Source organism: Tepidibacter aestuarii, from assembly GCF_934924865.1.
Lineage (GTDB): Bacteria > Bacillota > Clostridia > Peptostreptococcales > Peptostreptococcaceae > Tepidibacter_A > Tepidibacter_A aestuarii.
In genome coordinates this window covers 922,744-980,414 of record NZ_OW235315.1, presented here as the reverse complement: position 1 = coordinate 980,414, position 57,671 = coordinate 922,744, and the positions used below count along the sequence as shown (strand labels likewise).

Sequence of the window (57,671 nt, the reverse complement as noted above, 5' to 3'; positions counted from 1 at the left end):
TGTCATTAAACTTACAACTAAAGGCCCTAAGACTGTTATTACAGGAATAAGAGCATTTCTTAATCCATGTCTAACAATTAATCTATTTTCATTAATTCCTTTTGATTTAGCCAATAAAATATAGTCACTTCCTAAAACATCTAACATCTCACTTCTTAAAAACCTTGCAACAGTAGCAATTGTAAACATAGAAAGAGCTATAGTTGGCATAACACTTGATCTAGAAGCATTTGATGGATCAAATAAAATTGGAAATAACCTCATCTTATAACCTAATAAATAAGCAAGCCCTAATGCAAATACATATGATGGAATACTGACTCCACATACAGAAATCACACTAGCTAAGTTGTCCAGCCAAGTATTGTGATTGAGTGAAGCAATAATACCAAGTATTACTCCAATAAAGGTTCCTAAAAGCACTGCTTGGATACCTATAGATACAGTTACCTTAATTCTTGGCTTTAACATTTTTGCAATTGGCATATTTTTTTTTATCGAATACGAAACTCCAAAATCACCCTTCGTCATTAACTTGATATAATTCCCAAACCTAACCAACACTGGATCATCCAATCCGTATTTTTCTTCTACAATAGCTTTTTGTTTTTCCGTTAATTTTTCATCATTAAAAGGTGTTCCTGGCATTAGTTCCAGCATCATGAATAATATTAATAATATTGTAAATATGGTAAATATTGAAATAGTTAGTCTTTTAAAAGTGTATTTCCACATTTTCGTTCCCCTTTTTAAATATAAATTATAAGGTAAGTTTTTAACTTACCTTATAATTTATTATTAGTTTATATGATTCTATTCTGATTTAATATCAGCGTACTTGTAAGTATATGGAACACCCACAGAGTTATTAACTACCCCCGTAACTCTAGGATTCCAAAGAGTTGATGCACCAGTTTGGTAAACTGGTATTGGTCCTCCGCCTTTTAATAGTATCTCTTCTGCTTTTTTCATAAGCTCCCAACGTTCTTCTAGTGAAATTTTTCCAGATTTACATTGCTCAATTATCTTATCGAATTCTGGATCTGTATAAAAACCAAAATTCATTGAAGCTCCAGTAACAAATAATTCTAAATAAGTCATTGGATCTTGATAGTCTGGTCCCCAACGTGTTAAACCAATTTCATATTCGCCTTTATCCATTAACTTAAGTCTTGTCTTTTTAGGCTGAGATTTAAGATTAATTGTAATTCCTTCAAGTGTTGTTTCAATCTCTGATTTCATAAATTCTGCAACTTTTTTAGATGACTCAGAGTCTTCAAATAATAATTCTATAGTAAGCTCATCCTTGCCTATTTCAGCTTTTGCCTTTTCCCAATACTCTTTTGCAGCTTCTTTACCTTCTGTAAAATATTTTGGAGTTGTATCTCTAAAGTCCTTTCCATCAGGACCAGTTGCAAGCTTGATTGGTACAAAAAAATTGCCTGCTACAGATCCATCTTTAAGAACAGAATCAGCTATTTGTTCTCTATTAAAAGCATTTGCAAGGGCACGATTTAAGTTTACATTACCCAAATCACCTTTTTTAAGATTCACACTAAGGTACCATAAATAACTTCCCAAGTTTGTTTCGTAATCTGGATTATTTTTATACTTTTCAACAAGTTCCCCAGTCAATCTAACGTAATCTGTTGCTCCAGAATCATACTCTAATACAGAACTTTGAGAATCTAGAACAACTTTAAAATTAATTGCATCTAATTTAACTGAATCTGAATCCCAATATTTTTCATTTTTAACAAGTTTAAAACTACTTCCTTGATACCACTCGCTCATTTTATAAGGACCACATGCAAGTGTACCTTCAGGACTTAATGCATACTCATCACCTTGAGACTCTACAAATTCTTGATTTGTTGGGTAGAATGATGGAAAAGTCATAAGCTTAATAAAGAAAGGAACTACTCTATCAAGTTCAACTACTAATGTTTTATCATCTACAGCTTTAACACCCAACTCTTCAAGAGGTTTTTCTCCTGTTGCACAATCCCATCCATTTTTTACTCCTGCAACGTCTAACATGTAAGAATACTCACTTGCAGACTCTGGATTCGCAAGTCGTCTCCATCCATAAACAAAGTCATGTGCTGTTACTGGTGTACCATTACTCCACACTGCATCCCTTATTTTAAATGTATATTTCAGTCCATCTTCAGAAACCTCAGTTTTTTCAGCTAATGCAGGAAGCGCACTTCCATCTTCGGCCATGTAGTAAAGACCATCTACTGTTGCTGCAATAGCTTCAAACGAAAACCCATCAGTTGCTAACTGTGTATCCATCGAGTGTAGGTCTGCACCTTTAGTCACTGTTAAAATCTTTTCTGGTTTAGCATCCACTTGTTCACTACTACAACCAGTCATACTTACAATTAACATAAGTACAATAAAAAAACTAATTACCTTTTTCATTTAATCATCCTCCTCAATTATTATGTAAATTATTTGACATACTAAATAAATGTAAACCCTATTTTGTTTCCTTTGATTTTTTAAATGCAAGAGATTCTTTTATAAAATATTTGAATATACTTCTGCTGTACTCATCATTAATGCTGTCATCAGGCGCCAACATCTCAGGATGCCATTGAACGCCTAATAAAAACCTATCTTCTATTCCTTCAATACCCTCAACAATTTCATCTTCACTCATTGCATTGATTTTTAAACCTTTACCTAATTCTTTAATACTTTGATGATGGAAAGAATTAGTTGGAATATTCTTTTTTCCTATAATTTTGAATAGTAAACTATCTTCTTCAATAGATACATCATGTGCAATAACATCTTTTGAAAGGGGTTCTTTTGAATAAGTATGTTTAGGATATTCCCCCGTTCTCATTTCTTGAAATAATGTTCCCCCATGAACAGTATTTATCAATTGAAGACCTCTACAAATCCCTAAGATTGGAATAGAAGTTTCTGAAAGTGCTTTTTTATACAGATTAATTTCTAATTCATCTAAGCTATCCACTAAATTTTTGTATTCAAACTCAGCTTCTTCATTGTAGTATTTGGGATTTACATCATTTCCACCAGAAAAAATTATTCCATCAAGTTTTTCAATAATTCCTAAAGAAACTTTGTAATTTCCAACTATTGGAATTACTATTGGTGTTCCTCCCAGTTGCTCAACAGATTTTACATAATCATCAGCTAATAAAGCCCATGATTGGTTTTTGCAACCTTGATTAGTTATAATGCCAATATTGTCATCAAAAGATATTTTTGCTGTAATTCCTATTAACGGTCTCATAAATACCTCCTAAAAAAAAATTACCATGGTTGCTTATATTATCAAGCAATTCTCTTGCCAAAATATTGAATTTTAGAAAATTTTTATAAAATATGCCTTACTTAAATTTTTTACTTAATAAAAAGATTTTTCATTAAAGTAAACCAAAAATATATTTATAAGATTTCATTGAAATTTCAACGGTTCATTAAGTAATCAAAAATAAAAATTTAAATCGTTTTTTCAATATAAGTTGAAATATCTTTTTTAACAAAAATAAAAAAGCCTGTAAATGTGAAAAACATTCACAGGCTTTTTTATTTTTGTCATTTTGATAAGTCATTCTGACAATCGAGTTTTATTGTGGCTATTTCTATTAAAATTTAGACATTTATACAAATGAGAAATCTTTATCATTTTAAGAAATATAAATAATATTGAACTTTTTAAGCCAGCGTTCTATCAAAATTGAGGCACTTAAAAAAGATTCTTGTAAAATTAAACTATGCACTGAAGACAGCTCTATCCAAGCATAATATGCAAAATCAAAATTCATATTTTTTAAGATATCTATATAAAGTGGACAGACTTATTCCTAATTCCTTAGATATTATAGTCTTTGATTTTACTGTATTTCCATATTTTTCAATAAGATTAGCTATATTCTGCTTTTTAAAATCATTAATCGAAATTTCCTGAGCACTATCAAAACCAATATTACTATTATAATTTATATTTAATGGTAAACTACTTGCCGTTAAAGTATCCGTCTTCTCCATAGTTATTGCATATTCAATTACATTCTCAAGTTCTCTAACATTTCCAGGCCAATCATAAATTAATAGATTTTTTTTTACTCTATTCTCTATATTTTTTATATTCTTGTTAAATTTATTATTATATTTATCAATAAAATATCTTGTAAGTTCAATAATATCCTCTGTTCTTTCCCGTAAAGCTGGTAGATTTAAAGGAATCACACATAATCTATAATATAAGTCATCTCGAAACTGGCCATTTTTCATTTTCTCAGATAAATTTTTATTTGTAGCGGCAACAAATCTTACATCTAATTGTATTTCTTTTGTGCCTCCAATTCTTGTTATCTTTCCTGTTTCAAGAACTCTTAACAGCTTGGGTTGCAAATAGATGGGCATGTCTCCAATTTCGTCTAAAAAGATCGTTCCATTATTAGCTACCTCAAACAAACCTTTCTTTCCTTTTTTGCTTGCACCTGTAAAGGCACCTGCTTCATATCCAAATATTTCACTTTCTATTAAATGATCAGGAATGGCAGCACAGTTTATAGGTATAAACGGATTATCTCTTCTATCACTTATATTATGAATTAATTTTGCAAACATTTCTTTTCCCGTTCCACTTTCTCCTAAAATCAAACAATTTGAATTGTATTTTGCAACATGGAGCACTACTTTCCTTAATTCCTCTATGGTTTCACTTTTCCCTATAATTTTACCTAAAAATATTTCTTTATCAATAAAGCCATTATTCTCCTCATTCTTATTTTTATTTTCCATTTGAAGAAAGAATATTTGGTTGTAATCATTTCCATTTAAATTAACTTTAACTCTATTGACACATAGACTGTTATTTATTTTAAAGGTACTCTTTTGAAAATCATCTCCATAAGATACTTTACTCTTGGAAATCAAATCATATATGTTATGGAAATTTTGAAAATTTTTCTTAACAACATCGGTCATTCGAATAATATTACCTTCTTTATCCGTTATTATTATTGCTTCTTCCGAAAAGGATAATAATTTTTCATAATTGGCAAGTTTGATTTCATTTTCTACGAATTCAGCAATCGCTTCAGCAGTAACAGCAATAAATTGAAGTAACTTATCTTTTTCTCTAACAATTCGTTTTTTAGATGCATCCTCATAAGTCGAAGATATTGTCACTACGCCTAAGCATTTTCCATTTGAGATAATCGGCATATGTATGGAATATTCTTTCCCACAATTTTCCGATTTTTTCATTGGACATTCTTCACATATCTCATTTTCTAGAGGATTAAACATAAAAAGAGGTTTCATGTTTTTTAAAACCCAACCATTAGATGTATTTTTATGCAGTACTATACCTAACATTTTACTATATATACCTGTTCCAATTATTCTTAATAGTTTATTATCGACAATATAAATATCAAAATCAATCATTTCAGCCGTAGCTTCAATATATTTAAATAATCTAGAATAAATACTGGTTAAAATCCCCATAACAACCCCCCTATTGTACCTATTTTAATGAACTAGCATAGAACCAAACATCCAATAATAAACATAATATACATAGCTCGCCTGAAGCCATCTAAACTTTTCCATATAAATATTATACACAAAATATATACCATTTTGAAAAATTTGTATATAACAAAAATTTTCTATAATTTTGAATCAATACATAACACCTATCATAATCCACCCTAACATTTAAACCCACAGCATCTAAAAAGATGTATATGAAAATAAAAACGGTTGCTCAAAAAGAAGAACCTGTGCAATTACAGGCTCCTCTTCTATCTACAATTATTAAGTATAGTTCCCATTTATGTTACTTTAATCCGCATTTATATCTATAAAATCAAATTTAGTAACATCGAATAATCCCTTATCAGTAATCTTTATTTCAGGAATAACAGGCAGTGCCAAGAATGCAAGAGTCATAAAAGGTTCTATATTCTTATTTACATGCAACTGCTCATAAGATATTTCAAGCATCTCAGATAATATTTCACTGACTCTTTCAATACTTAAATCAGACATAAGTCCTGCTATTGGAAGCTCAAGTGTTTTTAAAACCTTTGAATTTGAGCATATAGTTATACCCCCGCCTACTCTACTAACTTCATTTATAGCCATTAACATATCATCATCATTATCTCCTATAACAACTATATTATGAGAATCATGGGCTACCGTTGATGCTATTGCTCCACCTTTTAAGCCAAAATTTTCAACCAATCCAAGTCCTATATTTCCAGTTGCATTATGTCTTTCAACCACTGCTATTTTAAGCACATCATCTTCTTTTGTACTTTTGAATAATCCATATTCAACATTTACATTTTTAACTAGCTTTTTAGTCAATATACTATGATCTATTACTCCTATAATATTCGCTTTATTCGTTTTCATATTTATATTTAAATCTTCTTTTCTTACACCTTTTATATTTACAGTATCTTTTACATCATAACCATTGTACTCATTTGCATTAAATAGAGGTGTCTTATCTTTTGATACTAACTTTCCATTTTTAAATACTTTGACTACATTAAATTCTTCTAAATCATCAATAACTATTAAATCAGCATAATATCCCGGTGCTATTGCTCCTAATTTTTCAAGATTATAGCATTCAGCAGTATTTATACTCGCCATCTTTATAGCTGATATAGGGTCTATTCCATTTTTTATAGCTATCCTTACGCTATTATCTATATGACCTTCATTCAATAAATCCTCTGGGTGTCTATCATCTGCACACAATATACATCTTCTCATATTATCAACAGTTATACCCTTTACTAATGATAATAAGTTTTTGGCAGCTGATCCTTGTCTTATAGCTATATACATACCAAGTCTTATTCTCTCCATCATTTCCTCAACGGTTGAACATTCATGCTCGGTTTTAACTCCCGATACTACATATGCATTCAAATCTTTTCCAGATATTTCGGGACCATGTCCATCTATTATTTTCCCGTATTCATTAGCTAAATTCACCTTTTTTATAACGCTATCATCACCGTTTATAACACCGGGATAGTTCATCAATTCTCCAAGTCCTAATACTCTTGGATTATCTATTAATTCCTTTAGGACCTCAGCTTCAAGTATAGCTCCTGAATTTTCAAAAGGTGTGGCAGGTACACAAGATGGAAGCATTATATACACATTTAAAGGTATATTTTGAGTTTTATTTAGCATATATTCTATCCCTTTTATACCACATACATTTGCTATTTCATGAGGGTCTGCAATTATAGTAGTAGTTCCTCTTGGTACTATTGCTCTTGCAAACTGAACAGGAGATACCATAGATGATTCTATATGTATGTGCCCATCTATAAGTCCTGGAGATACGTATTTCCCTTTTATATCTATTTCTTTTTCTCCGCTATAACTTCCAACACCTACTATTTTCCCATATGCTATAGCAATATCAGCTTCTATGATTTCATGTGAAAATACATTCACAACTTTACAGTTTTTAAGTACTAATTCTGCTTTTTTTCTTCCAGTAGCCATCTCTATAATACTTTTCATATTACTATTCATATTATCCCCCCTTTTATACATAACAACTTAATTGTGTATTTAATATACTATTTTCGTTATTTTCCCCATAAATGTCAATAGTAAATATATATTTAACGAATAATTTTTTAATGTATAAAAAAAGAGAAGCTTTCGCTTCTCTTCTTTTTATTGTTTATTAAGCTTGGCCAGCCATTCTCTTGTAAGTTTCATATCTTTGCTTAGAATCTTCTTCAGCTTTAACAAATAACTCGTCAGCTATTTCAGGGAAAGCCTTTTGTAAAGATGTATATCTTACTTGTCCTAGTATGAAATCTCTAAAGCTTGCTGTTGGCTCTTTAGAATCTAGTGTAAATGGATTCTTTCCTTCTTCTGTTAATGTTGGGTTGTATCTGTATAAATGCCAGTATCCACAGTCAACTGCTTGCTTAGTGTTATATTGGCTACGTCCCATTCCTTCTTTAATACCATGACTTATACATGGAGCATAAGCTATAATTAGAGATGGTCCATCATACTTCTCAGCTTCTATTAAAGCTTTCATAAATTGGTTCTTATCTGCTCCCATAGCAACTTGAGCTACGTATACGTATCCGTATGTTGCAGCGATCATACCAAGATCCTTCTTCTTAACTTTCTTACCAGAAGCTGCAAATTTAGCAACTGCTCCTGTTGGAGTAGCTTTTGAAGATTGTCCTCCAGTATTTGAGTAAATCTCTGTATCGAATACAAGAACATTTACATTTTCGCCTGAAGCTAGGACATGGTCAAGTCCACCATAACCGATGTCATAAGCCCAACCGTCTCCTCCTACGATCCACATAGATTTCTTGATTAGGTAATCTTTCTTATCTTCAATTTCAGCTAATATTTCTTTAGCTTTTTCATCTGCTATATTGTTTGATTTTAATAATTCAAGAACTTTAGCGCTTGATGCTTTAGAAAGCTCCGCATCTTCTTGAGAATTTAACCATTCAGTAAATACTGCTTTGTATTCATCATCTATGTTAAGTTCTACTATTTTGTTCATTAAATCAGTTAATTTATTTCTCATTTGCTTAACAGCTACTGCCATACCAAATCCATATTCAGCATTGTCTTCAAATAATGAGTTAGCCCAAGCTGGTCCTTTACCTTCATGGTTTGTACAGTATGGAGTAGATGGAGCTGATCCTCCCCAAATTGATGAACAACCTGTTGCATTAGCTATTATCATTCTATCTCCGAATAATTGAGTTACAACCTTAGCGTAAGGAGTTTCTCCACAACCAGCACAAGCTCCTGAGAACTCAAGAAGTGGTTGCTTGAATTGACTTCCCTTAACGTTGTTTGGACTTACTAAATCTTCTTTTGGTGATACTGTTAAAGAGTAATCCCAGTTTGGAACTTCTACTTCTGTTTGTGTTTCAAGAGGCTTCATTATTAATGCTTTTTCCTTAGATGGACAAATATCAGCACAATTTCCACATCCAGTACAGTCCATAGTACTTACCTGAATTTTATATTGAAGACCTTCAAGACCCTTACCTACAGCTTTCTTAGTTTTGAATCCTTCTGGCGCATTATTAACTTCTTCTTCATTTAGTAATACTGGTCTTATTGTAGCGTGAGGACATACAAATGAACATTGGTTACATTGAATACAGTTATCTATTTGCCATTCTGGTACATTAACAGCTATTCCACGCTTTTCATATGCAGCAGATCCATTTTCGAATGTTCCATCTTCAGCGCCAACAAAAGTACTTACTGGAAGAGAATCTCCCTCTTGTCTATTGATTGGATTTAATATTTTTTCTACGAATTCTGGAACATCTTTAGATTCGCCTATTGCAACTTCTGATTGTACAGCACTTGACCAAGAAGCAGGAACTTCTACTTTAACAAGAGCATCTAATCCCTTATCTACAGCTGCGTAGTTCATGTTAACTACTTTTTCACCTTTTTTACCGTAAGACTTAACTATAGAATCCTTTAAGTATTCAACAGCTTTGTCTAATTCAATAACTTCAGCTAACTTGAAAAATGCAGATTGCATTATCATGTTTATTCTGTTTCCAAGTCCTATTTCAGATGCTATATCAGTAGCATTTATTGTATAGAAATTGATTTGATTATCAGCTATATATTTCTTCATTGAAGCTGGTAATTTTTCTTCAAGTTCTTCCATTCCCCACTTACAGTTAAGAACGAAAGATCCGCCTTTTTTAAGTCCTTTTAATAGATCATATTGATCTACGTAAGATTGGTTGTGACATGCTATAAAATCTGCTTCGTTTATTAAGTAAGTAGATTTTATAGGTTGTTTACCAAATCTTAAGTGAGATATAGTTATACCACCAGACTTTTTAGAGTCATAAGAGAAGTATCCTTGAGCGTAAAGATCAGTTTTATCTCCTATGATTTTTATAGCACTCTTGTTAGCTCCAACAGTACCGTCTGAACCAAGTCCCCAGAACTTACATCTTATAGTTCCTTCTGGAGCTGTGTTTATTTCTTCTTTTACTTCTAAAGATGTATTAGTTACATCATCTATAATTCCTAAAGTGAAGTTGTTTTTAATTTCTTCTTTCTTTAAGTTGTCGTATACAGCCTTAATTTGAGAAGGTGTAGTATCTTTTGAACCAAGTCCGTAACGTCCACCAACTATTATAGGTGCATTTTCTTTTCCGTAGAATAAAGTACGAACGTCTTGATATAAAGGCTCTCCTAATGCTCCTGGCTCTTTTGTTCTATCAAGTACAGCTATTTTCTTAACTGATTTTGGAAGAACATCGAAGAAGTACTCAGCTGAGAACGGTCTGTATAGACGAACTTTTACTAGTCCTACTTTTTCACCTTTTGATGCTAAGTAGTCTATAGTTTCTTCTATTGTATCTGTTACAGAACCCATTGCTATGATTACGTTTTCTGCATCTTCAGCTCCGTAGTAGTTAAATGGCTTGTACTCTCTACCAGTTATTTCACTTATTTCTTTCATGTATTCAGCAACTATTCCAGGTACTTTTTCATAATATGTATTAGATGCTTCTCTTGCTTGGAAGAAGATATCTGGGTTTTGTGCTGTACCTCTAGTTACAGGATGCTCTGGATTTAAAGCTCTGTTTCTGAATTCTTTAACAGCATCTTTATCTACAAGTCTTGCAAAATCTTCATGATCTATAAGCTCAACTTTTTGAATTTCGTGAGAAGTTCTGAATCCATCAAAGAAATGTACAAATGGTACTCTAGACTTGATAGATGCTAAGTGAGCAACTCCTCCAAGATCTATAACTTCTTGAACTGAACCTGATGCTAAGAAAGCAAATCCAGTTTGTCTTGCTGCCATTACATCTGAGTGATCTCCAAATATAGAAAGCGCGTGACTTGCTACTGCACGAGCACTTACATGGAATACTCCCGGAAGAAGCTCTCCTGCTATTTTGTACATATTTGGTATCATTAAAAGAAGTCCTTGAGAAGCTGTAAATGTTGTAGTTAAAGCTCCAGCTGCTAATGATCCATGAACCGCACCTGATGCTCCTCCCTCAGATTGAAGTTCTACAACTTGTACTCTTTGATCAAATATATTCTTCATTCCATTAGCTGACCATTCATCAACATGCTCTGCCATAGGAGATGATGGTGTAATTGGGTAAATAGCTGCAACATCAGTAAACGCATATGATACATATGCAGCAGCAGTATTACCATCCATAGTTTTCATTTGCTTTGCCATGATAGTAAATCCTCCTCATTTTTTAATTTTCTTACTTTGAGTATAGTATACAATATACATCCTGTCAATCGCCATATGATTTAAAAAAACAAATAAAAATCACATGATTAAACTTTCTGTATTTTTATAAAATTTAATTTCTTTAATTACATAATAGTTCATATTTTTATTAAAATCAAGTCAATACAGTATAATTTTGTTAATAAATTTTATTTTTTTCTAATTTTCAGTAATTTCAAACTTTTTATAGGTATAATTCAATTTTAAATATATTTGAAATTTAAATTTTTTACCTTTGTATAATTATACTCATTTATTAAGCATTTTTTCATAACTATAAATTTGCTAAAATAATAAAAAAGTAGTCTTATTAAAAGACTACTTTTTTATTATGCTTAAATATATTTTTTTTATTCATTAATTAATTCTACTAAATCTCCATTTCTAACTCCAGCTGCGTTTCCCTCTTCTACATCAACGTGCATTTCAAGCGCAAACTTTGGACTTACTCTTACTAATACGTTTTCAAATACAACTGCTCTTCCTCCTGAAGTTCTTATCTTAACTTTTTGATTATCCGTTACATTGAACTTTTCAGCGTCATCAGTATGCATATGTATATGTCTTGAAGCTACTATAACTCCTCTTTCAAGTTCTACTTCACCTTTTGGTCCTACGATTTTTACTCCTGGAGTTCCTTCAAGATCTCCTGAATCCTTTATAGGTGCTTTTACTCCTAATTTGAATCCATCACTTAAAGATATCTCAAGTTGAGTTTCTCCTCTTGCAGGTCCTAATACTCTAACTCCTTTAATTTCTCCTTTTGGTCCTATTACGTCTACTTTTTCTTGACATGCACATTGTCCTGGTTGAGAAAGGTCTTTAAAGTGAGTTAATTCAGCTCCTTCCCCAAATAATACCTCTATATCTTTTTGTCCTAAATGTATATGTCTATTTGATAATGCTATAGGTAATTTCATTACACCAACCTCCTAAATTATTTTTTCAAGGAATATTATACTTTCTTTAATGTAAAAAATCAAATTTTTAATAGGTTATTTCTTTTAATATATCATAAAAACGAGGAAAGGATATGTCCACACAGTTTGTATTGTCTATATTTGTATTTCCAGACGCCAACAGTGAAGCTATTGAAAATGACATGGCTATTCTATGATCTGAAAAACTCTCTACATTACACCCTTTTAATTTTGTCGGACCTTCTATAATCATACCATCATCCAATTCTTCAATATCTGCTCCCATTTTCTTAAGATTAGAAACAACACTACTTATTCTATTCGACTCTTTAACCTTAAGTTCCTTCGCATCTTTTATAATAGTTGTTCCTTCTGCCTGTGTTGCCATAACAGCTATTATAGGTATTTCGTCTATAAGTCTTGGTATTAACTTAGAATCTATTGTTGTAGAATTCAAATTAGAATGCTTAACTAATATATCTCCCATCAATTCTCCACAAACATATTTCTTATTTAATATTTCAAAATTTCCACCCATATCTTTTAATACATCTAAAATTCCAGTTCTCGTTTCATTAAGACCCACGTTTTTTATTAATAGCTCAGACCCATCCAATATACTAGCTCCAGCAATAAAAAACGCAGCAGATGAAATGTCCCCTGGAACATATATATCTTCAGAGTATAAATGTTGAGCAGGCTTTACATAAATCTCATTGCCACTCACATCTATGTCTGCTCCAAAAGACTTTAACATAATCTCTGTGTGATTTCGACTTTTGTTCTTTTCTATTATCTTAGTAGGGGAATTTGCGTATAAAGATGCAAGTATCATAGATGACTTAACCTGGGCTGAAGCTATAGGCATTTTATAATCTATTCCTTTTAAGTTTCCTCCATCTATAGTTATAGGTGTAAAATTAGCATCTTCTTTACCAGATATCTTAGCCCCCATAAGTCTTAATGGATCTGTTACTCTTTTCATAGGTCTTTTAGCTATGGAATTATCACCTATTAAAGTTGACTCGAAGTTTTGACCAGATAATATACCCATAATAAGTCTTATTGTAGTTCCTGAATTTCCTACATCTAAATTTTGGGTTGGTTTTTTAAGACCTTTAAGTCCCATTCCATGTATAACCATTTCATTTTTTCTGCATTTTTCTACTTGTATCCCCATTTTTTTAAAACACTCTATAGTGCTCAAACAATCTTCTCCACTCAAAAAATTTCTAACTATATTCTTTCCATTAGCTATTGACGATAACATTATAGCCCTATGTGATATAGATTTATCTCCTGGTATATCTACTTTCCCTTTTAATTTTAAACTGTTAAAACTCATTTTTTACCTCCTCTATTACATAAAGCATCTCTTTTTCATCTATATTATCTACTACATCAAGAGCTGAATGTCCAGTTGGTAGTACTAAATTTATTTTTAAAAAACTATTCTTCTTATCTTTTTTCATTACATCTAGTATATCAGCAGAATTTATATCATCAAAAGTTATAGGTATACCATAGGCCTTATAAATATTCAACACTTTATCGTAATAAGCTTTATCTATATATCCTTTTTTATAAGATAATCTAAATGCCATGTGAGTTCCAATCGCAACAGCAAAGCCATGGCTAAATCCACCTAGCTTTTCTAATCCGTGGCCGAATGTATGTCCTAAGTTTAATATTTTTCTAATACCAGACTCTTTTTCATCTTTTTTAACAATATCAATTTTTATATTCGAACATTTTTGTACTATATATATTAAACATTCATATTCTAAATTTAATATCTTATTTCTATTTTTTAGAAGATAATCCAAAAACTTATAATCGCATATAAGTGCGTACTTAATAACTTCTGAAAGTCCACTTAAGAATTCATTACTATTTAATGTTTTAAGTGTATTAATATTCATATATATATACTCAGGTCTATAAAAGCTACCTATAACATTTTTATAGTTGCCTAAATTTATTCCAGTCTTACCTCCAATAGAGCTATCAACCTGTGATAATAATGTTGTAGGACAATGTATAAGATCTATTCCTCTCATATAAGTAGATGCTATAAACCCACTTAAGTCTCCCACAACACCTCCCCCGAGTGCTATGATCAATGATTTTCTGCTCATTCCATTCTCTATACAAAACTTAAATGCCTCTTCATATACCTTTATACTTTTCGAATTTTCCCCTGGATTTATAGTGTAGTATATAATATTTTTCAAATCTAAAGTTCGTATAAAATCATCAATATATAATCTTTTTACATTTTCATCTGTTATAATTAAAACTTTATCATAATCCTTTTTTATACCTATTTCACTAAAATCTTTTTTTATATAGACTTTGTATCCATTTTCCATCCTCTATCAGACAACCTCTCTAAATAATTTTGATAGCTTTTAATTATATCATTCATATTGTCTTGCCCAAACTTTTCCATAAAGAACTTTGCAATGACAAACGCACATACATTTTCAGCTACAACACAAGCAGCAGGTAAAGCACAGTTATCTGACCTTTCTATTGATGCCTTATAATTTTCAAGATTATTTATATCTATACTATTAAGCGGCTTATATAAAGTAGGTATAGGCTTCATAACACCTCTAATTACTATTTCCTCACCAGTACTCATTCCACCTTCTATACCACCTAATCTATTAGTATTTCTATATATTCCTGTTTCTTTTGAGTAGTATATTTCATCATGAACTTCAGATCCCTTTAAGCCTGCCATTTCAAACCCAATTCCGAACTCTACTCCTTTTATAGCTTGTATAGACATAATATGAGCACTTAACTGAGAATCAAGCTTTTTATCATAATGAACGTAAGATCCAAGTCCAGGAATAACATTTTTTATCCTAACCTCGAATATACCACCTAAACTATCTCCTTCTTCTTTCGCTTTTTTTATTTCATCTATGAATAGTTCTTCATACTCTTTATCTACACATCTTACCTCAGATATATTAGATTCTTTTTTTATGTAATCAAATTCAAAATGTTTATTTATTTTATGTTTTCCTATTTGTATTACATGAGATGTAAAATCTATATCAAATTTTGATAAAAACTCCTTACAAATAGCCCCTACTGCAACTCTTGATGCTGTTTCTCTGGCACTTGCTCTTTCCAAAACATTTCTAACATCTTCAAAATCATACTTTAAACTGCCAACCATATCAGCATGTCCAGGTCTTACTTTTGAAACCATCTTAGTTTCTTTATCTATTTCTTCAACTGGGTTCATATATTCTTTCCAGTTTTCATAATCCGTATTTTTTATTTCAATAGCTATAGGACTTCCTATAGTATTACTACCTCTCATTCCAGATAAAATATTTACTTTATCCTTTTCTATCTTCATTCGATCTCCTCTACCATATCCTTGTTGTCTTCTTGATAATTCTCTATTTATATTATCAACGTCTATATTTAGATTAGACGGAATGCCTTCTATTATAGTTATCAAGGCTTTTCCATGAGATTCTCCACTAGTTAAGTATCTAAGCATATTTCTTCCCCTTTCCTCAAACAAGGGCTAGTTATAACTAGCCCTTGTTCTTTAAATCTATGATTAATCTTTTTATATCTTCTCTATATAAATCTCTGCTTTTTAAATCTAAATCATCAGTATTAGATATATAATAATTATGAATTAATTTTGTATTTATACACTTAAATAAAAAGTCGACTGTTATTTGACCTCCCATAAATTGAGTTTCATAAGGCTTACTTCCTCCTACATGTATAAACATCCCAAACCTTTTTTTACTTCTATCTATAGATGGTCTTTTTAATATATATTTACTTGCGAAAAAAGCTTGAGTTCTATCTATTAGACTTTTAAGTTTTGCGGGAACACTGTCAAAGTAAACAGGAGATATAAGTATTGTTCCATCAGATTCATCAAATTTTTTGTACATCTGGCTCATATCATCAGTTTTGTGACAAACCCCTGTCTTATCACAATACCCACATGCATTACAGTACTCTATGGTCATATCCCATATATTTATCATTTCATATTTGATATTGTTGTCATAAAGTATATCCGCTATATAATCGGCTATAATAGAGCAGTTTTTCCCTTTTCTTGGACTTGCATTTATAACTAAAAATGACATCTATATCCCCCCAATTTATTAATCTACTTTGTTTTTTACAAACAGTATTAGCAAGTCATCTTCTAAACTATCTTTTCCCGTAAATATTTCCAGCTCTTTTTTAAGTTTATAATATATATTTGAAGTAGTATTAGTATAATTATTTTTTATTAGCTCTTTCAATATGTCTAACCCGAATTCTTCTCCAGATTCATTAGATGCTTCTATTATACCATCAGTGTATATACATACAAGTTCATACTCGTTTATATTGTATTCATATTCATTATATGACATATCTTTTAATACACCTATCGGCATCCCTTTATCAAAATCAAGATCATCCACAACTATTTCTTTATCTTTTTTGATTCCTATAGAATAGTGATGACCAGCATTTGATATTACTGATTTTCCAGTTTTAGAATCAAATATTCCAATTCTAGCTGTAGCAAATGCATTAACCTTATCAAAATCATCATATAATATATGATTCATTTTTGTCAGTATGCTCCCAGCCGATTCTTTTTCATATACTAGAGTTTGAAGCACTCCTTTTATCATCGCTACAAAATAATTAGACATTATGCCATGGCCCATAACATCTGCTATAAATATGCATACCTTGCTTTCATCTATTTTTATTATTTTACAAAAATCTCCACCTATATATTTTGATGGCTCATGAAAAAATACTATTTCTTTTGAATCAGAAAATTTAATTTGTGTATCACTCATCATAAGTTTTTGTTGTTTTGACACAATTTCAAGCTCTTTTTCTAATAACTCATGCTCAAATACTTTCTTAGAATTATTATACATTTGAATAGCAAGCACTGTTTGAGATGAAAATATACTAAGTATCTTAATATCATCATCAGTGTATTTTTTGCTATTTACAGCTGCTATATATCCTACAGCTTCATTTGCTACCTTTAATTTAAAGTATATTAAAGACTTTATATTATCATCATCTATATATTTTTTTAAATCCTTTGGATTGTAGTACTTTCCATTCTTATCTATATCATCCTTTATAACATAGCCTAGTGCCTTGTGTATATTTATATTTTCATTTCCGTATTGATTAAACGTCTGTGTTTTATTGTTATTATCATTAAGTATTACTATTGAGCTTTCACTAGATGTAAGCTTACACATTTGCCTACTAATTAAAGAAAGGAAGTTATCTATCGACCTGTTTGCGTATAATTCTTGAGTTGCCTTACTTATATAGTTTATAGCCCCTCTTAATTTTTTTATTAATGTATCTATTTTATAATTTTCCTTTGTTATTTCTATAGAAAGGCTTATTAACGAAGAAACAGAAGATATAAAATTTATATCTTCTTGTGTTAAATCATCATCTTCTGTTATATAACAAGTTATAAATCCGATTACATTATTATTGGCTATAAGAGGAAATACTATTCTTCCTGTGTATCCTTCTTTTGCAGCCATATCCCTTTCCATTATCGCTCTATCATCTTCAAATATATTTTTTACCCAAACTATTTTCTTTTCAAATACAGCTTCATGGATATATTTAGGATACTCATTAAAATCTATTTTAATTGTTTCTGAATCTCCACTTGAAAATAGTTCAGGTATATAATCTAAAGTAGCAGAACACACTAAGTATGAGTATTTATAATTATTTTTATAAAATAAGTTTATACAAGCCTTTCTAGGATGTATCACATTTAACATTTTAGATACAATCTCATCCTTTATTTCAAAAAAGTTCATAGATGCAGTAACTAATTTAGATATTTCTAATATATTATATACTCTATCTCTATCATTTTTCATAATTTGTCCCCCACTTCAAGCAAACTTCACTTTAAGCTATTTAGAAAGTCTTCCTTGAAAAGTATTTTCGTTTATATTTTTTATGTTACTATATATATCATTTATAGTAAATACTAAAAGAGTTACAATTATACCAATATAAAGTTTTGTATAATCTGAAAACTGCATAAGTATAAACATAACCATTATTGTTTTTATTTTTAATTTTGAATTTTCTTTTACCACTTCATCAAATAGCTTTTTTAAAGAGCATGTTCTGTTTTTCATATTCTCCTTGAATCTATCATTTATAATTTTTTTGTAAAATACAAATCCTATTAAAGCTACAGTGCTAATATATATATTTATTTTTACCATAATTAAGAATATAAATATATTCAAGATGTATTTAGCTATTTTAGCGAGTAAACTATCTATTTTTTTTATAATGTCTATATCATCTTTTCTCTTAATGCTGTATTTGTTTACTTTTTTTAAGTCTTTTATTTTTCCTTTTATCAATTCCTTATATATTAATCCCACAAAGTTGTTGAGCATAAAATCACCTCTTGTTTTTTATTTTATTCTTTCCATTTATAAAATTTTTATACTATTTATCAATTGAAAGTCATAAAATTCGCTCTAAAATAAAAATATTTATTTTAAAGATTTTAAATACATACTTTTTGGGTTATATGTGGGTTATCAAAAACTTTCTATGAAAATACCGATAATACAACAATATTTTAAATATAACTAAGACTTTATCTTATTAACAACCCTAAAATTTACGAACTTCCTACGGTCAAACACGCAAATTTATTAACGGATTATTAAGCGATAAAATCTAAGTTATATTAGTCAAAATTTTCAAAAGTATTCCCTAACATTTTCATAGAAAGTTTTAATATTAGGCACTATATTATAAAATTTAATCTTACCTCTTTATTAAGAAAAGAAGTTTACTAATAGAAAAATGAGTTACGAAGATAAAAAATTAGTTTTATCAAGCATATCTAAAAACTCAATCCTGTGCAGTGATTCGCATAAAAGTTATATAAGATTCATAAAAGAATTAGGATTAAATCATATTAAAATTAAACGTGATAAGAAAAAAGAAGTTTTATATCACGTGCAGCACGTTAATTGGTATCATATTAGACATAGAGAATGGTCTTTCAAATTTCATGGAGTGGCAACTAAGTATCTTAACTTTTATCTTATATGACATAAGCGATTTGAGTTTTTAAGTATAACAATTTCTGTATTAAATAGAATTATTTGAAATATTTATGTATAATTGAATAAGAAACAACGAACAACTAAATTATAGTGTTCATTAAATGCTTAAGTCGGGGGATTGTTATGAAAAAAATATTAGTATTATTTTTAACTCTAATGTGCTGTACAACTTTTATAGGATGTCAAAACATTAAAAATATTGATACGGAATTAGTATACGAATCACTATCTGATAAAGAGGAATATTTATTTAATCTTACTGGAAATCGAATATTGATGTATAAATTAAAAAATATCCCAAATGATAAAAAATATGAGTTTTCATTAATTTACGAAGTTTATGAAAATGGTAAAAAAGTAAAAGAAGATTCAATCACAAGTATTATGCATGACGATATTAGTATTGAAAGCGATATTAAGACACTAGGTATAAACTTAAAAAGTAACCAAATAAGATATATTCTAGCTGATAAAAGTGCTACTATGAGTGGTAGTTATGAAGTAAAAGAAGATTTAAGCAAATATTCAAAGGCTGCTCTTACTAATAATACAAAGTTGACACTTGGTACAGAAATATATATTTATTATGCTAATTCTGAATCCAGTATATCTGGTAATCTTCCATTGGGAGTTCCAATTGATTCAGAAGTAACTAGGGAGATTTTAAAAGATAATCAATCAACTGTTCTTATAAGATTATCATTTAAAGAAATATAGTTTACTATATTATAGAAATCCTTTAACGACTTTACTAACTCTACTATTTCCTATTCTAAAAAAGACTTATCCAATAAAAGCAAGATAAACCCTTGTCCTTATATTTGTAGCATACTATCAATATTATGTTTAAACATAGCCAAAATTTAAAAACCACACTAAAAAAATAAATGGGATTAAAATGTTAGAGAATGATTTAAATATTTTCATATAAAACTTGTATTACATCGTTTGAATATCCGTTAAGAAAGTCCGTTGTCTGACTGTTAGGGAGTTTAGAACTTTCAGGATATTCAATAAGATGTAATGCTTAGTTTTATTAAAAATTTTTAACACATTATCGGTATTTTGATCCCATTTATTTTGGATTAAGCACATAAATTTACTTATTTCATACAATCACTAAACTTAAATCTTTATAATAAAAAAACTAGAGCTTTGGCTCTAGCTTTTTTCTTTTAATTAAAAAGAAGTTAATAGATATCACAATACAACTTACAATCAAGATAGTCATAAAAATATATATACTTATGCTTTTAAAAAATTCAAGTGGCAATAAATTTATTATTATACTCTCTTTTGGACTTAATAGCCAGTTGTCATTATTAAAAAATATTTTGTGAAACACAGTGAAATACTTATAATAATTTAAAGATATTATAGAACATAATAGTGTAAAGACAACACATGTGCTTAGAATGCTTTTATTAAAGCTCTTTAGCATATTATTCATATCTTTTCTACCCATATAAATTATTATACAAATAACTATTATGGATAATCTTTTTATCAAAAATCCTTTTTGAAATATATACTTTACATCCTTCATATGACTTTTTTCTTTATCTGAAAAAATGTCTTTGTAATCCAAATCCACATCATACTTTAAATAGTCTATCAAATTGTAAGTTACATTTTTTACATCTTCTTTTGAATATGTAATATTTTGATAAACGTTATTCTTATCGTATTGAATAAAGTAAAAGAAGGAATTTAAAGAATAAAATTCAATGCTGATCAAAAGTATAAGAAAAAATATTAAACCTCCACATAAATAATATATAGTTTTTTTCATTTTAAGCCATAGCTTTTTCCAATTTATCTAGATGTTGTATAGGGAAGTATTTAAGTAATTCTTTAAACTGTTCAACTGTAAGGCCAGACGTAGTTGTGTATATTCTTATTTGTTCATCTAATGAAGCATGCTTAAATTGTTCCTTAACTGATTCGAAATTTACATTCTGTTCCATTTAAATCACTCCTTAAATCATTTTAATTCTATTATTTACTAAAACACTATAAAATATTCTATATTGATTTTTAAGTTTGGTTATATTATTATTTAGTACATAATTTAAAATTAAGGAGACTATTATGTTGAATTTAGAAAATATTTTAAAATCAAGTGTATTGTTCAAAAATATAGTAGACGATAATTTAAATGATATTCTATCTAACATCAACTATAAAATGAAATCATTTAATAAAAACGAATTAATAGCGATAGAGGGAGATCCTTTAAATAGCATAGGTATTTTAATATCTGGTAATGTAGAAATTCAAAAGATCTACCCATCTGGTAAGACTCTTACGATTTCAACTTTATCATCAGGAAATATATTTGGAGAAGTTATAGTTTTTTCTCAAAAGAATACATATCCTGCAACTTTAGTTCCAATAACTTCTTCAGAAATTATGTTCATATCAAAAGAAGATATTTTGAAAATTTGTACAATAAATCCTGACATACTAAAAAACTTTATGTCCCTTTTATCGAACAAAATACTTATGTTAAATAAAAAAGTAAAAACACTATCTTATCAAACTATAAGGGAAAAAATTGCAAGCTACCTTTTAGATGAGTATTCAAAACAAAAAAAACTATTGATAAAAATACCATATTCAAGACAAGAAATGTCAGAGCAATTTGCTGTAACTAGGCCATCTTTATCTAGAGAACTCATAAAAATGAGAGAAGAAGAATTAATCGACTTTGATAGAAATACTATACTTATAAAAGATTTAGATATACTAGAGGATTGTATATTTTAATAAAAATAAAAGCGAAGAATTAATTCTTCGCTTTTACTTGTTAAACTAATTATTTAGTTTGTCCTCCACTCATTTGTTGCTCAGCCATTTCAACTAATTTCTTAGTCATTGTTCCACCTACATAACCATTTTGTCTAGCTGTTAGGTTTCCCTTATCCATATTTTCATAGTTAGATAGTCCTAATTCATTAGCTGTCTCAAGCTTCATTTGATTTAATGCTGCCTTAGCTGCTGGAACTGCTTTGTTATTATTATTGTTGTTAGTCATATTAAATCCCTCACTTTATTTTTTTATTTGTTGCTTGATAGTATTATGTGAAGAATTTCAAATTTCATGTATAGTATTTTTTGGAAAAATATAATTTTTCTTATGAATATTATTTTACATATTCAAACACTCTAGTCTCAAGAAGTTTAAAGCTTTTATAGCAGTTATATTTCGTATTCTATTTCTATCTCCTTTTAAATTCAATTGTTTAACTTTTGTAACTCCATTTATACAAACTCCTATATATACAAGTCCAACAGGTTTTTGATCACTTCCACCACCTGGACCTGCTATTCCTGTTACAGAAATTCCTATATTAGATCCTGTATTTTTCGCCACTCCAATAGCCATCTCAGTAGCAGTTTGCTCGCTTACAGCTCCATATTTTTCAAGTGTTTCTTTTTTTACTCCAAGTCTTTTCATCTTCGATTCGTTTGTATAAGTAACCATACCCTCGTTAAAGACAGAAGATATTCCAGGATAGTTTATAAGTCTTGATGCTATAAGTCCTCCTGTACAGGACTCTGCGGTAGCTATTGTTAGGTTTTTATCCATAATCATCTTAGCAACTTCAAATTCAAGACAAGTATCATCTTCTCCATAAACATATAAAGATAATCTTGAATAAATTTCATTTTTTAATGGTTCAATCAAGTTTTTAGCTTCTTCATTAGATGATGCTCTAGCTGTAATTCTAAGAGTTACTTCTCCATTTTTTGCATAAGGTGCTATCGTTGGATTTGTCTGACCTTCAATTAAATCCTTTATTTTTTCCTCTACAGAGCTTTCTCCCATTCCACATAATCTTAAAGTTTTAGACTCTATTATATCCTTTTGATACTTTTGAAGATATGGCTTTGCATAGTTTTTAAACATATAATTCATCTCTCTTGGAGGACCAGGAAACAGTATAACTGTTTTCTCATCATCCTTCATTATACAACCCGGCGCTGTTCCACAATCATTTTTCAATATAATACTATCTTTAGGAAAACAAGCCTGTTTCTCATTCGATTTAACCATATCCTTATTTTGAGATTTAAAATACTCTTTTATATAGTCCATAGACTCTTTATTCATTTCAAGCTCTTTATTAAAAAATTCAGCACACACTTCTTTTGTTAAATCATCCTTAGTAGGTCCTAATCCTCCAGTTGTAATAACCAAGTTCGCTCTTGAGAAAGCTATTTTTAGAGCTTCTTTCAATCTATCTGGATTATCACCTACAACAGTTTGATAATAAACACAAATACCTAAATCAGCTAGTTCTTTAGCTAAAAATTGTGCATTAGTATTAACTATATCTCCTAGTAGTATTTCCGTTCCAACACATAATATCTCTGCTCTCATACAATCACCCCTTAGCTTATCTATATATACTTATTATTATACATCTATAATTTTCAGTTTAATATATTATTTTAACAATTAATTCCAGCAAGATATCCTGTAGAAAAAGCTATCTGCAAATTAAATCCCCCTGTATAAGCATCTACGTCAATAACTTCGCCCGCAAAGTATAATCCTTTGACTAATTTAGACTCCATAGTACTTGGATTAATTTCGTTTATTTTCACTCCCCCAGATGTAACTATAGCGTCTTTTATAGGTCTATATTTTTTTATATTTAAAGTCATATTCTTTAAGGTATCGATTAATTTCTTACGCTCTTGTTTTGATATTTGATTTACTATTTTGTTAGGGTCTATCTCTGTTAATTCGATTATCGTAGATATCATCTTTTGAGGAAGTAGAGCCTTTAAAGCTTCTTCAAAATTTTTCGTTGAATACTTATCAAAATCTCTTTGTATTCTGTTATCGAGCTTTTCATTAGATAAAGCTGGTTTTAAATCTATTATAACTCTATAATCGTTCTTATCCATATCTTTTATATAACAACTTGCAGATAATATAACAGGACCTGATATTCCATAACTATTAAAATTAAGTTCTCCAAAATCATCATATACCTTTTTATTATTTTTATTCAAAACTTTTACAGATATATTTCTAAGCGTTAGTCCTTGTAAGTTTTTTACCCATTTTTCCTTAGTCTCAAGTGGAACTAACGATGGCTTTATTTTACTTATATTATGTCCATTCTGTCTTGCAAATTTATATCCATCTCCAGTTGATCCAGTTTGAGGATAAGATGCTCCTCCTGTTGCAACTATTACACTGTCACACATTATACATTTTCCATCTTTTAATACTATATTTTTTACGTATCCATCCTCTGATTCTACTTTATCAACTTCTCCTTTTAAAACCTTTACATTGTTTTGTTTCATATATTTTTTAAGAGCTTCAACTACATCAGAAGATCTATCTGAGACTGGAAATATTCTATTTCCTCTTTCAACTTTTGTTTTAACACCTAATTTATTAAATAATTCTACAACATCCATATTAGTAAATGTATAAAATGCACTATATAAAAATTTTCCATTTACAGGAACATTTTCAATCAACTCTTCAACATCGCAGTCATTAGTTATATTACATCTTCCTTTTCCTGTTATTAAAAGCTTCTTTCCCATAACACTATTCTTTTCGATCAAAGTAACGTCTAGACCTCTGCCACCAGCAATAGCGGCTGCAATCATCCCAGCTGCTCCTCCTCCAATTACTACTACTTTTTTATCTATCAATCAAATTTCCTCCTCAATTAACTCTCTACTTAATTATACTCTAAAATAATACCCGAAAAACAAAATAAGGACAAGATTAAATCTTATCCTTATTTTATTACCCTAAAAGAGCAGCTCCAATTGCACCTGTGAATTGAGCTCGATCATCAGTATTTATTTTTTTGTTTAATCTGGTTTGAAGTGCATCTTTTAGATATTCATTAGTACATAATCCACCTGAAAAAAACACTTCTTCATTTAAGTTAATTTTTGACGTAAGAGAACTTACTTTGTCTACTACCGAATGAACAAGACCCGCTGCTATATCTTCTTTTTTAACTCCCTTAGATTTCAAACTTATAATTTCAGATTCAGCAAACACCGTACACATACTGTTTATCTTCACAGGAGTGCCATTATAAGCTATGTTAGATAACTCCTTTACATCTATAGCCATGGCAGTACATATCACCTCTAAAAACCTTCCAGTACCCGCTGCACACTTATCATTCATTATGAAATTTAGAACCCTTCCGTCATCATCCAATTCAATAGCCTTGCTATCTTGCCCTCCTATATCTATTATTGCACTAGTTTTTTCATTTAAAAATTTAGCGCCTTTAGCGTGGCATGTGATTTCAGTTATTTTCTTATCAACAAAATCCAGTGCAACCCTTCCATACCCCGTTGCTACGATACTTTTTATATCTTTTTTATTCAAATTATTATTACAAAGTATATCATCAACTAAATTCTCACAAGTTTCCTTTGGACTCCATCCACTGGGACATACTTTGTGTTCAACAATCTTTTTATCGTTCATAAGAACTATCTTAGTAGCAACTGAGCCAATATCTATTCCTATTGTATACAATTTAAGCACTCCTTAAATTACCATAATTTTTCACATTTATTTACTTCTTTATCTACTCTATATAAACCTTCATTCTTTAATTTATTTTTATTCACCAAATTATGTACACAAGATAATACTTCTTCTTTTAACATTATAGACATTCCGCAACATTTGCTTATAATTCTAGGTGTCGGTACTATTGTATATTTTACTTTGTCTTGTTTTAGAACTTTTTCAAAACAAAATCCATCATTATAAGAATCAAATAGAATATAATACTTTATCAAGCTGTAACACCTTTCTTTTCTTTAACCATTTCAACTAAAGCTTCCACTCTTGTTTTTATTTGACCTGTATCTTCTTCACTATAATCAGTTTCTATCATAATAACAGGTATTCCTTTTTCTTTTAATGCTCTTTCTATATTCTTATATTCAATTGAATATGTAGAACAGAATTGTAGTGAATTATATATAACTGCATCTACTTTATATTCATCTACATACCTTAATATATCCTCAACTCTTCCTTCATTAGGTGTAAAGCATGCACAGTTTATTCCAAGATATCTACTAGCTAAATTTTCAAATTGTTCATCCATACTTTTTGCATTTTCACTAACTTGATTTTCAAAATATCTAGTTCCAGTACAAGTTTCTTCACAAACTACTACTGCATCACTTGTCTCTACTATGTGATGCATCTTCCAATTTGGTATAGACATAGGTGTTCCTGTTATCATAATTCTTGGAGTATCCTTATCGAATACACCTTCATCTTTTTTTACTCTCTCATCTAACTCATCACATAAATTATTAGTCTGTTCTATAAATCTATTTATATCATCATAAAAAGCAATTTGAGATACTAAAAGAGCATCTTTTCCACTTATAGGAACTGGACTACATTTTCTAAGATCATATAATCTTTTTAAAACTGCTCTCTTTTTATTTACAAGCTCTATTTTCTCTTTTAAATTTTCAAAACTAAGTCCATTTCCAGTTTTTTGTTCTAAAACATCTTTATATATATTCATTTCATCTATCCAATGAAGCTTATCTTTTTCTCTTTTCATCTGTGGTAAATCCATAACGTGTACATCCATATGTTCGCCTAATATCTCCCATGCCTTCTTCTTTCCATCACATGTAGTTTCTCCAACTACCATATCACATGATTGGAAATATGGACATGTTCTACTCAACTTGGCACCAATTGATGCTTTAATAAGAGGGCATGTATTTCTTGGCATAACTTTTTCACCATCAGGAACCCAAAATTGAGATCCAGAACATATTCCTACAGGCACACAATCTAAAGCCAATGTTATCTCATCTGGAACAAATACACAAAAAGATCCAACAACTTTTTTATCTTCCTTCTTTGAATCTTGAAGTTCTTTTATTCTAAGTCCATGAACTTCAGATATTACAAAGTTGTAATAATTCATATTTTCTGGTCTATTGTCTTGAGAAAGATATATATCTTCATAAAACATCGGAAGAACCTCGCAAAGTCCATCGTGTTTTTCAATATCAATATTTAATTCTTCCCACATTTTTGTATAATCTGCCATATTATCTCCTCCAAAATAAGTTTTATAAACGTTTTCCTTAATATATATTAACTTATTTTGTCATAAAAACCAGTAAATATAAAATATATCTATATTCAAATTTGTATTATAGAAAAAATTTATAAAAAAAACACATGGATATTAATCCATGTATTTTTAATCTACTTTTTCAACAATTCCTATATAAGGTAAGTTTCTAAATTTCTCTGCACAATCTATTCCGTATCCCACGATGAACTTATCAGGTATTTTAAATCCTACATAATCAACTGGTATATCACACTTTCTTCTTTCAGGTTTATCAAGTAAAGTACATATTTTTAATGACTTTACATTTCTGGCCATTAAATTTTCACGCAAGTAACTAAGAGTAAGACCAGTATCTATTATATCCTCTACTACAATTACATTTTTACCTTCTATATCGCTATCTAAATCTTTTAATATCCTTACAACCCCTGAACTTTGAGTAGACATTCCATAGCTTGATACAGCCATAAAATCCAATTGTATATCTAAATTTATCTTTCTTATAATATCCGATATAAATACACACGCACCTTTTAATATTCCAACAAATACTACTTCTTCATCTTTATAATCATTTTCTATATTTTTAGCAAGTTCATAAACTTTTTTTGCTATTTCTTCCTCACTTATAAGAACGTCCGTAATTTTATACACTTTAATCACTCCCGTTTGTTTATTCTATAAAATTATATCATACTTTCGATGTAATGTGAATATTTTTAGATTTATGTTTTTAAATATTCGTGTTTACCTTTAATAAATCAATTTAGTTCACTTATTAATGTTATCCATAAGTTCAAAGTATTATCCCTTACAAATCTGTATTTTTCAACACATACAAAATTATATTTATTATCAAAAAAAATAAAAGCTAAGAATGTCTTAGCTTTTATCTTCTATATCGTACTCTATATTATCTATAACATTACCATATTCACTATTATATCTGTACTTAATATTTTTTGACTTTAATTCATATTCATCTAGTTCCTTATTTATTTCTGTAAGCAAATAAAGAATAACAACTCCATCATCAATAATACCAAGTCCTAATACCACCTCAGGAATTAAATCTAGTGGAGATATAAAATATATGAAACCAAATACCATTAACGTAATGACTTTTAGTTTTTTTAATTTAGAAACACAGCTGTCCTTTAAAAAATCAGATACAATCCCTATTCTCCTAAAAAACGATAAGGCATACTTAAATTTTTTCATAATATATCATCCTTTTACATATTTATTTTTATGTAATTTTTCACAACTCATTAGCACTATATATTAAATATATATTATAATTATAATATATATTCATAAATATAAAAGTATTTATTCTGAATATTTTAAATGTAAATTTTTCAAAATTCATACATAGATTATAAAAATAAGTATTTAAAGGAGAATTTTATGATACAAAAAATTACCGATAGCTTTTACAGCTTCAAACCTCAAATAAATGACTATAAAAACTTGGCAAAGGCCTCTGTTTTAGTTCCTTTAATTCAAAAAAATTCGGACCTTTTCCTTTTATTTGAAGTACGATCAAAACATTTAAATACAAGTCCATCAGAAATTTCATTTCCAGGAGGAAAATTCGATACGTCTGATATAACTCTGAAAAAAACAGCTATAAGAGAAACATGCGAAGAACTGGGATTAAGCGAAGATAATATTTCTGTTATAACACCTTTAAACATGCTTGTAACTCCGTTTAATATGATTATACACCCATTTTTAGGTACAATAGACGATTATAACGATATTAATATAAATGAATCTGAAGTAGACCATACATTTTTAGTTCCTTTAGATTTTTTTATTAATACAACTCCTAAGTCTTATAAACATAAGATACAAATACGTCCTTGCGATGACTTTCCTTATGAATTGATACCAAATGGTAAAAACTATAAATTTAAAGAAGGTGTATACGATACATTAATATATGAGTATAAGAACTATGTCATATGGGGTATAACTGCTAGAATAATAAAAGATTTTATAGACACTATTATAGACAATCTACACTTATAAACTGCTGATTGCAAATAGAATTAAATTGACAAAACGAGCAGTGCTTCCCTATTTTTTGATCAAAATTTTTCTCGTTTATTATACTAACTATTTTGTTTTTAATCTCTATCTTATTATATTTGTGTTCAGTATCGCTATAATCTATTTTTATATAATTATCAAACCTTGGATTATAATATATAAGGCTTATATTTTTAGGATTTACATCAAATTTTTCAGCTACATTATGTAAATATATTTTAGTTTGGTATGATTTTTCCATCTTAGATCTATCAAACTTACTTTTATTAGTTTTCCAATCATATATAGTTATTTTTCCTTTTTCTATTTTTATAAGATCTACTTTTGCTAATAGTGATATTTCATCGTCTTTGTATTTTATATTATACTCAGGATACATATCTTTTTCTCTTTTTAAAAACTTTTTCAAATTGTTGAAAAGTATATAATCCTCTCTCCCTTGATTCAATTCTTCATCTATTCCTATATAATACCTCTGTGCTAACAGATGAAACTCACTACCAAAATTTTGGTTATCATTACTCCACTTTATATTATCAATATATATTTTCTTAAATTTAAGCCTACATGTATCGTAGGTATCTACACTAGATTGGCTAAATTGTATATTTTTCAAATCACTCATGATCATTTACTCCCTTCTATAAATTTTTGTATTACATTAAAGTATATAGAATGATTCGATTCTTTTCCATTTGTATATACATATAACCGCTCTTTAGCTCTAGTAAAGGCTACATACACAAGTTTTAAAGTTTCAGATAGTATATCACCCTTCATCTTTCTCGTGATATTTTTAGTTTCTTTATTTTCTATTAAATAATCTATTTCAGATTTGTATAAAGTTTCTATGTTTTTATATTCTTCTTTCAAATAATACAGCTCTCCTATAAACTTATCATTAAATTTACCAGGATAATCAGATATTGTCATATGAGGTATAATTACTATGTCCCATTCAAGACCTTTAGCCTTATGACAAGTAGTTATAGTAACACTTCCTTTTTGTGGTTCATACCCTTGTTCTTCAAATACCATAGATGCAAAATAATTAAATGAATTTTTATTTTTTAAAAGCTCATAAGCCAAATGTTCTAATGTAAAGTTACTGTTTTCAAAAAACATTTTGTTACATATACTCGATATATAATCTAATATTGCAAGTTCTTGCAAGTTGAATTTAAACTCTTCTCCTATTTGAACTAAAAATTTATCTATCTTCTGTATTGAGTATTCAAATAAATTTCTAAGATTATTAAGTAGTTCTTCTAGTTCTGTGCCTATATCCATCTTTTGTATAGATTTCTTTCCCATAGGAAAAAAGATATCTTCTATATCATATTTATCTATTTCACTTTTTTGCATTTCGCTAAGTTCTTCATTATAGACCATATCTATAACTTTAAATAAACTGCCTTTATCTGGATTTGCTATAAAGCTTACTATCTTTCCTATTTTCTCAATTACAAGAGCTGCCTCTCCCCTATATTTATCTATAACTTGATATGGTATATCTTCTTTTTCAAACAAATTAATGTACCTATCTATCTTGTAGTTATATCTAAGAAGCAGTGCTATTGTTTTATCTGGATATTTTTTTACAATATTTTTTATATTACAAACTACATCCTTCATCTCTATATCTTCATTTTGACAAGCTCTTGTATATATACCGATATCATCTATAACAGGATTTTGGAATGGATCATCTTCATCAACAGGCTTTATGTACTGATTAACCAAAACCTCGTCCTTATTTAGCTCCATACCATTTTCATTGCTCCACTTTACTAAGTAATTTGCAAGATTTAATATATTTTTTGTGTTTCTACTAGATACTGGTATGACTATTTTATCTACATCTTCTCTTTCACAAAATCTTCTAAAAAGCCTGTGATCAGAATTTGTAAAAGTTGACATTATAGCTTGATTAGGATCTCCAACTCTAACTAAATTCTTGTTATCTTTAGATAATAATGCTAGTATCTTTTCTTGAGCAGGAGATGAATCCTGAGCCTCATCTTCAAATATATATGTATATCTTTGTTGAAATTTATTTAATATATCTTGTTTATTTTCAAGTAGCTTTAAAGCTCTTATTATTATATCATCATAATCTAGTTTCCCTTTTTTTATAAGATCCTTTTCATACAATATATATATATTAACTATTATCTTTAAAAGATCATCCATCTTAGGATTATTCCTTAATATTTCCTGAGCTTCATTGTACGTTATTCCTTTTGACTTTAAATAACTTATTATATTCTTTGCTACAGATATAAATTTATCATTCCATTTTTTTTCAATCTTTTGTATATACTCTTGAGAGCTATTATTTCTTATATTTAAATATCTAGAATATATATGCTTATAAGTTTTGTAAAATTCAAATGAATGCTTTCTAATTATCTCGTTAGCCTCAATATCATCTATAACTTCAAAATCATCATCAAGACCTGCATCCTTTGGGCTTTCTCTTATTACAGAATTCGCAAGAGAATGAAGAGTCTTACATTCCCATCCCTTATTGCTATCAAGCCCTCTATCTTCTAGTAAGGTCTTTAGCTTTGTTTTAAAATTTGATACAGCACTATTAGTAAATGTAACTATAAGAATTTTGCCATCTCTATTTAAACCTTGTTCTATAAGTTCTGCCGTCTTTGATGTTATAACTGTAGTTTTTCCAGCACCTGGAACAGATGGTACAGCAAGTGTACCCCCTTTATACTGCATTACTTGTATTTGACCTTCTCTCCATTTCATAATAAATCTCCTTTAAGTACCTATCTTACTTATATATTTATTAAGCTCACCCTTTTGTTCATATCCATTAGAGTTAAATTCGCTACTGTATATATATACTTTATCCGAAGCTTTTCTAAGCAAACTATCTACTACACTTTTAGTCTGATTATATCTATATAATTCTTCGTTATCAAAGCTCCATTTTTCACCTTTATTTTCTCTCAAAAAGATAAATGGATTGTAATATTTTTTTATACCTATTTGATGCCATACATCTGAACTTGAATCTGTCCATATCTGTATTTTACTATTTTTAGAGCTTAATAAGTAAGAATACGATGACCAAACCTTTATTCCATTTGATTGAGTATCATCTTTTGTATCAGAAACCCTTATTCCCTTTAAAATCATATCTATAAATAATTTATTTTTATTATCTTTAAATTTTTCATTCTCATTGGCATAGTCTATAAATGATTTTGCTAGATTTATTAAATAATTGCATGTACTTAAATTTTCAGCACTTACATCGAGAGGCAGTAATATATCCAAAAACATTTTTTTCAAGAACCTGTCCATATCAAGTTCGCTGTTTGTGTTTTCGTATATCCAATTTTTTAAAATTTCATATTTATTTATATACTCCTCATTTATATCAATAGATATTAACTCTTCAATTTCTGGAAGTTCATAAGGCTCTTTTTGAGTTATCTTATTAGTTATATGCCTAGACCTTATCATATCTGAACCTAGTACAAAGGATACCATCTTACATATAGAATCTTTATTAGGACTCATTTTCCAAGAACTATTTACTAAAAGTGTTATAGTAACCAAACTATTAATATATGGATTATCAGTAAGAGAACCGCTTCTAGTCATAATACTTACATTCAAACCGTTCTTCTCCATTTCTTTTTTTATTCTATTTTCAAATATTGAATCTACAAATGGGCCTATTATATCTATATCTTCTTCTTTGTATCCATTCTTTAGTAAATTGTTAATCTCTTCAGATATTTTAAGTATCATCTCACTTCTCATGGTACTATTTTTAAATTCTATATTCTCTATATTTATAGCATCAGATATTCCCATATCTATTTTTTCACACTTAGGGAGTATTAGATGTTTGAAAGACTCCTCGTCTGCTCCTAATATCTTAGTTATAGCTCCATCTGAATTATAAGCTATATGAGTTTCCTTTACTATGCTCATAACCTTATTTATAAATTTAAGCTCAAGAAATGACTTTTCCTGGATATCGTCAACAATAAAATAATCTATGTTATTCTTTATATATTCCTCATACAAAGGATCATCTATTATATATTTGTTGAAAAGATATGATGCCAAACTAAAATTCAAGACACCTTCGCTTATATTTTTTTTAACAAATACATTTATTATATCCTTCATAGATAAAATATTTTCTTTCGCAAATACATCTTCTATATCTAAAAAATTAACTAAATACTTATCTACTTCATTAAATTCGATGCAGTTTAGAGATATTTTAGATACATTATTGAGTATATCAGATGATAAAACTGAGTTAGGTATATTTATATCTAAAAACCTTCCACCTTCTCTATATCTGTCCACAAGTTTATTTAGAAGGTATTCACTTATCTCCATATCCAAAAACTTAGGAGTAGTCTTTTTTACTTTTATATTTTTTTGTACCAAAGGCCAAAATAGAACTATATGATTTTTAATTATTTTATAGAATGTACTAGTATCTATATCTCCCCAAATCTTTTTTTGGGACTTAGCGTTTATAAATACAATTATTCTATTTTCATCTACATTATTTTTTATAAATTCTCTATATATACTTATCAACTTAGTCGTCTTCCCAGTATTAGATGACCCAGTGTATACATATTTACTCATCAAAACACCACCACAGTTTTTATTTAAATTCTCACCATATATTATATCATAATGAAAATATACAATTTTTACCACAAGCCTTTATTTGTAAATCTTAAAACTAGTCATAAAAAAGTCACCACTTCATAATAAAATTGTTTTCACCACAAAAACTAATTATTATAAAGGATGACTAATATTAATATTTAACCTCTTGAGAAGATAATTAGAGGTAAGAACCTAACATCTTCTGGATTAGCTCAGCTAAAAATTCAGTTTGAGTAAAAACTCCATCTGAATTAAGTTTCACTTTACTCGTATATATCTGAAAACTCGATCTGCATTTTCTCTATATTAGTTTGTTGCGCAAAATCATCTATTAGTGATTTTTGTTCTTCAGAAACAAGTTTAGCAGGTAATTGAATAATAAACTCCGTTCCTTCCCCACATTTACTTTTTACATTAATTTCTCCGCCATGCATATCAACCAATGATTTGACAATAGATAGGCCAATTCCGCTACCTTCGCTATTTCTATTATATAAAGGATGTACTTGCATGAATTTTTCAAAAATCATTTTTTGTTTTTCTTCTGGAATACCTATCCCTGTATCCTTTACAGAAATTAAAATGTTTTTACCTTTATCATGAATACCAACCTCTATTTCATCTTCTGGTTTCGTAAATTTAACAGCATTAGAAATAAGGTTTAATATAATTCTTTCGATCTTCTCTGAATCAAAAGCCATAATTTTTTCTTCTACATCCGTATCAAATATGATTTTTCTCGATTTGCTTTGTACATATTCAGCCGTTGATAAACTTATACTTTCAACAACTTCCACAATATTTTCGTTTTTTAAGTTTAATTCTATAAATCCTGAATCTATTCTTGTAATATCAATTAAGTTATTAACCAACCTTAACAATCTATAACCATTTTGTTTTATCATATTTATGTATTTGTTTAATTTTTTAGTATCAATATCTTCATTATCATTTGTAGTACATAGTAATAGTTGAGTACTAGAAAAAATTATATTTAATGGCGTTTTTAATTCATGAGATATATTAGAAAAAAATTCGGTCTTTAATTTATTATACTTGGTACTTTCTTCTAGTAATCTTTTATTTTCTTTTATTAAGGTGTTAAAACTATCTGAAAGTACACCTATTTCATCATTACTCTTTATATCCGAACAAACTGTTAAATCTCCTGTACTAGCTATTTCCATATAATTTTTTAATTTATTAATAGGCTTAACTAAATCATTTGTAATGCAATATAATAATATCGAAACTAAAGCCATAACAATAATACCAATTACAAACATATTATTTCTTAATATTAATACACCTGCTGTTACCTCATCATAGTTAGTAGTAACTGCTATACTCCAATCTGTAGATTTTATTGGCATATAGGAACTTATTTTTTTCACACCTTCAAATTCATAATACCCTATTCCATGTTCTTTATTTATCATTTTTGTAATAATTTCTATAACGGTATCATTTCCACTTTTTAAAGCATTATATTTAAGTATCATTTCTTTTTTAGGATGAGCCATTATTAAACCTTCTTTGTTAATCATATAAGCATATCCTGTATCTCCTAATTTTTCAGCATTTACTATATCTGTTATATAGGATAAACTCACCGTTCCTCCTATTAAACCTATAATATTCCCACGATCATCTTTAATTGGTGATGCAATTACAATAATAGGACTATCCGTACTTATGGACATTACTGGCTCTGACACAACCGTCTTTCCAGCCATAGCCTTAATAAAATATTTCCTAAAACTAAGGTCTCCTTCTTTTCCATTCGTACTGACATACATTCCATCTTTGTCAGAAATAAATATAATTTCATATTGACCAAATATATCTTCATTATCAGAAACGAGCTCTTTAAGCCCTTGAATATCCATATTTTTTACCACATCTACAGAGGCAAGTAACTCCATTTCAACCTTCCATTCATGAATTTCATTATCTATAACTGCTACTAACTTTTCAACTTTATTTCGAGCAATTTCTTCCACATGTTTAATAATTATTCCTCTAGCTTCATTATATCCATAATAAGATAACAATAAAAAACCTAGTATAGATACTAACAATACTGGAATCATGATTTTTTGCTTTAAACTTTTCAAATTTTCTCCCCCTTAACCCTATCAAACATTATGTCTTTTTTTATAGAATACTTCTTTTATTGTTAAATATTAGATACATCATTACAAAATAATAATAGAGCTTTTAGGATATTTTGTAAAGTAGAATCTAATTTTTCGCATATAAAAACCTTATGCCGATATCGACATAAGGTTTTCATTGTTTAAGCAAAATTATTTTGCATATATTCTTCTATTTCTTTAGCAGTACTCATAGATACTACCTTTTCAGCTACTTTCTTCATCTCTTCATACTCTAATGAAGTTATAAGCTTTCTAGCTGGAAGTATAGATATTGGACTCATACTGAATTCATCAAGTCCCATTCCAAGAAGTATTGGAATCATCCTCTTGTCTCCTGCAGCTTCTCCACACATTCCTACCCATTTACCTTCTTTATGACCATTGTCTATAACCATCTTAATAAGTCTTAAAACAGCAGGATTGAATTGATTGTATAGATTGTGTATTTTTTCATTCATTCTATCTACTGCAGTAGTGTATTGGATTAAGTCATTAGTTCCTATACTGAAGAAATCAACATGCTTTGCAAGAATGTCTGATATTAATGCTGCTGATGGAACTTCTATCATCATCCCAACCTCTATATTCTTGCTATAATCTATTCCTTCTTTATCTAAATCAGATTTAACAGACTCAAGAATTTCTTTTGCTGAAAGTAATTCTTCAAGACTAGATATCATAGGGAACATAATTCTTAAGTTTCCATGTACACTAGCTCTTAAAAGAGCTCTTAATTGAGTTTTGAATATATCTTGTCTATCAAGACATAATCTTATAGCTCTATATCCTAAGAAAGGATTCATTTCCTTATCCATTTTCAGGTAAGAGAGCTCTTTATCTCCACCTATATCAAGAGTTCTTATAACTATAGGCTTTGGATTCATACTTTCAAGAACAGCTTTATAAGATTCATATTGCTCTCCTTCTGTTGGAAAATCAGATCTATCCATGTATAAAAACTCAGTTCTATAAAGTCCAACGCCTTCTGCATCGTTATTTATAAGACCTTGTACATCATTTGGAGTTCCGATATTACCAGCTAACTCTACATGTCTTGAATCTAGTGTTTTACTTTCTTGTCCTTTCAAAGACTCTAATTCTTTCTTTTCTTTTTCAAACTTTTCTTTTAAAGCTTTATATTCATTTATAGTATTCTCATCTGGATTTATTATAACTTCACCGGTTTCTCCGTTGAATATTATACAGTCTCCATCTTTAACAGTTTCAGTTATATTTTTAAGCCCTACAACCGCTGGTATTTCTAATGTTCTAGCCATTATAGCCGTATGAGATGTTCTTCCACCTATGTCTGTTAAAAAACCTAGAACCTTTTTCTTATTCATAGTTGCAGTATCAGATGGTGTTAAGTCATTAGCAATTAATACAACTTCATTTTCAAGAGCTGATAAATCTACGAATTTTATATTTAATATATGTCTTAAAACTCTATTAGCTACATCCTTTATATCAGCTGCTCTTTCCTTCATATATTCATTATCCATAGATTCAAACATAGAAACAAACATATTCTTTACTTCATTAAATGCATACTCAGCGTTTACTTTTTCATCTTTTATTTTATTTAAAGTAGAATCTACAAGTTCTGGATCTTGAAGAACTAGTAGGTGTGCTTCAAATATCTCAGCTTTTTCTGCTCCTAACTCTGCTAAAGCCTTTTCCTTAACCTTAGTTAATTCTTCTTTTGATTTATCTATTGCATCAGTTAATTTCTTCTGTTCTAACTCTATATTCTCTACGGTTTTCTTTTCTATAACTATTTCATTATGTTCTAATACTAACGCTTTCCCCAAAGCGATACCCGGCGATGCATTTGTCCCTTTAATCATTCTAATCTCTCCTTCATATACAGGTATTGATTATGCTTCTCCGAATCCACCTTCAATAAGCTCAGCAACCGCATTTACAGCTTTATCTTCATCTGAACCGTCTGTTATTACTGTTATTTCACTTCCCTTTGAAGCGCCTAAGCTCATTATTCCCATTATAGATTTTGCGTTTACTTTCTTTCCATTGAAATCTATTTCAACTTTAGATTCAAATTCAGAAGCCTTCTTAACAAGTAATGCTGCTGGTCTAGCGTGTATTCCACTTTCATTCTTTATAGTTACTTTTCTTTCCATTTTAAATTCACCTCATCAATTTATTTTGTGCTTTTTTGTTTTTGGATATTTTTATATAATATAAAAAGACATCAACAAATGCTTATGAATATTTTTAACAAAATCGTACGTCAATATCCTAAAAAACGTACATATTCATAAAACACTTTGGTTAATGCCTGCATGATCAGTAACACACCGATAGTCTCTTTAATTATAAGCTATTAATAGTCTCTTTATAAGCTATTAAGTTTGTATATATGTAGTGCAATATAGCCTACTTCATCCTGAGAAACCTCTTTTTTCAATTCATTTTGAATTATTTTAGAAATATCATATGCTATTTTATATTCAAAGAAAAATTCTTTTTTTATTGTCTCTAAAGAGTTATTTACTACAGTTTTCCCACTGTTTACTCTATCAAGTAAAGCGACCAAATGATATACAAACCTATTGTATATCAAAAAATCTGTTTTTATATCCATTTTTAACTTTTTCTCAACATATTCAACTATCATATTAACTAATTTGGTATTTTTTAACGCTGCAGATTTACTAGCATTACTTCTTCCTCCATGTATATGAAAAGCTATAAAACCTATTTCTGCGTCAGGTATTTCTATATTTAATTTTCCTTTAAGCATCTTTACAGCTTTACTAGCTATATCGTATTCTTTAGGATACATTAATTTTGTCTCTACTAAAAAAGGGTTTACTATTTCGATTCCTTCTCTTAATCTTTTTATAGCAAAGTTAATATGGTCTATAAGCCCAACATGAATATGTGGATTTAAGTCTTCTTTAAGTTCGTTTGATGCCATATCTATTATTTGTTCAACTATTTCTAATACTTCTTTATCTACATTGTATATTAAATTTTTGTCTTCATCAGTAAGTGCTACAAATGTATTTTCTATATTGTCTAATTTTTCTAAGACCATACCCTTTTTTTTAGAAAAACCTATTCCTTTGCCTAAAAGTATATAGTCTTTATCTCCTTCGCTAACGAAAACAGCATTATTACTCAATACCTTTTTAACCAAATATTTACTCATCTGCATCCTCCATGAAAAATATTATCAATTTTTCAATTCTATTTTACAAAATATTATTTTCTTTGTCAATATAATCCCCGGTCTATTTTCTGATTTTTTAAATTTTTGTCGTATTTTGTGATATTTTTTTCCAAAAGCATCATTCGATTCTATCTTGTATATCCATTATAATATCTTTAATAATATTGTTTATTAAATCTTCTTTTTTGACTAGTATTCTATTTAAAATATCTTTACATTCACATTCTTCAAAATTATAATTTCTATTTATATAACAGAATACTTGTTTAAAGTTATATACTTTCAATCTTTCAAATCCTAACTGTTCCATCCTCATTTCATATATGGCTATTACTAAATCCTTATACGAAAATGTTTTCCCAAGGTGCAATAATTCTCCTAGTTTAGGAACTATTTTTTCCAACAATAATCTCAGGGAAGCTTCTCCTTTGATTTTTAGTTTATCTGCTAGTTTAGTTACAGTATTATTATTCATATTTTTCATTAAATTAAAATAAAACTCATCACAAGTTTCATCTACCTTAAAATAATACCTATTCCCATATAATTGACTCAAACGCTTTAAGGCATCGTGATAACCTAGTTTAATATTCCTTTCACTCCTAGTTTTATTAAAATTAAGAGTAGGCCCAAGATGTTCAGATGGATTTATATATAATATTTTCATTCCTTTTGTATTTACTCTTTTTGTTCTTCCTATTCCATAAAGCCTTATAACTACTAATTCATCATATCCTTTGTCCTTCAAGAGACCGATAGGAAGATTATCGTAAAATCCTCCATCTAAATACAACTTTCCATTTATTTTTTCTAGCTTAAATATAGGCAGGCTTGAACTCGCTATTAGATAGTCTACTAGCATGTTTTGAGGTATATCATCAAGGAACAACCTTTGTGGTTTTAATGAATTAATAGATACTGTTACTATTCCAAAATCTTTTTTTGAATTCCTTATTTTATTTTCATCAATATATTCCGTCAACATAGCTCTTAAAGGTGATATGTCCAATCCTTTATTATTTAAAGTATTAGATAATATTTTTATTATCATGTTAAAGTTTTTTATGTTTATATCTATATCCTTTATTTTTTCAAATACTTCATTTTCTATATTTATCACCTTTTGAGGGGTTATATTTGACCATATTTCATGAGCCCTTTCATATTCATCTTGAACAATCAGTGCTCCATTAAGTGCTCCAACAGAAGTCCCTGCGATTCCATCAAAGTCTATACCAATTTCCTTTAATGCCTTATATGCTCCAATTTGATAGGATCCTTTTGATCCTCCTCCTTCTAATATCAAACCTCTCATAATATCACCTATCCACAGTTATATTATATATCATATAAATTCTTTTATATATAATTTAGAATTTTGATTATTACTTAAATCAATTATTTCACCAGTTCCTTCTATTTCTACTAAAGGCCTACATATATTTTGAGATGGTATAAATATTATCGTAGCAGTTCTTCCATCATTTAAAATAATTTTGCTTCCTAAATATTCTCCAGCAATCTTTTTCAGAAATAAATACAGAATTTTAGTATCTAATTTAGACAAAAACTCTTTTTCAAGTATTTTTATAGCTTCAAATGGAGTTTTCCTATCTCTATAGGGTCTTTTAGATGTAAGAGCACTGTACACATCAGCTATTGATATTATTTTAGCATACAACGATATTTCTTCTGCTTTTTTTCCTTTAGGATATCCACTTCCATCTATTCTTTCGTGATGTTCTAATACCGCTCTTTTGATTTTATTGTTTATACCACAATTATTTTTAACCATATTATATCCTAAAATACAGTGTTTTTTTATTTCTTCATATTCTTCTTTTGTTAAAGTTTCTGTTTTTTCAATAATATCCTTTGGTATTTTTATTTTTCCTAAATCAATTAATATAGCAGCAAGGGTAAGTTCTTTTAATTCACATTCACTTAAATCCATCCATTTTCCTATCTGGTAGCTTATCAAAGCAACAGTCATAGAGTGCATATATATATAGTCTTCCATATCTTTTATTTTGTTTATAAGTTTAAATAAATTAAAATTTCCATCGCATGAATTAATTGCATTTTCTATAGTTTTTTCAAAATCATCTTTTTTTATTTTTCCACCTGTTTCTATACAATAAAAATCTTTTTTTAAGCCATTAAGTAGATTATTTATATTTTTTCTAAAATCATAAACTTCAAAATATTCTTTTGTATAAATATCATCCATATCTTCTTCAATAATAACCTTTATGTTATATATATTATGACTTAAAAGCATATTTTTTATTTTTGGTATATCATTAAATTCAAATCCTTCTGATAATAAACATATACCATTTTTATTTATAATATCCTGTGCAAGAATCATCCCTATTTTTAATTTGTCTATACTTATAACAAGTTCCCTTTTCATATTTTTTGCACCCCCGGTTTTTTACTTTTATGCTATATTTAACCATAATATAATCTTATTATACTATAAAAAACGGTTTGAACTTTGAATTCAAACCGTTTTTTATGATAAATTTAAGATTTTATGAATTTTATTTTACACAATAGCTGTAGATACAAAATACATAGTTATAGATATTATTAAAAACAACAAACTTCCCATGATAAGAGCCTTAATCCCCTTATCTTTTATACTCTTAATATCTACATTAAGGCCCATACCAACCATTGCCATTAGTATAAATATAGAACTTAATTTGGCCAATATTTTTATCGACTCTAAAGATAGTATATTCAAAGAGCTTATTATTCCAGCTAATACGAAGTACAGTATATACATTGGAAACTTCACTTTACTTTCTTTATTTTCTTTATTAAATAAATAGCTAAGAACTAGTGAAACAGGAACTAACATCACCACTCTTCCCATTTTTACTAATGTACCTATTTCTCCGGATTGATCTCCCCTTGCAAATGCTGCTGCAATAGCATGTGCTACTCCTTGAAGAGAAATTCCAGACCAAATACCATATTCTAAATTACTCATGCTCGAAGTTATTGCTATAGTAGAGTATGCAAGTACACCTATAGCACCTAAAAAGTTTATTATAGATACAGCTACAATTGAATCATCTTCTTCTGCATTTATACAACTACTCATTGCAACAACTGCTGAAGCCCCACAAATACCAGACCCTACTCCAAGCAAAACAGCTACCTTATTATTTATATTGAATACTTTCCCAAATAAGTACGATAATATTAAAACAAATGGAACGTATAATACAATCATTATTACAACTTTAGGACCCAACTCTATAAGTGCTCTAAAATTAAGCTTAAATCCAAGTAATACTATACCCCACTTTAGTAATGTTTTAAGCGAGAAGGTAATTCCAGGCTTCAATACATCTGTAGTCTTAAAAGTATTATTATATATAATTCCGATTATAATACCTATTGTCAATGCCTCTAAGTTTACTATGTGTTTTATGCTATCGTTTATAAACATAGATATTGTTGATATTAAAAACACAAATAACAATCCTGGTAATATTTTTTTTATTTTATTCAATTTCATCACTCCCTAGCTAGATTATAGCAAAGAATGTATATAATTAAAAATTATGATTTATTATGCATACATAAATTTTATTTATGGTTGTAGCAGTACTTTATAAAGCTATTTATAAAATCTAAAAACGAGCTACTTTTATATATAAAATTGAATTCTCTTTCTATCTTAATATTCTTTATAGGCACTATTTTTATAAGTTCTAAATTCACCTCTCTTTTTATAGCCTCTTTTGAAATTATAGTATATCCAAGGTTTGATTCAACAAGAGATTTTATAGCGTTTATGCTTCGTATTTCCATATACACATTCACATTTTCAATATCATATCCAACATCAGATATCTTTCTCTCGAATATATCTCTTGTTCCAGATCCTTTTTCTCTTAGTATTAGATTCCCTTTTATTACTTCTTCTAATTCAACTTCTCTTTTATGTGCGAATTCATGTTTAGGAGATACAGCTAATACAAGTTCGTCATCCTTTAGTTTTATATATTTAAATTTATTTTTATCAAAGTATCCCTCTATCAAAGCAATTTCTATTTCTCCACCCATTAATTTTTCAATTATTACTTTGGTATTATCAACACTCAGTATGATATCTATATTTGGATAATCATTTTTGTAATCACCAAGTATATAAGGCATTACGTATTCTCCTGTTGTCATAGTAGCACCGACATTGTGTATTTTCTTTGAAGATGAGTTGTTTTTTATTTCTAATTTTAAAGCTCTATTTAAAGCTTTTATTTTTTGAGCATAATTATATAATATATCTCCCTCTTTAGTTAGATATATTGTTTTATTAGCTTTTTTAATAAGTTCTGCGTTATAGTAATTCTCTAAATATTTAATTTGTTGAGATACTGCTGGTTGCGTTAAATTCAGTATTTGAGCTGCCTTTGTATAGTTTTTAGTTTTTACAACAGTTATAAATGTATCCAGTCTTGTATCTATCATAAAAATTCCTCCATTTATATAATATAAATTTATTATAATCCAAAGAATTCTTTCTATAATATATTTTTAATATTAAAAAATAATAATTTTGTGTTTATATCTTTTTAAAGTGGGAATAAATAAATTGAGATTGATAATAATTTTCATTTAACATAGGAGGTATTAATATGGAAAGAATGGTAGGTTTAAAAGCTCCTGATTTTAAAATGCAAACAGCATTAGGTGATGGAGAAAATTTCGGAGAAGTTTCACTTGATTCTTATAAAGGTAAATGGCTTGTTATGTTCTTTTATCCACTTGATTTTACTTTTGTTTGCCCAACAGAGATAACGTCTTTAGATAATAAATATGACATATTCAAGAAATTTAATGCAGAAATTCTAGCTGTAAGTACAGATAGTGTTCATTCTCATAAAGCTTGGATAAATTCATCTAAAGATATGGGCGGTCTTGGAAAACTTAAATTCCCTATAGCTTCTGACAATACTCATAAAGTATCTAAAGATTATGGAGTTTATGTAGAAGAAGAAGGTATAGCATTAAGAGGTTTATTCATAATAGATCCTGATGGAGTATTAAGATACTCTGTTGTTCATGATTTAAACATAGGTAGAAGTGCAAATGAAACTCTAAGAGTTTTACAAGGGCTTCAAGCTGGCGGCCTTTGCCCTGCTGATTGGAATCCTGGAGATGAACTTTTATAAAATAAAAAACCCCTAGAAAAATTTCTAGGGATTTTTTATATCTAGAGATTATATCCAATATTAAAAGCTTCTATATTGTGTTTTATAAATTTTTCTGGAACATTTTTTTGAATTACTTTTTCCCAAGTTTCTTTTTTTATGTCTAATTCTTTTGCCATAATTCCTATCAGAACAGTATTACCTACTTTAGTATTTCCAACTTCTTTTCCTACCTTTATTACATCTATATCTACTACTCTGTACTTTTGCTTTAAATCATCTAGTATTCCTTCTGGATATTCCTCTACCTCTTGCTGAATACTAGTTGATGGTATTCTATAGGTGTTAACAATAGCTAATCCATTGTCTTTTATCATATGAGAATATCTATACCCTTCCATAGGCTCCATGGCAAGTAATATATCACACTCTCCATGAGGAATATTTGGAGAATATACTTTACTACCTATTTTAACACTCCCATATACTTTACCACCTCTTTGAGATAAACCTATAACATCATTAGTTTTTACATCATATCCTTCTTCTATAGCAGCTTCGCTTATTATTTGAGTTGCTATAACTAGCCCCTGACCCCCAACACCTGCTATTAATATATTTTTTTTATCCATATCTATCATCCTTTACTATTTATTCTTTAAATCATTATCTGGCTTAGATCTTTTAATAGCATTAACAGGACATACTTGTGCACAAATAGAACAACCAACACACATATCTGGGTCTATAGATGATTTCAACTTATCATGTCCTTCATATTTTCTCATTAATAATGGTGGGCAGTTAGTTTTGATACAGCTTCTACAGCTAATGCAGATATCAGGATCTACATAAAAATGAGGATGTCTCATTCTGTATTGAAGTGCACAAGGTCCTGTAGCTACTATTATGGATAATCCTTCATGCTTTATTTCTTGATCAATAACTTCTTTTGCTTTTTTGTAACTATATTGATTTAGCACTTTAATTCTTTTAAATCCCACGGTTTTAAGAAGTTCTTCTATGCTTACGTTCATTTCCTTATCAGAACTTGCGTTTGACTGACCACCTGTCATAGCAGTAGTCTTATTGTCTAAAATTATAATAGTCATATTTGAATTTTCGTCTAATTTATACCTTAAATTTATAAATCCATTTACACCCGAGTGAAAAAATGTTCCATCACCCATCATTGCAACTAATGGCTTTTTATTTCCAGATAAATCCCAGGCTTTTCTCATTCCTTTAAGTATACTAATACTAGATCCCATGCTCATATTTATATTATGTACTTCAAAAGGAGGAAGTACGCCCATAGAATAACATCCTATATCTCCAATAACATTCACTTTAGCTTTTTTTAGTATGTCATAAATAGGTCTATGAGGACAACCTGAACAAAATTGAGGGCTTCTCGATGGAACTTTTAGTGTTTGTTGCTCATTAAATTTTCTTTCTTTTATTAACCCTGCTTTTTGAAGACCTTTTTCTACATCTTCAATTTGAATTTCTCCAGTAAATGAAAAATACTCTTTTCCTTTACAGTCAATACCATTTATTTTTAATTCATTCTCTATAAAAGGCATCATTTCTTCTAAAATTATTATGCTTTTATATTTTTTACCCAATTCTCTTACTTTGTTAATAGATATTGGATAAACCATCCCTAACTTATATATAGATGCATTTAAATCTATTTCTTTAAGGTGTTGATATACAAGACCTGAAGTTATTATAACTGTATCTGCTCCTTCTTTTTCTTCTAATTTATTTAAATCCGTATTATAAGCATAGTCCTCTAGTTTTTGAAGTCTTTCCTTCATGAAATACTGAGCTTTATCTGTGTATGGTGGAAGCATGCAGTATTTATAAGCATCTTTCTCAAAAGGCTTAGTATCAATTTCTTTTCTTTCTCCTAGATTTACTACGCTCCTATTGTGACATAATCTACTTGTTATTCTAAGCATAAAAGGAATATTATAGTTTTCACTTAACTCCAGTCCTATTTTCGTAAAATCTTTAGCTTCTTGTGAATCACTAGGATCTAATATTGCCAGATTCGCAAATTTTCCAAAAATCCTATTATCCTGTTCATTTTGAGAAGAGTGCATACCAGGATCATCACCAGTAATCAATATAAATCCTCCATTTATTGTGCTCTGTGTAAATGTCATCAAAGGATCTGCACAAATATTAACCCCTACATGCTTCATACTGCAAAGAGATCTTACTCCTCCAAAAGATGCTCCCATAGCTACTTCTAACGCAACTTTTTCATTAGTTGAAAATTCACTATAAACTTCTTCATAATTGTTTATATTCTCTATAATTCCAACAGTAGGAGATCCCGGATAACTAGATGCTACTAACCCACCAGCCTCATAAAAACCTCTCGCTATAGCTTGATTTCCTGTCAACACCACTTTTTCATTCATAAACTTAACAACTCCCTGTTATATATTAGATATTTCTATATTATTATGCATTTATTTTGTTGCATTTAATCATTTTCTACCCATAAATTTATCTTTATAACTGCTTAATTGTTAAAATTTACATTAAGCTATTAAGATTTTTATGATATTAATTGTATTCTGATGCGTATTTATATAAATTTCTTGGATATTCTAATTTAATGAGGAGGTTTTTTTATGAGAGATAGTAGAAGAATAAAAGATTGTATAGTTTCTATTAGTCAATCAAAGAGTGAAAAAGATTCACTAAAAGATGCACTAGATATGCTTCCTATAGGAGATATGATAAAAAATGATGATACAGTGGTTATAACCCCTAATTGGGTTAAATCTAAGCAACCATCAACCGCTGCAGTAATAGGTCCAAATACTTTAAGATCATTAATTCAGTATGTAAAGACTTTTAACCCTGCAAAAATATACATAGCAACAGGTTCTGGCGGAGAAGAAACCTCAACTGTAATGAAATTTGTAGGTTACGACAAGATTATAGAGGATGAGAATGTAGAGTTTGTAGACTTAAATTACGGACCATATACAACGATAGACTTAGAGCATAATATAATACCAAATACTAAAATAAACAAGTTAATAGATGAAGTTGATGTGTTAATATCATTTACACAGCTTAAACAGCATGAGGAAGCTACTATGAGTGCTAGTATCAAAAATATAATGCTTAGTTGGCCTCCAGCTGGAGTTCATGGATTTCCAAAGAAAAAGTTAGGTATACATGAGGATTTACACGGATTTATAGTTGCAATGTCTAAGAAAATACCAATAGATTTAAGTATCATAAGTCTTGATAAGACTATGATAGGAAACGGTCCAAGTGATGGAAAATCAGTAGATACAGATGGTCTTATAATAGCAGGAACAGATCCTGTTGCTTGCGATACTGTAGGAGCTAGAATGTTGGGATTCTTGCCACAAGGAGTCAATTATTTGTACAGACTGTATATGGATAAAGTTGGAGAAGCAAAACCCGAAAATATGATATTGAAGGGTATCCCTATTGCAAAAGCAGAAAAAATATTCTCAAAAGCCGCTTATAATAAAGAGATTGTTATAGATAAAAATGGGATTCAAAATATTCATGGAAATCAAAAATAAGTTGAAAACATTATGTTTTCAACTTATTTTTTAATTAAGGCTTTTTTATCTCATCCATAGAATCAATTATAGTAACCTTGTTATAAAAAAATTTTTTTTCTAATTTGCTCAATCTCAGATTTTCTTTTATTCCTATTTTATCCAATATGTATATTCTTTTAAATCCACTTTTCATAAATTTTTTAAATATGCTTTTCATAGCGCTCTCATCATCAGTTTCAAACTCATGCGGATGTACAACCAAATTATATTTTGATGTTTTTATTTTTTTTATATTTTCTTTGTACTCTATAAAAAATTCATTTATCTCTTCCTTAGATATATTCCCACCAACATTTATTAAAAACATCGAATCTTGTTCACTAACATTTATTTTAAACATACAACCCCTCCCTTTTTAAATCTCTATATATATTTATGAAGGAGCGTATTATATCTTGCTATTATTTCATAATTTTCTTTAATACATTTAATCTATTTTTAGAATTGTATTTTTCACCCAATATATTAATATTGATTGCGTAGTTTTTACATTTTTCATACATAATTTCATCCAATTTTTCTACATCTATATCTTTACCATTTTTTATAATTTCTATATTTTTTTGTAAATATTTAGTTATCTCATCGTATAATTCATGCATATTGTAGAGTTGCCATGGCTCATCCTTAAAATGAGAAATACTGTAAATATGCCTTAGCATAATTATTTTAAACTCATCACAATTATACAAATTAGATATATAACTGATAGTTTTTTTCCTATTTATATGCATATTGATAAATTCATTCTCTGATATCATACTTTTAAGTTCATCTATATCTATAATATTTAAATCATCATATATTATACTCAAATCATCTTTAGTTAAATTAAATGAATCTATGATAATATAATCTACCTCTAACTCTAATTTGTATATCTCCTCTTTTAATTTTAATATATCAATACACTTATTATAAAAATGTTTTATAGGATCTTTTTTATCATAGCTTTTTTTATTTTTTATATTATATATATTTGCTTTTAAAGATATTATTTTTTTACCTATATTCTCTATTTCCTTGTATTTTAAATTCTTAAACATCCCTAAATCCATTATAGAATTAGGATAATAATCGTATATACGAGAACTTATTTTTTTCGCAAACATTTTAAAATAAAACTCATATACTTTTGAATTTAGCAAAGTAACTATATACTCTAAAGAAAAAATATCTTTATACTCATCTTTTATATAAAAAGAATAAACGTCAGCACTACAGTAATATCCATTTTTATCAATTGCAAACTTATTATGCGAAGCCTTGTAAGGATACATTATCTTATCCTTTTCAAAACACTTATAATCTCTACCCCATTGAAGCTCATACCATTTTCTTATATTTCTTTTACACTCTCTTCTATTTATCAACTTTTGCTCATATTTACCTATGTATTTTAAAGCATTTTTGTATTTAGATTCATCTTTAATAAAATCTGAATATATTATGAACAAATCACTACCTTCAATAAAGTACGTATCCACATTTTTATTTTTAATCCATTTTCTAAGTATACTTTTTTCTATATTATTATCTTCAACCTCTTTGCTGTTTAATACAAACGCTTTATCACATCCACTTATTATCCCTTGAAAACTTTCAGCTATGTTTTTCAATTTATAATCTGAGTTTTGTTTTATTTTATTATAAATGTTGTATTTAATATCAGATACAAGAATCCATCTATCATCTTCAAGATTAGATCTTTTTAAAGTGAATTTTTCGAAGTAATTATCATCCATCATAGTTTGAAGACTTGCATCACTATAAAAATTCAAATTATCATTCCTAAGTTTATAAACCGATATAATATCAATATCTAGCTTTTTTTTAAATGTAAATATAGCACTAGCTACACCCACACCCTTAAATACCTGATTTCCATAAAAATCTACTATTTCTAATATACTAGAATTTTTTTTCATATATCCTCTAAGTAATTTCCCACTTGGACTTTCTATAAAATACCTCGGAGTTATTATACAAGCCTTTCCATTGATATGCAAAACATCTAGTATTCTCTTATAAAAGCAATAATACAGATCAGATTTATCCTTGAATACTTCACTGTATTCATTAATTAACCATTTTTTATAGCAATTATCCATTTTTTTACTTCCAACATACGGAGGATTTCCTATAACATAATCGAATTTATTACTCCAAAATTCTCTTTCTTTAATATACTTATCATTTTCCCATTTAACCAAACTATCTGAATTTATAATATTAATATCATAACTAAAATTTTTTATATCTTTTATAATCAAATTAACAATAGCGATATCTATAGCGAATTTATCAACATCAGAGCCATATATACAATTTTTTAACAAATGATAATGTACATTTTCATTTGTCCAGTAATCTAAACCCGTAAGCTTTATATCTTTTCCTCTTTTTTTTATAGTATATATTTCATCCTTGTATACGTCTCTAAGAACATTTAAATTCTCAATAAATTTCTTTTTCAACATATCATAAGCTTTTATAATAAAATGTCCACTCCCACATGCAGGATCCAAAATTTTTATAAAAGGTTTTTTAACTATATCTTCATTATCAATAGTCTTATTTAAAATATAATCTATTATAAAGCCAGGCGTATAAAACTGCCCAAGAGACTTTCTAATCTCCTCATCCATAAAAACTTCATATAAATCCCCAAGTATAGTATTATCTATGCGCTGCAAGTAATCCACATTAAATTTTATTTTATTTATTATATCATACATAACACATACTTCATCTTCACTCAATTGGGTTTCACTTAAATTTATCTCTTCACAAAACAAATTCAAATCTTCATAGTTTTCTGTATTTTCAAGATAAATTTTTAATATATCATTAAGTTTATTATCTATAATAAATCGATTCTCATTATAATCCCCTTCGAGCCTAACATCATTATTTTGAAATATTCTAAGCAAAAAAACCTTATTAATAAAAATATAAGCCTGCCTAAACGCTAAAGATTCATCAAAATTTTTATATTTAATGCTTAAAATTCTTATATATATATGTGTTAATTGTTTGTGCATCTTTTTAAATCTAAATACTAATTTTTCTTTAGTAAAACTCGATTTATTGTCCATACAGCACTCCTTAGCCTTATTTGTTTAAATAAATTATACTACAGCTAATTTATTTAAACAAATATTAGAACCATTTATTATTAATCCAGTCATTTACAAATTTTATATCATAACTATTTGCAATATTAATCAAGTAAGGTATTTCCTTACAATCATCTAAATCAATAGACTTTGAAATTTGAGGATTTACTCTTAAGAAATTATCCCTTAACAATTCACGGCTATAGTAACTATCAGCATCCATATTTCCATCAAACAATATGCTAAGAAGTGGATATGGAGGATTTTGACTGAGACCCCACTCAATAGCTCCCCATTTTCTCGTATCTGCTTTTATATTGTTATGATTAAATCCAGTTCCAATAGATAAAATCCTCATATCCTCAAGTTTTTTATTAGCTCCATTTACATTCTTAGATACACAAATAGAAGCTAAACTAGGATTATTTGCTATAATTCCTCCATCTATATGTTTTTTATAAGATGGAAAGTATACAGGTGCTGCACTACTGTATAAAGCTACATCTATTACATACTCATTATCAGTTCCCATCTCTTCGAAGTTAGTATAAAACATTGGCTTCCAGCTACCATTATCCTTACTTATAACTTCAAAACTCGGTATCAGCACCTTCTTTTTTAAATCTTTTAATTTTAGATTTTTAGGAAATACCCTCATAAGCACTTCCTTCAAATGCTTATTATTGTACTTTGGCCTAAAAAGTTCATTGTATTTAGGCGAAAATATATATCTACAATTAATCATAGAGTATAAGTTCAATATTTCTTTGACAGGCAATCCATAAGCAAGACCTAATGCTATAAAAGATCCAGTTGATGTGCCAGCAAATAAATCTGTACTTTTAATTAATTTTTTATTTTCTATTTCGAGTCTTTTAAGTATAGTAGCACTGAGTACTCCCCTTATACCTCCTCCATCAAATGCCATTATTCTATATTTTTTCTTAGACATAAAAATTCCCCCTCTAAAGCATCTTAATATTATCGTATGCTTTAGAGGGGAATGTGGTGAGATACAAAAAAACTCAGCAAAAGCTGAGTTTTTATTTAAAATGAGTAAATCTATAAGCCGAGTTCTGTCTGGAATAGTTATCTATCTAGGCCTATTGTTACCAATAGGCTCGAGCGACCTACCTACGGAACGGGAACGAGCAGCCCCCTTTTTAAGTTCCTACTTGGTCTTGCTCCAGGTGGGGTTTACATAGCCAACTAGTCACCTAGTTGCTGGTGAGCTCTTACCTCACCTTTCCATCCTTACCATAATAAATTATGGCGGTTTATTTCTGTTGCACTATCCTTAAAGTCGCCTTCACTGGGTATTACCCAGCACCCTGCTCTACGGAGCTCGGACTTTCCTCGTGTTTACACACGCAACTATCCGACTTACTCATTATTTAATTTTTCAACGAGATATATAATATCATAATATAATAGTATTGTCAAAAACTATTTAATAACTTCTTTTATATCAACAGAAGGATGATTTTCATATTTTACGATCTCACCCTCCCAAGTTCTTATCATTACAAAATCCTTTCCTCTTGAGATTAAATACTGAGGAAGTATAGGAGTTTTACCTTTTCCCTTAGGAGCATTAACTATATAAGTAGGAATAGCCATTCCAGATGTATAACCTCTTAAATACTCCATTATCTCAATTCCATCATCTATAGAAGTATTAAAATGCGTAGTTCCTTTAACATGCTTTGCATGGAATATATAGTAAGGTCTTACTCTACACTTTAATAATTCGTGGTTTAAGCATCTCATAACGAACTTATCATTATTTATACCATTTAATAATACAGCTTGATTTCCAAGAGGAACTCCTGCATTTGCAAGCTTTTCACAAGCAGCCTTAGACTCTTGTGTAATCTCCATAGGATGATTAAAGTGAGTATTTATAAATATAGGGTGGTACTTTTTAATCATATTACAAAACTCATCAGTAATTCTTTGAGGCATAGTAACTAATGTTCTACTTCCAAGTCTTATATAATCAACATGAGGAATAGCTCTTAATTGACTTATTATCCACTCTAAATAATCATCATTTAGTGTAAGAGGGTCTCCTCCTGTTATTAATACATCTCTTATTTCCTCATTTTCTCTTATATAATCTATTGACTCTTGTATAACTTTTTTAGGCTTAGCTTCATCACATTGACCTATATTTCTTCTTCTTTGACAGTGTCTGCAATACATAGCACATTCGTTAGTAACATTTATTATAAGTCTATCAGGATATCTTCTAGTTATACTTCCAGCAGGATTTGTAAACTCTTCCCCCATAGGATCTAGATCTTCTACATTATCTTGAATCTCTACAAATTCAGGTATAGACATAAGTTTTATAGGATCAAATTTATCCTTTGGATCTATTAAACTTAAATAATATGGAGATACAGCCCATCTGAATTGTTTTCCAACTTCTTCTATTTTTTTGATTTCTTCATCTGATAAATCTAGTATTTTAGATAAAGTATCTACATCTCCAATTCTGTTAGATAATTGCCATTTATAGTTATTCCAATCTTCCTCAGTTCCTCCAAGGGCAGATAGAATTTTATTTTTTCTTTCAAGTAGCTCTTCTTGATTTTCTAAGCCTTTAGGTATAGTTTTTTTAGCTTCTAAATAATCTCCTATTCTGCCTTTTAACTCCTCGGCTCTTTTTAATGAAATCTCTCTTTTATTATTTTCCATTTAAAACCTCCTTGTATTACCTTATTTATTTTGAATATGAAAAATCATACCATTCTAGCATTTTTATGTCGAATTATAAGTTGTTTCTTTTTTTGTAATTTTTATTTTGAATTATAGTCTTATAAATATATTATTAATATTCCAAATTTAAAGTGTTATATATCCGGGTAAATACTCTTACACATATTATAAATTTTTATAGATTAATTAATCTATAAAAATTTATAATTTCGACATTTTTCGACATTTTCCCAGATAGTTATTTTGTATAAACTATCAATTATGCATATTCACTTTCATTATCTGAATTTAGATATTGCATCTAGGTAAGACTTTCATCAAGATTTGTAAATTCTAATTTCGAAATGTTTAGGGTTAAAACCATTCTATTTATTATATCATTATTAAAAGTAAGAGTAAATATTTTTTCTAAAAAAAGACAGTTATTTATGGTAAATAACTGTCTTCTTTAATGCTTCCAAGCATGTTTTTTGCCTTTTTTACATTATGACTTTCTCCAACAATCATTATAATATCTCCCGGCTTAAGTATGTTATATCCGTGAGGTATTATTTTTTCACATCCTCTTAATATTGATAGAATCAAGCAATCTCCTGGTAAAATCACCTTGTTTAATGGTTTAAAGAAATATTCTTCATTTTTAAGATATACTTCTTCTATCATAAAATCATCTTCTTCAAATAATAAAGAAAATGCCTTAGGGTGTACTATAAAATGCTCAGCCATAAAAGCAGTTGCAAATTCCGGAGATACACTCATTGCTCCGTATAAAGACTCTCCCTTAGGAGTTGATTGACTATTAGTTAACAGTATTATATGTTCTATTCCAAATTCAACCTTACATATTTCACATATTTCAGTATTCATCTCTTCTATACTCTTTGCAACAACAACGGTATCTGCTTCTTTCATTCCTATCTCTTGAAGCCATTTTGTATTAGTTGCATCTCCTAAATATACAGTTTCTCCAGTAGCATTTATTTTATCATACTGAGATTTGTTATATGTTATAAAAGTCAAATTCATTTCAAATTTCTTGAGCCTTCTAGCAAGCAACATACTCTTATCGTTAATGCCTATTATGAATATATTCTTTTTGTTTTTCAAATCCACCTTAGGCATCACTTGATTGAATATAAGAGGTGAGAATGTACAAGTTATTATAGCCACCAATATAATTGCACCATTAGTCTCTTCTTTTATAAGTCCAAGTTTTAACCCAATAGCACTTGCAGCTATAATAAGGCTAAGTCTTGATGATAATAAAAATCCAGCAGCTATACTTTTTTTCATAGAAAAATTAAACTTTAAAAGTAAAGACGGTATTATTTTTACTGCATAAACAGCCACTAATAAAGCTGGTACTAAATACATAGCCTTTGAATTATCAATTACAGACTTAATATCAAAATTAACTCCGACCATTATAAAAAATATAGGTACAAAGAAGCCATATCCTATAGCATCAAGCTTAACATACAAGTCTGATTTATCTTTTTCATCTAAGAGAGAAACTATAAGTCCTGCTAAAAATGTCCCTAAAATAATTTCTGTACCAAGACTTTGAGCCAGAGCTATAAATATAAGTATTAAAGAAAATGCCCCTCTAACCTTTATCTGCGATGTAGTATTAGCTAGTTCTTTTACTATCTTGTTATCTACTACAAATTTAAGTCCCATTCTATAAAAAACAAAGAAAGCAACAAATAATAATAGAATTAAAAGTACTTCATAAGTTGCCTTTGATGTATAAAATGTCACAAAAAATGTTATAAGTACCATAGTCACGAAGTCAGATATCAAAGAAGTAAGTAGTATTGTTTGACCATACTCTGAGTTTATTATATTTTTTTCTTTTAATATAGGAACTACTATTCCCAAAGATGTAGTGCTAAGTATTAAGCTCATAAGAGCTACATTAGATACAAGCCCAAATACTCTAAAAATGTACGCTATAATAAATGATAAAATTAATGTTATAAGAAATAAAATCATGGATACTAATAATGGCTTCTTATACCATTTATCCTTAGAAGCCTTGTTGGTTGGCTTCATCAAGTTAAAGTCGATTTCAAGACCTGACAAAAACATCAAAAATGCAAATCCAAATGTATATAAAAACTCAAGCTGTGCACTCTCTTGAATCAAATTGAATCCACTCTTACCTATAATCATTCCAGATACTATTTCTCCAACTACTATAGGTATTGGTATAAACTTAATTTTAGTTATTAATATAGGTACAAATGTAGCAAATAATATTATTATTAATAAAGATATATATGAAATAGATGAATGCTCCATATAAATCCCCCTCTCTTCTTTATTATATTATTCTTTTATTAAGCAATATCTATACCAAGTCTACTTATTCAAATCTAATTTTTCCCATTTATTTTTATATTAAATACCCTTTATTATATAATTTCAACCATATATAATAAAAAGATTCGCACGTTTCTATTGCAAATGCTCGTATTTCTAACTAGCTTTAGGAAACTCTGTTGATTAAATTAATTAATATATCATAGTTATCAATATGTCTAAAGTATATAGTTTATGTTTATAAATATACTTTTCTTATAAATAAAAAAGGTATGATTAAATTCAATCATACCTTTTTGTTTCATATTGATACACTTATCATTTCGATAGCTTTTCCCCGATGTTTCAAAACGATACATATGTCCCATTTTAATACATTTATCAAGCAGCTACTTTATCTTTATTCTTATTCTTCTTAGATAAGAATAATCCAAATATTATAAGTCCAAATGCTATACCTATAGGATTTGCAATACTTGCTGATTGCTTAAATCCTTCTGGTGCTTGTATTATATAAGCTGTTGTTACAACAGTCATAAATCCAGCTGGTATACTTGCAATCCAGTGCATCTTATCTTCTTTAGCTAAGTAAGCAGCTCCTGCCCACAACATCATCATAGCTAAAGTTTGGTTAGCCCAAGAGAAATATCTCCAAATTATATTAAAGTCTATGAATGTAAGAGCTATACCTATAGCAAATAATGGTAGTGCTATAGAGAATCTCTTAACTAAACTATCTTGTTTATATTTTATAGAATCTGCTATAGTAAGTCTTGCACTTCTAAATGCAGTGTCTCCTGATGTTATAGGACATGCAACAACTCCAAGTAAAGCCAGTAATCCTCCAAATTTTCCAAGTAAAGAAGTAGATATCTCATTAACTGCAACTGCTGCTCCGCCTTTAGCAAGTACTGCAGCAAGCCCTTCAGTTCCTCCAAAGAAAGTCATAGCTGCTGCTGCCCATATTAAAGCTATTATTCCTTCTGCTATCATCGATCCATAGAATATTCTTCTAGCTTCACTTTGCTTTCTAACGCATCTAGCCATAAGAGGAGATTGTGTAGCATGGAATCCCGAAATTGCACCACAT

General features: G+C 28.8%; 47 protein-coding genes and 1 other RNA gene (2 of these 48 only partly in view). 5 read left to right on the top strand and 43 right to left on the bottom strand.

Translation table 11 applies throughout. From position 1 onward, the window contains the following. The 13 genes from M2214_RS04660 to M2214_RS04600 all read right to left on the bottom strand — a co-directional run. Positions 1-735, bottom strand: partial view of an ABC transporter permease gene (locus tag M2214_RS04660; protein ID WP_248483298.1) — the 5' portion only. It extends 204 nt beyond the left edge of the window; 735 of the gene's 939 nt are visible here — the first part of the coding sequence; its start codon is at positions 733-735; its stop codon lies off the left edge, out of view. A gap of 78 nt (positions 736-813) precedes the next feature. Next, the gene (locus M2214_RS04655; protein ID WP_248483296.1) at positions 814-2,427 is read right to left on the bottom strand and encodes a peptide ABC transporter substrate-binding protein; all 1,614 of its coding nucleotides are present in this window, start codon (positions 2,425-2,427) and stop codon (positions 814-816) included. A gap of 58 nt (positions 2,428-2,485) precedes the next feature. Then, positions 2,486-3,271 carry a gamma-glutamyl-gamma-aminobutyrate hydrolase family protein gene (locus M2214_RS04650; protein ID WP_248483294.1) on the bottom strand — a complete coding sequence of 262 codons (786 nt, stop codon included), beginning with the start codon at positions 3,269-3,271 and terminating at the stop codon, positions 2,486-2,488. 524 nt (positions 3,272-3,795) lie between these two features. Beyond that, on the bottom strand, positions 3,796-5,499 hold the full coding sequence (locus M2214_RS04645; protein ID WP_248483292.1) for a sigma-54 interaction domain-containing protein: 1,704 nt from the start codon (positions 5,497-5,499) through the stop codon (positions 3,796-3,798). 339 nt (positions 5,500-5,838) lie between these two features. Continuing rightward, entirely contained in the window at positions 5,839-7,566 is a 1,728-nt protein-coding gene (gene ade / locus M2214_RS04640; RefSeq protein WP_248483290.1) for an adenine deaminase, read from the bottom strand. A 157-nt stretch (positions 7,567-7,723) separates the two neighbouring features. Next, on the bottom strand, positions 7,724-11,263 hold the full coding sequence (gene nifJ, locus M2214_RS04635) for a pyruvate:ferredoxin (flavodoxin) oxidoreductase (RefSeq protein WP_248483288.1): 3,540 nt from the start codon (positions 11,261-11,263) through the stop codon (positions 7,724-7,726). 410 nt (positions 11,264-11,673) lie between these two features. Next, positions 11,674-12,243, bottom strand: coding sequence for a phosphate propanoyltransferase (gene pduL / locus M2214_RS04630; protein ID WP_248483286.1), 570 nt, complete (start codon positions 12,241-12,243; stop codon positions 11,674-11,676). A gap of 67 nt (positions 12,244-12,310) precedes the next feature. Beyond that, positions 12,311-13,588: a 3-phosphoshikimate 1-carboxyvinyltransferase gene (gene aroA, locus M2214_RS04625; protein ID WP_248483284.1), complete on the bottom strand. Its 1,278-nt coding sequence runs from the start codon at positions 13,586-13,588 to the stop codon at positions 12,311-12,313. Further along, positions 13,578-14,615 carry a 3-dehydroquinate synthase gene (gene aroB, locus M2214_RS04620; RefSeq protein WP_248483282.1) on the bottom strand — a complete coding sequence of 346 codons (1,038 nt, stop codon included), beginning with the start codon at positions 14,613-14,615 and terminating at the stop codon, positions 13,578-13,580. Before aroB ends, aroA begins: the two co-directional genes overlap by 11 nt. After that, a complete protein-coding gene (aroC, locus tag M2214_RS04615) occupies positions 14,588-15,772 on the bottom strand; it encodes a chorismate synthase (protein ID WP_248483279.1) in 1,185 nt (394 codons plus the stop codon). The genes aroB and aroC overlap by 28 nt, the downstream gene beginning before the upstream one ends. 37 nt (positions 15,773-15,809) lie before the next feature. Further along, positions 15,810-16,385: a flavodoxin family protein gene (locus M2214_RS04610; protein ID WP_248483277.1), complete on the bottom strand. Its 576-nt coding sequence runs from the start codon at positions 16,383-16,385 to the stop codon at positions 15,810-15,812. 18 nt (positions 16,386-16,403) lie between these two features. Further along, complete coding sequence (locus M2214_RS04605; protein ID WP_248483275.1) at positions 16,404-18,176, bottom strand: GAF domain-containing SpoIIE family protein phosphatase; 1,773 nt, start codon at positions 18,174-18,176, stop codon at positions 16,404-16,406. Between the two features lie 36 nt (positions 18,177-18,212). Next, positions 18,213-18,713 (bottom strand): hypothetical protein, encoded by a 501-nt coding sequence (locus tag M2214_RS04600; RefSeq protein ID WP_248483273.1) that lies wholly within the window; start codon positions 18,711-18,713, stop codon positions 18,213-18,215. Positions 18,714-19,520: 807 nt separating this feature from the next. Here M2214_RS04600 and M2214_RS04595 point away from each other — a divergent pair. Continuing rightward, positions 19,521-20,114 (top strand): hypothetical protein, encoded by a 594-nt coding sequence (locus M2214_RS04595; RefSeq protein ID WP_248483271.1) that lies wholly within the window; start codon positions 19,521-19,523, stop codon positions 20,112-20,114. A gap of 430 nt (positions 20,115-20,544) precedes the next feature. Here the strand turns inward: M2214_RS04595 and M2214_RS04590 are convergent, their stop codons facing one another. Both M2214_RS04590 and M2214_RS04585 read right to left on the bottom strand, forming a co-directional pair. Next, entirely contained in the window at positions 20,545-21,189 is a 645-nt protein-coding gene (locus tag M2214_RS04590; protein ID WP_256466703.1) for a TIGR01906 family membrane protein, read from the bottom strand. Position 21,190: 1 nt separating this feature from the next. Continuing rightward, positions 21,191-21,364 (bottom strand): hypothetical protein, encoded by a 174-nt coding sequence (locus M2214_RS04585; RefSeq protein WP_248483267.1) that lies wholly within the window; start codon positions 21,362-21,364, stop codon positions 21,191-21,193. Between the two features lie 124 nt (positions 21,365-21,488). On the opposite strand from M2214_RS04585, the gene M2214_RS04580 reads away from it, so the two are divergent. Beyond that, the gene (locus M2214_RS04580; protein ID WP_248483265.1) at positions 21,489-22,166 is read left to right on the top strand and encodes a Crp/Fnr family transcriptional regulator; all 678 of its coding nucleotides are present in this window, start codon (positions 21,489-21,491) and stop codon (positions 22,164-22,166) included. A gap of 49 nt (positions 22,167-22,215) precedes the next feature. On the opposite strand, the gene M2214_RS04575 is transcribed toward M2214_RS04580, so the two are convergent. The 8 genes from M2214_RS04575 to M2214_RS04540 form a co-directional block, all read right to left on the bottom strand. After that, positions 22,216-22,434 carry an alpha/beta-type small acid-soluble spore protein gene (locus M2214_RS04575; RefSeq protein ID WP_248483263.1) on the bottom strand — a complete coding sequence of 73 codons (219 nt, stop codon included), beginning with the start codon at positions 22,432-22,434 and terminating at the stop codon, positions 22,216-22,218. Positions 22,435-22,548: 114 nt separating this feature from the next. Beyond that, positions 22,549-23,784, bottom strand: coding sequence for a competence/damage-inducible protein A (locus tag M2214_RS04570; RefSeq protein ID WP_248483261.1), 1,236 nt, complete (start codon positions 23,782-23,784; stop codon positions 22,549-22,551). A 71-nt stretch (positions 23,785-23,855) separates the two neighbouring features. Then, on the bottom strand, positions 23,856-25,085 hold the full coding sequence (locus M2214_RS04565; protein ID WP_330651548.1) for a BaiN/RdsA family NAD(P)/FAD-dependent oxidoreductase: 1,230 nt from the start codon (positions 25,083-25,085) through the stop codon (positions 23,856-23,858). Positions 25,086-25,182: 97 nt separating this feature from the next. Beyond that, positions 25,183-25,947, bottom strand: coding sequence for an acyl-CoA dehydratase activase (locus M2214_RS04560; protein WP_248483259.1), 765 nt, complete (start codon positions 25,945-25,947; stop codon positions 25,183-25,185). Between the two features lie 8 nt (positions 25,948-25,955). Next, a complete protein-coding gene (locus M2214_RS04555) occupies positions 25,956-26,207 on the bottom strand; it encodes a DUF3343 domain-containing protein (protein ID WP_248483257.1) in 252 nt (83 codons plus the stop codon). Further along, complete coding sequence (locus M2214_RS04550; protein WP_248483255.1) at positions 26,204-27,496, bottom strand: double-cubane-cluster-containing anaerobic reductase; 1,293 nt, start codon at positions 27,494-27,496, stop codon at positions 26,204-26,206. The genes M2214_RS04555 and M2214_RS04550 overlap by 4 nt, the downstream gene beginning before the upstream one ends. Before the next feature lie 156 nt (positions 27,497-27,652). After that, entirely contained in the window at positions 27,653-28,180 is a 528-nt protein-coding gene (hpt, locus tag M2214_RS04545; RefSeq protein WP_248483253.1) for a hypoxanthine phosphoribosyltransferase, read from the bottom strand. A 228-nt stretch (positions 28,181-28,408) separates the two neighbouring features. Further along, entirely contained in the window at positions 28,409-28,747 is a 339-nt protein-coding gene (locus M2214_RS04540; protein WP_248483250.1) for a YkvA family protein, read from the bottom strand. Between the two features lie 189 nt (positions 28,748-28,936). Between M2214_RS04540 and M2214_RS04535 the strand changes: the two genes are divergently transcribed. After that, entirely contained in the window at positions 28,937-29,563 is a 627-nt protein-coding gene (locus tag M2214_RS04535; RefSeq protein WP_248483248.1) for an NUDIX hydrolase, read from the top strand. Here the strand turns inward: M2214_RS04535 and M2214_RS04530 are convergent. The 11 genes from M2214_RS04530 to M2214_RS04480 form a co-directional block, all read right to left on the bottom strand. Next, positions 29,541-30,209 carry a PD-(D/E)XK nuclease family protein gene (locus M2214_RS04530; protein ID WP_248483246.1) on the bottom strand — a complete coding sequence of 223 codons (669 nt, stop codon included), beginning with the start codon at positions 30,207-30,209 and terminating at the stop codon, positions 29,541-29,543. The two genes, M2214_RS04535 and M2214_RS04530, sit on opposite strands and share 23 nt — an antisense overlap. Positions 30,210-30,211: 2 nt before the next feature. Next, positions 30,212-32,350, bottom strand: coding sequence for an ATP-dependent helicase (locus M2214_RS04525; RefSeq protein WP_248483244.1), 2,139 nt, complete (start codon positions 32,348-32,350; stop codon positions 30,212-30,214). A gap of 12 nt (positions 32,351-32,362) precedes the next feature. Continuing rightward, the gene (locus tag M2214_RS04520; RefSeq protein WP_248483242.1) at positions 32,363-34,228 is read right to left on the bottom strand and encodes a hypothetical protein; all 1,866 of its coding nucleotides are present in this window, start codon (positions 34,226-34,228) and stop codon (positions 32,363-32,365) included. A 290-nt stretch (positions 34,229-34,518) separates the two neighbouring features. Next, a complete protein-coding gene (locus tag M2214_RS04515) occupies positions 34,519-36,372 on the bottom strand; it encodes a sensor histidine kinase (protein ID WP_248483240.1) in 1,854 nt (617 codons plus the stop codon). A gap of 182 nt (positions 36,373-36,554) precedes the next feature. Beyond that, entirely contained in the window at positions 36,555-38,261 is a 1,707-nt protein-coding gene (gene ptsP, locus M2214_RS04510) for a phosphoenolpyruvate--protein phosphotransferase (RefSeq protein WP_248483238.1), read from the bottom strand. 30 nt (positions 38,262-38,291) lie between these two features. Continuing rightward, complete coding sequence (locus tag M2214_RS04505) at positions 38,292-38,555, bottom strand: phosphocarrier protein HPr (protein WP_248483236.1); 264 nt, start codon at positions 38,553-38,555, stop codon at positions 38,292-38,294. 215 nt (positions 38,556-38,770) lie between these two features. Continuing rightward, positions 38,771-39,589 (bottom strand): PRD domain-containing protein, encoded by an 819-nt coding sequence (locus tag M2214_RS04500; RefSeq protein WP_248483234.1) that lies wholly within the window; start codon positions 39,587-39,589, stop codon positions 38,771-38,773. Between the two features lie 139 nt (positions 39,590-39,728). Beyond that, positions 39,729-40,925 (bottom strand): patatin-like phospholipase family protein, encoded by a 1,197-nt coding sequence (locus M2214_RS04495; protein ID WP_248483231.1) that lies wholly within the window; start codon positions 40,923-40,925, stop codon positions 39,729-39,731. A gap of 30 nt (positions 40,926-40,955) precedes the next feature. After that, positions 40,956-42,026 carry an HD-GYP domain-containing protein gene (locus M2214_RS04490; RefSeq protein ID WP_248483229.1) on the bottom strand — a complete coding sequence of 357 codons (1,071 nt, stop codon included), beginning with the start codon at positions 42,024-42,026 and terminating at the stop codon, positions 40,956-40,958. 135 nt (positions 42,027-42,161) lie between these two features. Further along, positions 42,162-43,139, bottom strand: a complete 978-nt coding sequence (locus M2214_RS04485) for a YeiH family protein (protein ID WP_248483227.1) — start codon at positions 43,137-43,139, stop codon at positions 42,162-42,164. Between the two features lie 77 nt (positions 43,140-43,216). Then, positions 43,217-44,101, bottom strand: coding sequence for a LysR family transcriptional regulator (locus M2214_RS04480; protein ID WP_248483224.1), 885 nt, complete (start codon positions 44,099-44,101; stop codon positions 43,217-43,219). A gap of 167 nt (positions 44,102-44,268) precedes the next feature. Between M2214_RS04480 and M2214_RS04475 the strand changes: the two genes are divergently transcribed. Continuing rightward, positions 44,269-44,805: a peroxiredoxin gene (locus tag M2214_RS04475; RefSeq protein ID WP_248483222.1), complete on the top strand. Its 537-nt coding sequence runs from the start codon at positions 44,269-44,271 to the stop codon at positions 44,803-44,805. Between the two features lie 41 nt (positions 44,806-44,846). Here M2214_RS04475 and M2214_RS04470 read toward each other — a convergent pair whose 3' ends face one another. Both M2214_RS04470 and M2214_RS04465 read right to left on the bottom strand, forming a co-directional pair. Next, complete coding sequence (locus M2214_RS04470; RefSeq protein WP_248483221.1) at positions 44,847-45,416, bottom strand: indolepyruvate oxidoreductase subunit beta; 570 nt, start codon at positions 45,414-45,416, stop codon at positions 44,847-44,849. 15 nt (positions 45,417-45,431) lie between these two features. After that, positions 45,432-47,219 (bottom strand): thiamine pyrophosphate-dependent enzyme, encoded by a 1,788-nt coding sequence (locus M2214_RS04465; protein ID WP_248483219.1) that lies wholly within the window; start codon positions 47,217-47,219, stop codon positions 45,432-45,434. Positions 47,220-47,435: 216 nt separating this feature from the next. On the opposite strand from M2214_RS04465, the gene M2214_RS04460 reads away from it, so the two are divergent. Next, positions 47,436-48,371, top strand: coding sequence for a DUF362 domain-containing protein (locus M2214_RS04460; protein ID WP_248483217.1), 936 nt, complete (start codon positions 47,436-47,438; stop codon positions 48,369-48,371). A 34-nt stretch (positions 48,372-48,405) separates the two neighbouring features. On the opposite strand, the gene M2214_RS04455 is transcribed toward M2214_RS04460, so the two are convergent. From M2214_RS04455 to M2214_RS04425, 7 genes are all read right to left on the bottom strand, one after another. Further along, a complete protein-coding gene (locus M2214_RS04455) occupies positions 48,406-48,753 on the bottom strand; it encodes a hypothetical protein (protein ID WP_248483215.1) in 348 nt (115 codons plus the stop codon). Positions 48,754-48,814: 61 nt separating this feature from the next. Further along, a complete protein-coding gene (locus M2214_RS04450) occupies positions 48,815-51,511 on the bottom strand; it encodes an Eco57I restriction-modification methylase domain-containing protein (RefSeq protein WP_248483213.1) in 2,697 nt (898 codons plus the stop codon). Between the two features lie 64 nt (positions 51,512-51,575). Continuing rightward, positions 51,576-52,484 (bottom strand): patatin-like phospholipase family protein, encoded by a 909-nt coding sequence (locus M2214_RS04445; protein ID WP_248483211.1) that lies wholly within the window; start codon positions 52,482-52,484, stop codon positions 51,576-51,578. 97 nt (positions 52,485-52,581) lie between these two features. Continuing rightward, positions 52,582-52,922, bottom strand: an RNA gene (gene rnpB, locus M2214_RS04440) — RNase P RNA component class A. Positions 52,923-52,978: 56 nt separating this feature from the next. Continuing rightward, a complete protein-coding gene (gene eam / locus M2214_RS04435; RefSeq protein WP_248483209.1) occupies positions 52,979-54,235 on the bottom strand; it encodes a glutamate 2,3-aminomutase in 1,257 nt (418 codons plus the stop codon). 447 nt (positions 54,236-54,682) lie between these two features. Continuing rightward, a complete protein-coding gene (locus tag M2214_RS04430; protein WP_248483207.1) occupies positions 54,683-56,560 on the bottom strand; it encodes a monovalent cation:proton antiporter family protein in 1,878 nt (625 codons plus the stop codon). Between the two features lie 402 nt (positions 56,561-56,962). Next, positions 56,963-57,671, bottom strand: partial view of a carbon starvation CstA family protein gene (locus tag M2214_RS04425; protein ID WP_248483205.1) — the 3' portion only. 701 nt of this gene lie beyond the right edge of the window; only the last 709 of its 1,410 coding nucleotides appear in the window; its start codon lies off the right edge, out of view; its stop codon occupies positions 56,963-56,965.

Coding starts and splice junctions, on each gene's coding strand:
- M2214_RS04605 (WP_248483275.1), bottom strand. CDS start 18,176: ATGAAAAATGATAGAGATAGAGTATATAATATATTAGAAATATCTAAA.
- M2214_RS04570 (WP_248483261.1), bottom strand. CDS start 23,784: ATGAGAGCAGAGATATTATGTGTTGGAACGGAAATACTACTAGGAGAT.
- pduL (WP_248483286.1), bottom strand. CDS start 12,243: ATGAAATTACCTATAGCATTATCAAATAGACATATACATTTAGGACAA.
- M2214_RS04505 (WP_248483236.1), bottom strand. CDS start 38,555: ATGGAAAGAAAAGTAACTATAAAGAATGAAAGTGGAATACACGCTAGA.
- M2214_RS04595 (WP_248483271.1), top strand. CDS start 19,521: ATGAAAAAAATATTAGTATTATTTTTAACTCTAATGTGCTGTACAACT.
- M2214_RS04550 (WP_248483255.1), bottom strand. CDS start 27,496: ATGGCAGATTATACAAAAATGTGGGAAGAATTAAATATTGATATTGAA.
- ade (WP_248483290.1), bottom strand. CDS start 7,566: ATGAATAGTAATATGAAAAGTATTATAGAGATGGCTACTGGAAGAAAA.
- M2214_RS04475 (WP_248483222.1), top strand. CDS start 44,269: ATGGAAAGAATGGTAGGTTTAAAAGCTCCTGATTTTAAAATGCAAACA.
- M2214_RS04445 (WP_248483211.1), bottom strand. CDS start 52,484: ATGTCTAAGAAAAAATATAGAATAATGGCATTTGATGGAGGAGGTATA.
- M2214_RS04470 (WP_248483221.1), bottom strand. CDS start 45,416: ATGGATAAAAAAAATATATTAATAGCAGGTGTTGGGGGTCAGGGGCTA.
- aroB (WP_248483282.1), bottom strand. CDS start 14,615: ATGGAAAATGGATACAAAGTCTATATAAAAAAAGATTTTAGTGAAATA.
- M2214_RS04530 (WP_248483246.1), bottom strand. CDS start 30,209: ATGAGTGATTTGAAAAATATACAATTTAGCCAATCTAGTGTAGATACC.
- M2214_RS04590 (WP_256466703.1), bottom strand. CDS start 21,189: ATGAAAAAAACTATATATTATTTATGTGGAGGTTTAATATTTTTTCTT.
- aroC (WP_248483279.1), bottom strand. CDS start 15,772: ATGCTTAGATACTTAACTAGTGGAGAATCTCATGGAAAAGCCTTGATA.
- M2214_RS04490 (WP_248483229.1), bottom strand. CDS start 42,026: ATGAAAAGGGAACTTGTTATAAGTATAGACAAATTAAAAATAGGGATG.
- M2214_RS04645 (WP_248483292.1), bottom strand. CDS start 5,499: ATGGGGATTTTAACCAGTATTTATTCTAGATTATTTAAATATATTGAA.
- M2214_RS04650 (WP_248483294.1), bottom strand. CDS start 3,271: ATGAGACCGTTAATAGGAATTACAGCAAAAATATCTTTTGATGACAAT.
- aroA (WP_248483284.1), bottom strand. CDS start 13,588: ATGAGTTTTAACAGTTTAAAATTAAAAGGGAAAGTAGATATACCAGGA.
- M2214_RS04430 (WP_248483207.1), bottom strand. CDS start 56,560: ATGGAGCATTCATCTATTTCATATATATCTTTATTAATAATAATATTA.
- M2214_RS04585 (WP_248483267.1), bottom strand. CDS start 21,364: ATGGAACAGAATGTAAATTTCGAATCAGTTAAGGAACAATTTAAGCAT.
- M2214_RS04540 (WP_248483250.1), bottom strand. CDS start 28,747: ATGAAAAAATTTAAGTATGCCTTATCGTTTTTTAGGAGAATAGGGATT.
- M2214_RS04450 (WP_248483213.1), bottom strand. CDS start 51,511: ATGGACAATAAATCGAGTTTTACTAAAGAAAAATTAGTATTTAGATTT.
- M2214_RS04575 (WP_248483263.1), bottom strand. CDS start 22,434: ATGACTAACAACAATAATAATAACAAAGCAGTTCCAGCAGCTAAGGCA.
- M2214_RS04610 (WP_248483277.1), bottom strand. CDS start 16,385: ATGTCATTTTTAGTTATAAATGCAAGTCCAAGAAAAGGGAAAAACTGC.
- M2214_RS04480 (WP_248483224.1), bottom strand. CDS start 44,101: ATGATAGATACAAGACTGGATACATTTATAACTGTTGTAAAAACTAAA.
- eam (WP_248483209.1), bottom strand. CDS start 54,235: ATGGAAAATAATAAAAGAGAGATTTCATTAAAAAGAGCCGAGGAGTTA.
- M2214_RS04535 (WP_248483248.1), top strand. CDS start 28,937: ATGATACAAAAAATTACCGATAGCTTTTACAGCTTCAAACCTCAAATA.
- M2214_RS04600 (WP_248483273.1), bottom strand. CDS start 18,713: ATGCTCAACAACTTTGTGGGATTAATATATAAGGAATTGATAAAAGGA.
- M2214_RS04580 (WP_248483265.1), top strand. CDS start 21,489: ATGTTGAATTTAGAAAATATTTTAAAATCAAGTGTATTGTTCAAAAAT.
- M2214_RS04655 (WP_248483296.1), bottom strand. CDS start 2,427: ATGAAAAAGGTAATTAGTTTTTTTATTGTACTTATGTTAATTGTAAGT.
- ptsP (WP_248483238.1), bottom strand. CDS start 38,261: ATGATTAAAGGGACAAATGCATCGCCGGGTATCGCTTTGGGGAAAGCG.
- M2214_RS04460 (WP_248483217.1), top strand. CDS start 47,436: ATGAGAGATAGTAGAAGAATAAAAGATTGTATAGTTTCTATTAGTCAA.
- M2214_RS04500 (WP_248483234.1), bottom strand. CDS start 39,589: ATGAGTAAATATTTGGTTAAAAAGGTATTGAGTAATAATGCTGTTTTC.
- nifJ (WP_248483288.1), bottom strand. CDS start 11,263: ATGGCAAAGCAAATGAAAACTATGGATGGTAATACTGCTGCTGCATAT.
- M2214_RS04525 (WP_248483244.1), bottom strand. CDS start 32,350: ATGAAATGGAGAGAAGGTCAAATACAAGTAATGCAGTATAAAGGGGGT.
- M2214_RS04455 (WP_248483215.1), bottom strand. CDS start 48,753: ATGTTTAAAATAAATGTTAGTGAACAAGATTCGATGTTTTTAATAAAT.
- M2214_RS04465 (WP_248483219.1), bottom strand. CDS start 47,219: ATGAATGAAAAAGTGGTGTTGACAGGAAATCAAGCTATAGCGAGAGGT.
- M2214_RS04495 (WP_248483231.1), bottom strand. CDS start 40,925: ATGAGAGGTTTGATATTAGAAGGAGGAGGATCAAAAGGATCCTATCAA.
- M2214_RS04520 (WP_248483242.1), bottom strand. CDS start 34,228: ATGAGTAAATATGTATACACTGGGTCATCTAATACTGGGAAGACGACT.